A 56,644-nucleotide genomic window follows, 5' to 3' on the forward strand; every position below is an offset into this window, starting at 1 on the left:
GCCTCTGATGCGGTCATACCGAGCACTTTCTCTACCAGCTTAAGACCGTCACCCGCACCGCACTGGTTACAGAACCATGTGCCGCGCCCCTCTTTATCGTCAAAGCGGAAGCGGTCAGAGCCGCCGCACACCGGACAGGCCTGATGGCGGTTTTTAATGACCTTCACACCCAGCGCCGGGAGAATGCGCGGCCAGTGGCCGCACGCCTGTTTTACCGTCTCTGTTACGTTCATTTTCATCGTTATTTTCTCCCTCAGTGCATAACAGGCGATTGCATGTGACGGGCGCAGAGTTCATCCATCACGGCCAGCCCGAGAAAGGACAGCGACGGCGCGGCTTTGAGTGGTCCGGCTTCCATTAAATCTTCCAGCAGTGCACAGGCAATCTGGCGGCCTTTTTCCTCGCCGTGCTGGCGCAGGTAAAAGCCCTCCAGCTCGACGGCAATGACGCTTTCCAGCGCGTCGAGGGTGAGGTGCGGATAGCGGCGCTGGCGTTCGCATACCGTCAGCCATGCACAGGCCACGGCGCGGCGATACAGCGCGGCGCGTAATACGGGCGGTAATGGCTTTTTCATACGTTGCCCTCCCCGGTCAGCCAGCGCTGATTGCAGCGCTCTACCACGCCGTCAATCTGGGCGGTCATAAGGTAAATCACGGAGGTGAGCTGTGACTGCTGAGCAGGGTCACGACGAATGGTCGCGCAGTCCTGCACCTGCATCAGCTCGTTGATGAGCTGGCCGACGTTGCGCATGTGCTCAAGGCATTCGAGGTCACGGGTGGTAATGGTGGAGTGTCTCATGCGCGCACCTCCGCAACCGGCAGACGGCCAGCGAATGAGAGGACGTAATCGCGAACAAGGGAAAGACGTGCGGCGTGCTCATCACCGGCAACAGTGCGGAGCATACAGATACGGGGTTTACGGTCTGCACGACGAACGGCGGCAAACACAAAGACAAACTGCGGGTGTGACAGGGTGAGGGTCGTAGCCATAAGGGCAACCTCCTTGAAGTAGCGGTTATCGCTACCACCGGAGTTCTCACGCTCGGGTGGTAGCCCAGACGGGGGTGAGAAACCGGCCTTCAAGGGAACCGGCCAGCCCGAAGGCTGCCCCGCCTGAGCCACCATTACGCGGATACAGCAACGACTAAAGAACCGATGCGTAAACAACAGGTGCACATAGGCATAGACACAAAAAAAGACGCATGGCGCGTCTGGTGTCGCCTTGAAGTAACTCGGGTTCTCACGCCCGGCTGCCGATTTTGCGGCAGCGGGAAAACTATACCTGGAAACGGCGAAAAGAAGCAAGCCAGAAAAAGGGGTTGTTTGCTGAACGGTCATCATCATGCGTCATAGTCCCGGTTGCGTTCGGCAATGCGATCTGCCATCCATGCGGTGATTTCAGACTGCGCCCACGCCACATTTTTTCCACCGAGGGAGATTTGTTTCGGGAAGGCTTCCCGGCTGATGAGGTCATAAATGGTCGACCGGGACAGGCCACACAGATGCATCACTTCGGGCAGGCGGATAAAGCGCTCCTGAACGGCATCAGTAACCGGCATCATTGGAGCGGCAGGGGCAGAAGGCGGGGAAGAAAAAGCGGTTTGCATCGGGCTACCTCATATTGTCCATACAGTGCCGGGCGTGTCCGTCCGGCTTCGGGTAGCTCTCTATTTTGTGAATATTTTCCCTAAGGGCAACAAGTCATTTTGTAGTGTTACACCACACAGCAGACTGTTTTTTATACAGTGACAATCTCTGACAATGTTCTGGTATATCGTGGGTATCCTTTGGCACATTCTGGCACACCCATATACAACCAAAAGTGGTTAACAAACCATTATTCATGAATAAAAAATATATAAACCTCCAGGAGAGTTCAGAAGATGGGTGAACAGTGGTGAACAGACGGTGAACAGTCATGCCCTCAACTGTTCACCCCTTATCTTACTGTATTACTTATGTTTTTATTTAAGGTGAACAGTAGTGAACAGTTATATGTAAAAAAACAAACGATGAGTAAGGTTTTGCTGAGACCTTTCTCTGGCCAGCCGGGTTTTGAGTGCTGTTTGTGCCAGAACTGCCACAACTGCGATGAATCGAGATGTTGTGTGATGAAGGGCAGAATCATTTCAGGTTGAATAAACGGAGAGCCTGAACATGAAACTCGAAACAGTCATTACCGCCCTGCAAAATGTTGCCGCCAAGCAGTACGCAGAGAACAACCCGCACATCACCGACAAGCTGAGCGCATTCACTGCGGCCAGAGACACCCACGCGGCCAGCATGCAGGTACTGAAAGAGATTGATACGTCCATTGAACGCTGTAAGCAGGAGCGGCAGACCGCCCTCGATGAGAGTACTGAGGCGGAGCAGGACTGGCGCAGCCGCTTTCGCACCCTGCGCGGCAGTCTCACCCCTGAAATGAAAGCTGAGCACAGCAGGCGTATCGCCAGTCGTGAGCTGGCCGACGAGTTCACCGGCCTGATTGCGGAGCTGGAGGCCGACCGGACACGCGCCATGCTGAATGCCTGCTCCAGCGCTAATAAATACCTGTCAGCGCATGACGATGCCTTTACCGCTTACGCCGGTGCGGAATGGGCTCAGGCTGTCAATGCGGTTCCTGTCGCCCTTACCCGCGCTTTCCTGCTGCGCATTCGTGCCCTCGAAATGAAGGGAGAAAGCGCCCCGCAGTCCGTGGCCACTGGCGAGCTGCGCGATGCGCTGAGTCGTCAGGGCAGCCTGTATCACTTCGATATGACGCAGGAGCCGGTGTTGTCCGTGACGGGCATGCACCGACCGCAGATTACTGACGTTGATACGGAGCTGTTACGCAGCCCTGCGAAGAGAATGATGCTTGCCAGAAAGCTGGCTGAAAATGGCGAGACAGAAGCGGAGGGGTAAGCATGTTTCACTGCCCGTTCTGCAAAACCAGCGCGCATTCCCGCACCAGTCGCTATCTGTCCGATAACGTCAAACAGCGCTATCACCAGTGCATGAACATCGAATGCTCGGCCACGTTCCGTACGCTTGAATCCATCGACGGGGTTATTCGTTCACCGGTGACAGAGCCGGTTATCCCTGTACCCGCACCGGAGCCCACCATTAACCGTGCCGGTGCGTGAGCACGGCCAGACATCAGGAGAAACATACGTGTCCACACTGACGCTACAGAAAGCCTTTGAGGCCTGTCAGGCAAACAAATCCGCATGGCTGCAACGCCGGGATGAACTGAAGCAGGCCGAACAGGCATACCGCGAACAGCTTGCCGGTAACGGCCACAGCGGCCGGAGCCTGCAAACGCTGCGCGAGATTATCGACGTGAAAAAATGGGAAATCAATCAGGCTGCCGGTCGCTATATCCGTTCGCATGAGGAGGTGCAGCGCATCAGTATCCGCGACCGTTTAAATGATTTTATGCAGGTGCACGGCGCGGAGCTGGCCGCCGCTCTTGCCCCTGAACTGATGAATTATTCCGGGCAACACTCCGCCGTTCAGCGCTGCGCCATGCAGCACTCACTCGATTATCTGCGCGAGGCGCTACAGCTCTGGCTGTCAGCCGGTGAAAAAATCAATTATTCGGCGCAGGATAATGACATTTTAACGACCATCGGATTCAGGCCTGACGCGGCTTCGCGCGATGATAATCGTGAAAAATTCACGCCCGCACAGAACCTGAATTACACCGGCCGCCGTGCAGAACTGGCCGTGCAGTAGCCCGCTTAAAAATCCCCGAAAATCCCGCCATTTTTACGTATAAAAGCCATGCATGCATAAGGTGCATGGTTTTGCATGCGCTTTACCGACACTGAATCCCCCGCCAGCGCCAGCACTGGCGCGCCCTGAGGTTGGTCATGCACCTGCATTAAAAGCGCCCCCTTAAGCGGGCAGGCGGGGCGGGGAGAGCATTGCGCGCTAAGGTAGGGTTATTTAATTTCTCTCTGGCTTGAAGAAAGATACTCAAACCAGAGGGGTTAAACGCGTCATTGACGTCGTATGAATTAATTACTGCGGTTGACTATTTTTGAAAGAGATGCTTTGTTCTAATGATTCTTTTATGCGTTTAACGCAGTCGGTTAGTTCAATTATTGCACCACGTCGAAATGAACTCGTGATTTTTTTGTGATGAGCATTTATGGATGAATGTAATTTCTTAAGATGAGGCAGTTCAGCAGAAAGATAGTCTGCAAGGTTAGAAAAGTTATAGAGAGAGGACAAGTGGTTTGAGAACATCTGAATATCGTGAATAGACCAAGTGTTTTTTATGCCATTTATGATGAGCTCTACATCCAGAGTTTCAAGTAGATTGAATTTGAATTTTGATTGGTAAATATCCATGTCAATTGCACACCATCCAGCGCTATTCATTTTTTCTTTCAGTTTATCTATTTTATCTTTCTTGATTATCTCGCTATATTTATTGAGGAAGTAATTGTGTAATTCATTGCCATCTCTTCTCAAGATGTGTAATGGGATATCATCAATATTTGGGGCCGTTTCAAGAAAGTATGTTTTTATTTCATCATCGCTGAAGCTTTTTTTGTTCTCTTCGATAACTTTATTTGTTAATCCTTTTATGCGGGGTATGTAGTTTGATTTTGAAAGTCTAAGATAATTGTTAGTTGCTATTAACCACGCATGCAGTGTGGGAGATGTGGTCTTAAATATTACTTTCTTAATTTCATCTACATAGTCACTTTCAGATATATTATACCATTCAGGTTGAGCTAATGTAGCGTAGTCACTTTTCTTTAACGGTTCTTGGAAGTTGAAAACAAATGGGATGATGTCTTTTTGGGATATCACATTAAAACAATATGGAACCATTAAGTCATTGTATGTTCTATAAGCAGTGATATTCAAAAGATTGCTCTCTTCTTTGCTTATTTTATCCGGATCCTCCTCAGAGGAGGTCGTTAGTGTCTTAAGAGAAGATGTAATATAGTTATCATGGAAATCATTTTCTTGATATGAAAACTTCTCTTTTAGTATTATGTGAGCACAGAGCGAGCTGACTAGGTTTTTTATGTCTATATCAGGTATTTTTTTTCCAGAATCTTGTTCTTCAAACAGGGGTAACAATTTTGAGATTACTCTATTTATTATTCTTAGGTTTTTTTCTTCAAATCCAATAATAACCTGAGAGATTAATTCTCTATGTTTCTCTTCTAATGGCTCTAACTTTTTCTCTAATATTTCAGCAATGTTGTTAATGGAAAAATATATTTCATCGCTAACAACTTTCTCTTTATGACCTAACAACTCATCACTTTGCTTTGAAAAATTCCCCACAAGAATAAAGTCTAATTGGTTGTCATTTTGATAACTTTGCAAGCAAAAAGTTGCTATCTCATCTCTCAGTGGTTGGGGGATTCTTTCTAAATCATCAATAATAAAAACACCTGAAAGATCCTTGAGGACATAATCTCTCATCGCACCTGAAAAGGTTGATATAATTTGCTCTGTTAATTTCCCTGTTCTTTCCTCTTGTGTAAGTACGGATGCAGCACTTGAGGTTAATTCTCCAAGCTGTCTTATCTCTGAAGGATTATTTAGATACGTTATGCTTAGCATCCTATCTTTGAAATCTTGTAAGCTATTTAGTCCAAGTGTGGATAAATAAAAATGATTCTTGTTTGAATAGTATTTTTTAAATTCAGTTTGAAGAAAATATGTCTTTCCTACACCCCACTCTCCATTTATTAAAATAAGACCATCACGTTTTTCTTCTAAAATACGAATTAAAACAGAAACTATTTTATCTTTATTCATGAAGGGATCCTTTTATCATTCCAATCAAAAGTTAATTTCGGATAAAGTTGGTCACTATACCACTGCAACATATTTAATCTTTTTTCTAAATATTGAGCATGATTGTAGGTGCCTCGTATAGTGTTTCTATCTACATGAGCTAACTGCATTTCAATCCATGTACTATCAAATCCCTGTTCATGCAGGATAGTGGACATTGTATGTCTGAATCCGTGACCTGTGGCACGGCCTTTGTAGCCAAGTAACTCAATCACTTGCGAAACGCTTTCTTTTGATATTGGTTTGCTGCGATTATTCCTACCAATAAAAATGTATGGATAATGGCCAGTGATAGGCTTGAGTTGCTTAAAGAGGTCAATCACTTGAGTAGATAAAGGGACAATATGAGGCCTACGCATTTTCATCCGTTCTGCGGGTATTTCCCATGTGCCCTTTTCAAGATCCACTTCTTCCCATGTAGCAAAACGCATTTCCTGCGTTCTTACACCAGTTAACATGACAATCTTAGTCGCATTTTTAGTGATGATGCTGCCGGTATACCCCTCAAGATCCCGAATAAAATAAGGTAGCTCTTCAGCGGATAAAAAAGGATGGTGCTTTTGCTTAGGTACGGTCAGAGCGATAGCTAAATCAGGTGCTGGATTGTATTCAGCGCGGCCAGTTATGATCGCATAGCGATAGACCTCGCCGCATCGTTGGCGCACTTTTCTGGTCTTCTCTAGTGCTCCACGCTTCTCTATTCGTCGCAATACTTCAAGTAGTTCTAACGGTTTGATTTCACTGATAGGACGTTTACCAATGAACGGGAACACATCTTGCTCGAATGTCTTAATGATTTCTTCGCGATAGGCCACTGTCCAACGGTCAGCTTTGTTGGCGTGCCATTCTCGACATATGGCTTCGAATGAGTTCTCTGTTGAAAGTTGCTGTGCCAGCTTTTTGGCTTTACGTTCTTCAACTGGATCAATGCCATTTGCGACCTGCTTACGGGCCATATCGCGTTTCTCACGTGCTTCTGCGAGGCTCACAAGGTCGTAGCTGCCAAATGACATTAGCCGCGCTTTACCGGCAAAACGAAAGCGGAAGCGCCAGCCTTTCGAGCCGTCGGGATTGATAAGCAATGACAAGCCTTGCCCATCGTTCAATGTGTATGGCTTGTCTTGGGGCTTTGCTCGTTTAATTTGTATGTCTGTTAGTGCCATGTGTATAAGTCAAAAATATGTATAAAAAATCTATACACATCACTATACATTTTTTTCATGGATTCAGGGAGAACTTGTCGGACGGTTCCGGATGAGTGATTTAATATGTGTGTTGAAAATAAAGGCTTTTTAGACGTTTTCGGATGGTGGCGGAGAAACTTTGGCGGAAGATCACAGGAGTCGAACCTGCCCGGGAACGCTGGCGCCCCCAACTGGATTTGAAGTCCAGCCACCTCACCGGAGATGACGATCTTCCGCGCCTGCATTGCTACATGGAGGCGGGGCGCATTATAGCTACTTTCAGGCATTTACCACATACCCCACACCACTTTTTTCACCTCTCTTTTGACCTTAACCCCCCTGTTTCAGCTAATTCTTAAGAAAATCCTCAGGTTAGCATTTCGTGCTCATCAACTTTTATCCCGATCACAAAAAACAAGAAACGTAATCTCTTAACCAGAAAACGCAATACCCGCCCCTGAAACAATGGTTTAAAAAACGGTAACCGGTCTCAGCGCCCCCTACAGCGTGAAGGATAAAAATATGAGCGAAGTACTGTCAGTAAAAGAGAAGATTGGCTACGGCATGGGAGACGCCGCCAGCCATATCATTTTTGATAACGTCATGCTTTATATGATGTTTTTCTACACCGATATTTTTGGTATTCCCGCCGGGTTTGTCGGCACCATGTTCCTGCTGGCCCGCGCGCTGGATGCGATCTCCGACCCGTGCATGGGGCTGATTGCCGACCGCACCCGCAGCCGCTGGGGCAAGTTCCGTCCGTGGATTTTATTCGGCGCGATACCGTTCGGCATCGTCTGCGTGCTGGCGTATACCACGCCGGACCTGAGCCTCAACGGTAAAATGGTTTACGCCGCCGTTACCTACACCCTGCTGACCTTGCTCTATACCGTGGTCAACATCCCGTACTGCGCGCTGGGCGGCGTGATCACCAACGACCCGACGCAGCGTATCTCCCTTCAGTCCTGGCGCTTCGTGCTGGCGACGGCGGGCGGCATGCTCTCCACGGTGCTGATGATGCCGCTGGTGAACCTGATTGGTGGCGACGATAAGGCGTTCGGCTTCCAGGGCGGCATCGCCGTGCTGTCGGTGGTCGCGTTCCTGATGCTGGCGTTCTGCTTCTTTACCACCAAAGAGCGCATCCAGGTGCCGCCGAGCACCACGTCCATGCGGGAAGACCTGCGCGACATCTGGCACAACGACCAGTGGCGCATCGTCGGCGTGCTGACCATCCTCAACATTCTCGCCGTCTGCGTGCGCGGCGGCGCGATGATGTACTACTGCACCTGGATCATGGGCTCGCCGGAGGTGTTCGTCGCTTTCCTCACCACCTACTGCGTCGGCAACCTGATCGGCTCCGCGCTGGCGAAACCGCTCACCGACTGGAAGTGCAAGGTCAGCATCTTCTGGTGGACCAACGCCGCGCTGGCGGTGGTCAGCGTGGCGATGTTCTTCGTGCCGATGCATGCCACCGTGCTGATGTTCGGCTTCATCTTCGTTATCGGCGTGCTGCACCAGCTGGTGACGCCGATTCAGTGGGTAATGATGTCCGATACCGTCGACTACGGCGAATGGACCAACGGCAAACGTCTGACCGGCATCAGCTTTGCGGGCACGCTGTTCGTGCTGAAGCTCGGCCTGGCGCTGGGCGGGGCGATGATCGGCTGGATGCTGGCAGGCGGCGGCTACGACGCGGCAGCCAAAACCCAGAACAGCGCGACCATCAGCATCATTATCGGCCTGTTTACCCTGGCACCGGCGATCTGCTACGTGCTGAGCGCCATTATCGCCAAACGCTACTACACGCTGAAAACCCCCTTCCTGACCAAAATCCTGCGCGAGCTGGCGCAGGGCGCGCGCCGCAATCAGCAGGAGTTTGAAAACCTGCCGGTCAGCAAAGAATTGCAGAACTAAGAGGACGAAAGCATGAAAATCAGTGATGGAAACTGGCTTATTCAACCGGGCCTGAATGTGACCTATCCGGTGCAGGTGTTCGACGTGGAGCAGCAGGGCAATGACCTGGTGGTGTATGTGGCGCCGCGCGACGTGCGCGAACGCACCTGGCAGCTCGACACGTTGATGTTCACGGTGCGCCTGTTTGCCCCGCAGGAAGGAATTGTCGGGGTGCGCATCGAACACTTCCAGGGTGCGCTGAATAACGGCCCGCACTATCCGCTGAACGTTCTGAAGGATGTAAAAGTTGAGATTGAAAACAACGCCGAGTTTGCCGAGCTGAAAAGCGGCAGCGTCAGCGTGCGCGTCGCCAAAGGCGAGTTCTGGGCGCTGGATTTCCTGCGCAACGGCCAGCGCATTACCGGCAGCCAGCTGAAAAACAACGGCTACGTGCAGGACAGCAATACCGATCGCAACTATGTGTTTGAACGTCTGGATCTGGGCGTGGGGGAAACGGTCTACGGCCTGGGCGAGCGCTTCACCGCCTTGGTGCGCAACGGTCAGACGGTCGAAACCTGGAACCGCGACGGGGGCACCAGCACCGAGCAGTCCTACAAAAACATCCCGTTCTACCTGACCAACCGCGGCTACGGCGTGCTGGTGAATCATCCGGAAAATGTCTCGTTTGAAGTCGGCTCCGAGAAGGTCTCCAAAGTGCAGTTCAGCGTGGAAGGGGAGTATCTCGAGTACTTTGTGATCGACGGCCCGACGCCGAAAGAGGTGCTGAACCGCTATACGCAGTTCACCGGGCGTCCGGCGCTGCCGCCTGCGTGGTCGTTCGGCCTGTGGCTGACCACCTCCTTCACCACTAACTATGACGAAGCGACGGTGAACAGCTTTATCGACGGCATGGCCGAGCGCGACCTGCCGCTGCACGTGTTCCACTTCGACTGCTTCTGGATGAAGGCCTTCCAGTGGTGCGACTTCGAGTGGGACCCGGTGACCTTCCCCGATCCGGAAGGCATGATCCGCCGCCTGAAAGAGAAAGGGCTGAAGGTCTGCGTGTGGATCAACCCGTACATCGGCCAGAAATCGCCGATCTTCCGGGAGTTGAAAGAGAAGGGCTACCTGCTCAAGCGCCCGGACGGCTCCCTGTGGCAGTGGGACAAATGGCAGCCGGGGCTGGCGATCTACGACTTCACCAACCCGGACGCGTGCCGGTGGTATGCCGACAAGCTGAAAGGCCTGGTGGAGATCGGCGTCGACTGCTTCAAGACCGACTTCGGCGAGCGTATCCCGACGGACGTCCAGTGGTTTGACGGTTCCGATCCGCAGAAGATGCACAACCACTACGCCTACATTTATAACGAGCTGGTGTGGAACGTGCTGAAAGAGACGGTGGGAGAAGAAGAGGCGGTGCTGTTTGCCCGCTCCGCGTCCGTGGGTGCGCAACAGTTCCCGGTACACTGGGGAGGCGACTGCTACGCCAACTACGAATCGATGGCCGAAAGCCTGCGCGGCGGGCTGTCGATTGGGCTGTCCGGCTTCGGGTTCTGGAGCCACGATATCGGCGGGTTCGAAAACACCGCTCCGGCGCACGTCTACAAACGCTGGTGCGCGTTCGGGCTGTTCTCCAGCCACAGCCGCCTGCACGGCAGCAAATCCTATCGCGTGCCGTGGGCGTACGATGACGAGTCCTGCGACGTAGTGCGCCACTTCACCCAGCTGAAATGCCAGCTGATGCCGTACCTGTATCGTCAGGCGGCGCTGGCGCACGAGTTCGGCACGCCGATGCTGCGGGCGATGATGCTGGAGTTCCCGGACGATCCGGCGTGCGATTACCTCGACCGCCAGTACATGCTCGGGGATTCAATGATGGTGGCGCCGGTGTTCTCCGAGGCGGGTGACGTGCAGTTCTACCTGCCGGAAGGGCGCTGGACGCACCTGTGGCACAACGATGAAATCGAGGGTAGCCGCTGGCATAAGCAGCAGCACGATTTCCAGAGCCTGCCGGTCTATGTGCGCGACAACACACTGCTGGCGCTCGGCAATAATAACCAGAAGCCGGACTATGCGTGGCACGAGGGGACGGCCTTCCAGCTCTTTAACCTGAGCGATGGCGCAACGGCGGTGAGTGAAGTGCCTGCGGCGGACGGTTCTGTAGTGTTTGCGCTGAAGGCGTCACGTCAGGGCGACGTCGTGACCTTTACCGGCGCGGGAGATGCGCAAAACTGGTCGGTGTGCTTGCGCAACGTGCAGAAGGTCGGCGGCGTAAAAGGCGGTTCACATGCGGGCAGCGAATGGGGTGTGGTGGTGAAAGCCGAGGGGGATGAGGTGGTGGTTCACCTCTGAGCTGGAAAAATGCCCGGTGGCGCTTCGCTTACCGGGCCTACGGTAATTATGCGGTCTGATGCCCTCACCCACGGTAGAAGGAACCAAAACCTCGTAGGCCGGGTAAGGCGAAGCCGCCACCCGGCTTTTTACTGTGCCGGAGCCACCGTAGACACCATCCCGCCGGTCATCGTCTGTTGCACCTGCCGTTTATCCATATTCACTGCGCTCAGCTTCCCATTCACCGTCGGCTTCAGCGGCGCATTGGCCTGCACGCTTCCGCTGGCGGTGAGCTGAATATTGCCGTCGCCCGCAATCGGCAGCGCTGGCCAGCCCCACTGCTGCAAAACGTTGAGTGGTACACCGCGCCCGTTCAGGCTCACGGTGGTTTGTCGCTGTGGCAGCTGTGACACGGTGGCGGTCGCTTCCAGGATCCCTTTCTCGGTAAAGGCGCTCAGATCGGTAATATTTACCGTTGCGGCGTTGGCATTCAGCGCCAGCGACGGGCGACGCACGTCGACGCGGTTAAAGGTTGCTGCCGCCCCGTTGAGGGTTGCGTTACCGCCCCACACGCCCCACTTGTGATCCTGCGCCAGCCGCAGATTAGCGCCATAACCGTCGAGGGAGGTGATCTGCCACGGGAACGCCGGATCGATGTCGATCACCAGGTTGCGGCTCAGGCCGAATTTTTTCAGCGTTACGCTGTTCAGCCATGCCGGGAGCGGGTCCATCCACAGCGTTTTCCAGTTTTCCGGAAGCGTATATTCCAGCCCGGCAATGGCAACGTCGTCCAGCACCAGCGCCTGACCCTCGCGCAGCCAGTTGCCGGAGGTACGCACCATGCCCCCTTCCCAGCGGGAGGTGAACTGACGCAGCGCAATGCCCTGCGGGGAGAATTCCGCATTCAGGATAGGGTCAAACAGATGCAGCGAGCCGTAAATAAATTCGCTGGCGTTCATGGATAACCGTCCCTCCTGGCTTTGCCAGTCCCCTTTACTCAGGGTGAGGTTACGCAGGCTGAGATCGAGGTCGGTTACCGCCCAGTCTGGCCCCTGTAGACGGGCATCGGTCACTTCCAGCCGCCCAATCTGTAACGAAGGCAGGGTGGAGAGAGGGGCGAAGAAATCCAGCAGCGATTTGTCGCTTTGCAGGCGGATCTCATTCAGACGCAGGGTGTTGATAACCCAGCCACCGTCGGCATTACGCAGAGCCGAGCCCGTCAGCGAGCCGCGCGCCATATCGGCACCGATGGTATTCAGCACCACCTCTTTGCCGTTGAGTTGTCCCTGAATCAGCACGTTGTTGGCCGGTATGCCGTTGAGCGTGAGCGACCCGGCGCTCATCTGGATTTGCGCATTTTTTCCCAGTACGTTCCCCGCCTCGGGCTGCCACGGGCTGACGCCGCCGGTCACCTTTTGCGCACTGAGATCCCACTCCGTATTCGGGCTGTTAAAGGCCATGTTATTCAGTTGCAGACGGTCGGCCTGGAACGGCAGCGGCGCCGTCTGCGGCGATAAATTCAGCGTGCCATCGAACAGGGTGATGGCATCCATATGCAGCGGGTCGGTGATCTGGCGGCTGCTTAAGCCAATATCCACTTTTTTAGCGACCAGCGTGGCCGGTTTGCCATCTCGTCCGAAGGTAACGTTTTCCAGAAGGATGTGAGAAGGAGATGAAAAGCGGTGATCCATCAGGTCAAAGTTGAGCTCGTAATCGGTATTCACCGTGATCCAGCTGCTGACCTGCGATGCGCCCCAGCGGGTCTGGAGCAGAAAATAAAAGGCGAGCACTACAATGAGCAGGGCTACCAGAAGATAGATAAGCAGCTTTCCAATAAATTTCATGGTCTTCCTTCCCGCGAAACGCACATAAGGGTGTTATGCACGATTTATGCGCAATGCTCAAGGCGGGAATGGTGTAAAGAGATGTCACGGCAGGCATTGACAGCCTGCCGTGTGGGGATCAGTTCTTTTCAGGCGGGAAAATGAGATTCAGCACAATAGCGGTAATACCGCCCGCGGCGATGCCGGAAGAGAGCAGGTTTTTCACCCAGTCAGGGGCAAACTGCAAAATCATCGGCTGCTGGGAGACGCCAAGCCCTACGGCGAGAGACAGCGCAATAATCATGATTGCGCGGCGGTTCAGCGGCTCGCGGGAGACGATACGCACGCCAGAGGCCGCGATGGTACCGAACATCACCAGCGTCGCGCCGCCCAGCACCGGCTCAGGGATGTGCTGCACAAACCCGCTCACCGCCGGGAACAGGCCGAGGACCACCAGCATCAGCGCTACCACGAAGCCCACGTAGCGGCTGGCCACGCCGGTCAGCTGGATCACGCCGTTGTTCTGGCCAAAGCAGGAGTTCGGGAAGGTGTTGAACACCGCCGAGACAAACGAGTTCAGTCCGTTCGCCAGCACGCCGCCTTTCAGACGTTTCATGTACAGTGGGCCGGAGACCGGCTGCTCGGACACGTCGGAGGTGGCGGTGATATCGCCAATGGTTTCCAGCGAAGTGATCATAAAGACCAGCATCAGCGGCAGGAGCAGACTCCAGTCAATGCCCAGGCCGTAGTAGAGCGGCGTTGGCACGGTAATCAACGCGCTGTTGGTTGGGGTGGTGTTTTCCGGCAGCATGCCCAGCGCCCACGCCAGCAGGTAACCGGCCGCCATGGCGATCACCAGCGATGCCACGCGCAGGTACGGGTTACGCTGGCGGTTAAGCAGAATAATGATCGCCAGCACGACGCCTGCCAGCAGCAGGTTTTTCGGCGCGCCGAAGGTATGGTCGCTCATTGCCGCGTAGCCGCCCCCGATGGAGGTCAGACCCACCTGGATCAGTGACAGGCCGATAATCATCACCACCACGCCGGAGACCAGCGGGGTGATCACCCGGCGCGCCAGGTGCAGAACGCGGGAAATGATCATCTCTGTGCAGCTTGCCAGCATCAGGGTGCCGAAAAGCGCCGCCATCATCGTCGGGACATCTGCGCCGCCGGTTTTCAGTGCCGTACCGCCCATGATCAGCGGCGCCACAAAGTTAAAGCTGGTGCCCTGAATCGACAGCAAACCCGAGCCCACCGGACCCCAGGCTTTAATTTGAATGATGGAGGCCACGCCGGAAGCGAACAGAGACATACTGATGATGTGTTGCGTATCCTGCGCCGGTAACCCCAGCGCCTGGCAAATCAGCAAAGCCGGCGTGATGACCGCAACGAACATCGCCAGCAGGTGCTGGCAGGCGGCAAACAGGGTTTGAGGCAGCGGGGGACGATCTTCAAGGCGGTAAATCAGTTCGCTGTTTTGCTGATGCGCAATCGGTTGCGCATCAGCAGACTCCAGAGTGTTAACAGACATCGGCGGCAATCCCACGGTGGAAAAGCGGGCATTTTAGCTGACCACCTGGTAAAAGCAAACGATTGCCAGCAAAAAAAAGAGAGAAAATCTGCCGGTGTGAGCAGGTTTTCTACAACGAACAGGAAAAAAAAATTACACTTTTCGCGCCGGCGGCTCATGACGAGCATCACCCGGCCCAGGATAACGCCGCGTGTGTATGGAACACGCGCATAACAGGAGCCTTTTATGATTCATCTCGATACGTTGTCGACCCTTGTTGCCGCAACGCTGGTTCTTCTGCTTGGTCGCAAGCTGGTACACAGTGTTTCCTTTCTGAAAAAGTACACCATTCCTGAACCTGTCGCCGGTGGATTGCTGGTGGCGCTGGCCCTGCTGGTGCTGAAAAAAAGCATGGGCTGGGAAATCGATTTTGATATGTCCCTGAAAGATCCGTTGATGCTGGCCTTCTTTGCCACTATCGGCCTGAACGCTAACCTCGCAAGCCTGCGTTCGGGCGGCAAGGTGCTGGGCGTGTTTCTGATTGTTGTGGTGGGTCTGCTGCTGATGCAAAACGCCATCGGCATCGGTATGGCGTCGCTGCTGGGGCTGGATCCGCTGATGGGTCTGCTGGCGGGGTCGATTACCCTGTCAGGTGGCCACGGAACGGGCGCGGCGTGGAGCAAGCTGTTCATCGAACGCTATGGCTTTGAAAACGCAACGGAAGTGGCAATGGCCTGCGCGACCTTTGGCCTGGTACTTGGCGGGCTGATTGGCGGCCCGGTGGCGCGCTATCTGGTGAAACACTCCACCACGCCGGAAGGCAGGCCAGACGATGAAATGGTGCCGACCGCATTTGAAAAACCGGACGTTGGCCGCAGCATCACCTCGCTGGTAATGATTGAAACCATCGCCATGATTGCCATCTGCCTTACCGTGGGCAAAATCGTTGCGCAATGGCTGGCGGGAACGGCTTTCGAACTGCCAACCTTTGTCTGCGTGCTGTTTATCGGGGTGATCCTGAGCAACGGTCTGGCGCAGATGGGCTTCTACCGCGTCTTTGAGCGCGCAGTGTCCGTGCTGGGGAACGTCAGCCTGTCGCTGTTCCTGGCGATGGCGCTGATGAGCCTCAAGCTGTGGGAACTGGCCTCGCTGGCGCTGCCGATGGTGGCGATCCTGGCGGTGCAGGCCGTGTTCATGGCGCTGTATGCCATCTTTGTTACCTGGCGCATGATGGGCAAAAACTATGATGCGGCGGTACTGGCTGCGGGCCACTGTGGGTTTGGTCTGGGAGCGACGCCAACGGCCATCGCGAATATGCAGGCGATCACCGAACGGTTCGGCCCGTCGCACATGGCGTTTCTGGTGGTGCCGATGGTGGGCGCATTCTTCATTGATATCGTCAACGCGCTGGTCATTAAGCTCTACCTGATGCTGCCGATGTTTGGCTGACCGTCAGGCGTTGGAATACCGCTCGGTTTCCGGCATCCAGCGTTCAATTAACGCTGCCGCCTGTTCGGGGTAGCGTTCATGAATATGACGCGCAAGGCGTTGTACTTCGGGGATCATGGCCTGATCGCGCAATAAATCCGCCACTTTAAACTCGGCGTTACCCGTCTGACGCGTGCCCAGCAGTTCGCCCGGGCCGCGGATCTCCAGATCTTTTTGCGCAATGACGAAGCCGTCATTGCTGTCGCGTAATACCTGCAAACGCATCTGCGCGGTTTTCGACAGAGGGGCTTTGTAGAGCAGCACGCAGTGAGAGGCGATCGCGCCACGGCCCACGCGGCCTCGTAGCTGGTGGAGCTGCGCCAGGCCCAGGCGCTCCGGGTTCTCAATAATCATCAGGCTGGAGTTCGGCACGTCCACGCCCACTTCGATGACCGTGGTCGCGACCAGCAAATGCAGCTCGCCCTGTTTGAACGACTGCATCACCGCCTGCTTCTCGGCAGGCTTCATGCGCCCGTGAACCAGACCGACGTTCAGCTCCGGCAGGGCGAGCTTTAACTCTTCCCACGTGGCTTCGGCAGCCTGCGCTTCCAGCAGCTCAGACTCTTCAATCAGGGTACAGACCCAGTAAGCCTGACGTCCTTCGTGGGTGCAGGCGTTGCGCACGCGGTCAATGATGTCGCTGCGGCGCGTGTCCGGAATGGCGACCGTTGTCACCGGCGTACGGCCCGGGGGGAGTTCGTCGATGGTGGAGGTATCCAGATCGGCATAGGCCGTCATCGCCAGGGTGCGCGGAATCGGCGTGGCGGTCATGATCAGCTGATGTGGGTGGAAGCCCTGTTGCAGACCTTTCTCCCACAGCGCCAGACGCTGATGAACACCAAAGCGGTGCTGTTCGTCGATAATCACCAGCGCCAGGCCGTTAAACTGCACCTGTTCCTGGAAAATGGCGTGCGTGCCGACAATCATCTGCACCTGCCCGCTGGCAATGGCTTCCTGCTGCGCAAGGCGCGCTTTGCCCTTCTGCTTCCCGGCCAGCCAGCCCACTTCAATTCCCAGCGGGGCAAACCAGTTCCGGAAATTGTTGGCGTGCTGCTCGGCCAGCAGTTCCGTCGGCGCCATCAGCGCCACCTGCTTACCGTGGGCGATGGCGCGCAAAGCGGCCAGCGCGGCGACCAGCGTTTTACCGGAACCCACGTCGCCCTGCACCAGGCGCATCATTGGCACATCCAGCGCCATATCGCGTTCGATCTCGGCAGTCACCCGCGCCTGGGCGCCGGTGGGTTTAAACGGCAGTGAGGCCAGCAGCTTATCTTTGAGCTCATCACGCTGGCTTAATGGCTGCGCGTGGAAACGCTGCGCACCTGCGCGCAGGGCCAGCATGCTCAGGTTGTGAGCCAGTAATTCCTCAAGGATAAGACGCCGTTGGGCGGGGTGTTTCCCGCTCTCTAAATCAACAAGCTGAAGCGTTGGCGGTGGACGGTGCAGGGTGCGCAACGCCTCCGGCAGGCTCATCATGCCCTGCGCCAGCTCCGGCGGCAGCAGCTCGTTAATGGCGCAGGTATCAAGCAGCTCCAGCGCCTGGTCGGTGAGCTTGCGCAGCGTAGCCTGCTTAATGCCTTCAGTGGTTGGATAGACCGGCGTGAGCGTCTCCTGTAGCTCAGGTGAGCTGAGATCGCCCTGCACGCGGTATTCCGGGTGGATCATCTCCGCGCCGTATTTGCCCCGTTTGGCTTCACCGTACGCAAGTACGCGTCGTCCAGTGGCAAGGCTATTTTTCATCGCCGCATTGAAGTTGAAAAAGCGCATGGTGAGAATGCCGGTGCCGTCGCTGATCTGGCAGGTCATCATCCTGCGTCCGCCAAAGGTGATGTTGCAGTTCAGCACTTCCCCTTCAACGGTGGCGTAAATAGCGGGCAGCAGATCGCCAATCTTATAAAGCTGAGTACGGTCTTCGTAGCGCAGGGGGAGGTGGAGCAGGAGATCCTGCACGGTGTGCAGGCCTATCTTCGCCAGTTTACTGCTTTGTGCCGCGCCCACGCCCGTCAGGCTGTTGAGCGGTATGGCGTCCAGCAGGCGGCCTTTCATGATTTACCCCGCGTACTGCATGGTGGACCACCACTCGGCATCGGCTTCAATTTCGCCCTGCGCGTTGACGTGGGGGTAAGGCAATTTCTTCTGCTTCGCAACGCGAGCCAGCACCGGATAGCCACCTTCAAACAGCAGGCGCTGCTGCTCCTCTTCCGGCAGCATGCTGTTGCTGCGCTCGTACATTCCGGCATTCTGACGCTGGCGCTGCGCTTCATACAGGATCAGCGCTGAGGCGACCGACACGTTGAGTGACTGGACCATGCCGATCATTGGAATGATGATGTCCCGATCGGCCAAATCCAGTGCTTCCTGCGTGATCCCCGTTTTCTCCTGGCCCATTAAAATACAGGTCGGACGGGTGTAGTCGATCTCACGGAAATCCACGGCTTTAGCAGAGAGGTTGGTTGCCAGAACCTGCATGCCACGCCCTTTCAGGTGCGAGACCGCTTCACCAATAGTCTGGTGAGTTTTCACGGATACCCAGCTGTTGCTGCCTGCGGCGGTGGAGGCCATGGTACGCATACGTGCGCCAGGCCAGACGGCGTGGACTTCATGCACGCCGACGGCATCTGCGGTGCGGACGATAGCAGAGACGTTATGAGGTTTATGGACCTGCTCCATGCAGACCGTCAGATCAGGCTGACGCCTGGCGAGCATTTCGCAGATTCGCTCGTAACGTTTTGAATTCATAATGCTAGTTTCGGTTACGGGTGACTTTAATGACGTCCGGCATCACGCGGATCTTGCGCATAATATTGGCCAGATGCACACGGTCACGGGCGGTCAGGCGAATAAAGGCGCTATAAACGCGGCCATCTTTTTCTTCCGTATTCAGGCTTTGAATGTTGGATGAGGCGGTGTTGATCGCTGCCGTCAGGTTCGCCAGGGCACCCTGGTGGTTGAACATATCCACCTTGATTTCAGTGATAAATTCCTGCGCCGTCTCTTTATCCCACTCGACCGCCATGAACTTCTCAGGCTCTTTCTGATAGCCACGGATGTTACGGCAGGATTCATGGTGGATCACCAGCCCTTTACCCGGGCTGACGTGCGCAATAATCGGGTCGCCCGGGATAGGACGGCAGCATTTGGCGAAGGTGATGAGCACCCCGTCAGCGCCTTTGATCGGCAGGTGACCATGATTTTGCGTGGTGGCAGGAACGGCTGTCGTTTCGCCTTGTTGCAGGTTCTTCGCCACGACCACGCTCATGGCGTTGCCGAGACCAATCTCTGCCAGCAGGTCATCCAGCGAGGCGAGCTTCATACGCTCCAGCTCATGCTGAATGTTTTCTGGCGGGATCTCTGCCAGTTTGCGGCTGCCACCCAGCGCGTGATTGAGCAGACGACGCCCCAGGCTAACGGAGTCGTCGCGCTTGAGGTTTTTCAGCAGCTGGCGGATTTTTGCGCGCGCTTTTGAGCTCACGACAAAGTTCAGCCAGGCGGCGTTAGGACGTGCCCCCGGCGCGGTAATGATCTCCACCGTCTGTCCGCTGAAAAGCGGCTGCGACAGCGGATAAGGCTGCCTGTCGACGCGGGCACCTACGCAGGCATGGCCGATATCGGTATGCACGGCGTAAGCGAAGTCGACCGGTGTCGCGCCCGCAGGCAGTTCGACAATGCGCCCTTCCGGCGTGAAAACGTAAATCTCATCCGGGAAGAGATCGGATTTAACGCTCTCGATAAATTCAAACGAGCTACCTGCGCTCTGTTGCAGCTCCAGCAGGCTCTGCATCCAGCGCTGGGCGCGGATTTGCGCGGTGGTGCTGCTTTCGCCGCCGTGCTCTTTATAAGCCCAGTGCGCCGCGACACCCATCTCCGCCATCTGATCCATATCTTCGGTACGAATCTGCACCTCAACAGGGACACCGTGCGGGCCAATCATGGAGGTGTGCAAAGACTGGTATCCGTTCGCTTTTGGAATGGCGATGTAATCTTTGACGCGCCCCGGACGCGGCTTGTACAGGCTGTGCATCTGCCCCAGCACGCGATAACAGGTGTCTGAATCGTGGACGATGACGCGGAACGCGTAGATATCCATGATCGAGTGAAAACGCTGCTCTTTAAGCACCATTTTGCAGTAGATAGAGTACAAATGCTTTTCGCGACCGCTCACGCGGCACGGAATGCCCGCTTCCTGCAAACGCCCTTCGATTTCAGAGAGGATCTTTTGAATCATCTCTTTACGGTTACCGCGAGCGGCTTTCACCACCTCTTTAATCACGCGATAGCGGTTCGGGTACAACGCCTCAAAACCCAGCTCTTCCAGCTCGGTTTTAATGTGATGAATACCTAAACGGTGCGCCAGCGGACTGTAAATTTCGAGGGTTTCACGGGCGATGCGGCGACGTTTATCCGGGCGAAGTGAGCCCAGCGTGCGCATATTGTGGGTGCGGTCAGCCAGTTTGATGAGAATGACGCGGATATCCTGCACCATCGCCATGATCATCTTGCGGAAGTTTTCGGCCTGCGCCTCTTTCTTGTCGCGGAATTTCAGCTTATCAAGCTTAGAGACCCCTTCCACCAGCTCGGCAACGCTTTTGCCAAACAGCTGTTCCATGTCCTGGTAGGTGGCAGGGGTATCTTCGATCACGTCGTGCAGCAGGGCGGCCATCAGCGTTTCGTAGTCGAGTTTCATCTCGGCCAGAATACAGGCCACCGCTACCGGGTGCGTGATATAGGGTTCACCGCTTGAACGTGTCTGGCCCTCGTGAGCGTCACGTGCAACGAGATACGCCTGCTGAAGACGCTTAATCTGGTCTTCAGGCAGGTAGGTTTGAATCAGTTGATTCAGGCTTTCAAACAGATACAAGGGCGACCCGCAGGTTTAATTAACGACGACCTTCAGCAATAGCGGTAACAGCTTGTAATTCAGCGGCTTCCTGCTCTTGCTGCTCCTGGCGCTCACGCACGTCGAGGATCTGGTTGTTAATCAGACCTTCTTCGATTTCGCGAAGTGCAATAACGGTGGTTTTATCGTTTTCTTCCGGTACCAGCGGATCTTTACCGCCTACCTGCATCTGACGAGCGCGACGCGCGGCGACCAGCACCAGGTCAAAACGGTTACCAATTTTCTCTACAGCGTCCTGAACAGTTACGCGTGCCATACTTAAAATGCTCCACAGGTGAAGAAATGACTGGGCATGATACTGAAAGTGGGTTCAGTCTGCCAACAGTTTGGTGATTAATGCGTCATGTCGCTGCTTCTGGCGGCTCATACGCAGACGTTCTGCGCGAAGGATAGTTTTGAGATCGCTCAGCGCGGCATCAAAATCATCATTCACAATAAGGTAATCATATTCCGCGTAATGGCTCATTTCTGCAACTGCCTGCGCCATACGCTTCGCGATAACTTCTTCGCTGTCCTGGCCGCGACCACGCAGGCGGCGATCCAGTTCATCTTTCGATGGCGGTAAAATAAAGATACTGCGCGAATCAGGCATTTTCTTACGAATTTGCTGCGCGCCCTGCCAGTCGATATCCAGGAACACGTTCACGCCGGTCGCCAGAACCTGCTCAATGGTTTCACGCGAAGTACCGTAGTAGTTACCGAAAACTTCTGCGTGTTCAAGAAACGCGTCTCTGCCAATCATCGCTCTGAATTCGTCGTGATTCACAAAGAAATAGTGTTCACCGTGCACTTCACCCGGACGCGGTGCTCGCGTGGTGTGAGAAACAGAAACCTGCGTATCGTACAACGGTTGGGTTTTTAACAGTGCCTGAATAAGGCTGGATTTACCCGCGCCACTAGGGGCAGAAACAATATAAAGCGTGCCTTGAGCCATGAGAGTCTTTTGTATGTGTTAACGAAGAAGTCCTACATACGGGCTTATTATACACGTCGCCGCTGTGTGACGTAGCCTTTGTCACACTTTTTCCCCTGGATGATTAAATTTTGCGTGCCGTTTTCAGCTTTTACCTTCTTTTTGCTGCAATAAAAACAATGCGCTGAAGCGCGCTCGTAAAATGCAATTTTGTAGCTGGTCTGCGGCTCACGGGCAGGGTATACCCTTCGCAAAACAGGGAGGGGTAATAATGGTGAAATGGATAAGCATACTGATGATCTTCTTAAGCAGCGGGGCGATGGCTATTTGCCCGGTCTGGTCACCGGCTAAAGCCGGGCAGGAGATCGCGGCCCTGAAGGCGCAGCTGACCCGCTGGAATGAAGATTACTGGAAGCAGGGCCGCAGCGAGGTGAGCGACGACGTTTACGACAGGCTTAACGCCCGCTTAAAACAGTGGCAGCGCTGTTTTCACGATGAACCGCTGCACGACGATCTTCCAGCCGCCAGTGGGACGGTGAAACATCCCTTCGCCCATACCGGCGTGCATAAGGTAGAAAGCAAGCAGGCGCTTAGCCGCTGGATGGCGACGCAGCAGGATCTCTGGGTACAGCCAAAGGTGGATGGTGTTGCGGTCACCCTGGTCTACAAAAACGGCAAGCTGGTGCAGGCGATTAGCCGGGGCGACGGCTTACAGGGGGAAGAGTGGACGGCACAGGCGCGAATGATCCCCGCTATTCCGCAAACGCTGGCCGGGCCGCTTGCCAACAGCGTGTTGCAGGGTGAACTTTTTCTGCTGCGCGACGGGCATATCCAGCAGCGGATGGGGGGGATGAACGCGCGTGCGAAGGTAGCGGGGGCAATGATGCGCGCGACCGATCGCGCAGCGCTGAAGCAGACAGGCATTTTTATCTGGGCCTGGCCGGACGGCCCAAAAGCGATGAAAGCACGCCTTTCCGCGCTGGCGGAGGCAGGTTTTACCCTGACGGCCCGCTATACCCTGCCGGTTAAAAACGCGGCTGATGTGGAAGCGCAACGGACGGCCTGGTTTAAGGCTTCGTTGCCCTTCGCCACGGATGGCATTGTGGTTCGCGCCTCGGCAGAGCCGCCGGGCGAGGAGTGGCTGCCGGGGGAAGGGAGTTGGGTCGTCGCATGGAAATACCTTCCTGTGGCCCAGGTGACGGAAGTCAAAGCGATTCACTTTACCGTTGGCCGTACCGGGCGGATCACCGCGATTGCGCAGCTTGAGCCGCTGATGCTCGACGATAAACGCGTACAGCGCGTCAGCTTAGGGTCGGTTAACCGCTGGCAGAGGCTGGATATTGCCCCCGGCGATCAGGTGCTGGTAAGCCTGGCGGGACAAGGTATTCCCCGGCTGGATAACGTGGTGTGGCGCAATGTGGATCGCCGTAAACCGCAGCCGCCCTCATCGCGCTATAACGGCTTAACCTGTTTCTATGCCTCCCCGGAGTGCATGGAGCAATTTTTTGCCCGGCTGACGTGGCTAAGTTCCAGGCAGGCGTTAGATATCGAAGGAATGGGCGAATCAGGATGGCGGACCCTCTATCAGGCGCATCGGTTTGAGCACCTCTTCTCCTGGCTACAGCTCACGCAGGCGCAGCTCACCGCGACGGCGGGGATATCGGCATCGCATGGCGCTGCGCTGTGGCATCAGTTTAACCTGGCGCGGGAGCGACCTTTTATCCGCTGGATCACCGCGATGGGAATACCGCTGGCCCGGTCGACGCTCAAGGCGGCAGGGGATCGCACCTGGCAGGAGCTGATTCAGCGAAGCGAAGCGGAGTGGCGGATGCTGCCGGGTGTCGGGCAGGAGAAGGCCCGCCAGATCGTAAACTGGCTGCATCAGCCTCAGATTGATGCCCTGGCAAAATGGCTGGCCGCAGAGCACATCGGTGGATTTTAATCTGCGTGCGCTCCTGAACAGACTGGCGAGGGGGCACACTTCCGCTGCCGTGAATAGCGTATTTATGAGACGCGGTTTATATACGCAATAATTATGAATATAAATGAATTATTCATGGTAAATATATTTTGAGGAAATATTATCCCTGAACCCAATTTCAGAATTTGCTCTGCTTGCGTTTTTATTTTCTTTGAGAGAACGGCTTAATTGATCTCAATCACTATTAATCGAGAGCAATAGCCGGGAATGAAGGAGTTATAGGCAATGCAGCCTGAGTATTGTTCGTATTTTTGCTTTTAATTTCAGTTGTTTAACTATTTTATTAATAATATGTTGAGTGTTTTCTGGTTAACAATTAGTCATATTTATTCTGCCGGAAATCATTGCGTCAAATTATTATAAGAATTATCTTATCCAAAATTTTTAAGGTAGTTACCGCTGGGGTGCATTTCGCATCACTCTGCGTTTTCCTTTCTTTTTGCGCCCCGTGAGGGGGTTAACTATCTGAACTCCAATTGAAGCAATTAAGGGTACCGAAATATATCCTGGCGGTTTATATGCGCTGGTGTTCAGAGCCCAGGGCTTTTACATGGATGATTTTCCGTCCCTGTCGGGCCGGAATTCAGCCCCGGGCTTTATGCCCGTTAACCGGGACCTGGTTTCCAGGTGCTCATATTTTCCTTCATTTGAATGAGGACCAAAAATGAAAAGGACGCTTTGTACAGTGCTGACGGCACTCACGCTGGCGACTGCCCTGCCTGCTATAGGCGCTACCACCGAAGCAGGTAGTACCAGCGCAGCAACAACCGGTACAACAACCGGAGCAACGGTGGGAACTACCGCTGGCACTACGGGGGGACTGGCGGCAGGCGCGATTGGGACAACCGCTGTTGTCACCACCGCTGCGATTGCCGGCGTAGCGACGTTAGCCGTTGTCGCGGCAAGCGACAGTGGCGATGACTCAGGCAATGGTACTTCCACGACGACAGTTACCCGCTAAGGCTGGTGCGCAAGGCGATATAGCCTTGCGCTGAACAGCGCAACGACTTGGCCCGGTGGCGATATCAAAGCCGGGTATTTAATTGATTTCAATGTTATTTAATCAAGGATTTCTGGTGAGACTGTTTATTCTGCTCATCATGACTCTGCTGATCCAGGGATGTACGCCGAGCCAGCAGAGCATTATTGAGACCTTTAACGCCAGCCTGGACGGGCGCCAGGATGTGACGGTAACGGACGGGCAGATTCAGGTGCTCCCATACTCAACCATGTACCTGCGTCTGGATAATGGCCCGAGGATCCTGGTGGTTCTCGGATACATCGAACAGGGAAACAGTAAGTGGTTATCGCAGGATAATGCGATGATCGTCACGCATAACGGTCGCCTTATCCACACGCTCAAGCTCCCTTATAACCTGCTTGAGGTAACCAACCTTGAGCACGATCCGCTGCGCCACACGCCGCAGCTCCGCGACGGCAGCCAGTGGTCGCGCGATGTGCGCTGGCAGGAAGAGGGGCGGTATCGCTCCGCACACCTGACCTCGCGCTTCTCCCTGAGCGGGACGGAAAACCTGACCCTTGCCGGAAACACGCTACGTTGTCAGGTCTGGCAGGAGACGGTGCAGGCCGACGGCCTCGATCGTCGCTGGCATAACACCTTCTGGATTGATTCCGCCACCGGCCAGGTACGCCAGAGCGAACAGATGCTCGGCGCGGGCGTATTCCCTGTCACCATGACGATGTTGAAGCCCGCCCCATGAACAGACTCAGAAAATGGTTACCTGGCGTAGGGCTATCTCTCTTCAGCCTGCCCGCCTTATGCGCAAGCGTCGTTACCGTGCATCAGCCGGGCAAAACGTGGTCTGCTGGACAGGCCGATACGCTCTCCCGGCTGGTCACCCAGCCGCAGCTGAACAACGTCTGGTGGCAGGGCGCTGTCATCGCAACCCCTTCCGCCACGCGGCGAACGCAACAGACGCAACAGCAGGTGCTGGCGTCGCTTTCAGCCTGGCAGAATCGCGCCGATGACGAGCGGATCGCGACCATTCGCACTGTCGCTACACAGATCCGCTCACTGCGGATCGTCGGGCGGCAGTTTGTCAGCCTCGATCCAGACGCCGTGCGTACCGACGCCCGCGGCGATCGTTCCCTTGAGGGCCGTTACGATCTGTGGCTCTCGCCTGCGCCCCGCACCGTCACGCTGATGGGGGCGGTCGCCACACCGGGGAAACTGGCCTGGCGACCGGGCGCAAGCATCAGGGATTACTTACAGGGGCAGCTGCGGCTGGCTGGCGCCGACAGGAATAACGTGACCGTTATCGATCCTGACGGCAGTAGGGTTGTTGCGCCGGTGGCGTACTGGAACGCACGCCATATTGAAGCAGAGCCGGGCGCTGTTCTGTGGGTGGGGTTTGATCCCCGGGCGGTGCCGGACGATTTTACCGGTCTGAATGAGCAAATCGTTGCGCTCCTGACGCGGCGGATACCTGACTGATGAACAAACTTTTTTTACTGAGCGGCCTTGCTCTGGCGATCTCTTCTGCCTGCCACGCGGAGCTGCGTACCTGGCCCGATCCGACCGGACCTTCACAGTCCGACTTTGGCGGCACCGGCCTGATGCAAATGCCCGACGCGCGCTTTGGCCGGGAAGGGGAATTCAGCGTCAACTACCGCGATAACAACCAGTATCGTTTTTACTCCTCTTCGGTCGTGCTCTTTCCGTGGCTGGAAGGGACGATTCGTTATACCGACGTCCGCACCCGCAAATACAGCAGCGACGAGGATTTCAGCGGCGATCAAAGCTACAAGGATAAGTCATTCGATTTTAAGGTTCGTCTGTGGGAAGAGGACTATAGCCTGCCGCAGGTGGCGCTCGGCAAGCGCGATATTGCGGGCACCGGCCTGTTCGACGGTGAATATCTGGTTGCCAGTAAAATGGCCGGACCGGTCGATTTTACCTTTGGAATAGCCTGGGGATATCCCGGTAATAGCGACAACGTGGGTAACCCGCTGTGCCACGACAACAATAAGTATTGCACCCGCGGCGAATCACATGATGCCGGGGATATCAGCTTTAGCGATATGTTTCGCGGTCCGGCGTCGCTGTTTGGCGGTCTCCAGTATCAGACGCCCTGGCAGCCCCTGCGCCTGAAGCTCGAGTATGACGGCAACAATTATGCCGATGATTTTGCCGGCTCCATTAAGCAGTCGAGCCATATCAACGTGGGGGCGGTCTATCGCGTTGCCGACTGGGCCGATCTCAACCTCAGCTACGAGCGCGGCAATACGCTGATGTTTGGCTTCACCCTGCGGACCAACTTTAACGATCTGCGCCCCGCGCTGCGTGATAACCCGAAACCGGCCTGGCAACCGGCACCGGCAGGCGAGACGCTGGACTATACCTCGGCGGCAAACCAGCTCACCGCGCTTAAGTACAACGCAGGCTTCGATGCGCCGGAGATCCTTCAGCACGGCAATACCTTATACATGACCGGCGAACAGTATCGCTATCGCGATCCGCGCGAAGCGGTGGATCGCGCCAACCGTATTCTGATCAATAACCTGCCCGACGGGGTCGACACGATCGCTATCACCCAGCAGCGTGACCATCTGCCGCTGGTCACGACGCAAACCGATGTCGCCAGCCTGCGCAAACAGCTGGCGGGACAGCCGCTCGGCCAGGAGGAGGCGCTCAGGCAGCAGCGCGTCGAGCCTGTGGATACCACAGCATTCGGGCGCGGCTACCGTATTCGCGCCGATCGCTTCAGCTACAGCGTCAAACCGACGCTGGCGCAGTCGCTGGGCGGTCCGGAAGATTTCTATATGTTCCAGGTGGGGGTGATGGCCAGCGCCAGCTACTGGCTGACCGATCGTCTGCTGCTCGACGGCGGCGTGTTCGCCAACCTCTATAACAACTACGACAAGTTCAAATCCTCGCTGCTTCCCGCTGACTCCAGCCTGCCGCGCGTCAGAACCCATATTCGCGATTATGTCAGCAATGACTTCTACCTCAACAACTTACAGGCCAACTATGTCGATGCGCTGGGGCACGGCTTCTATGCCCAGATTTATGGCGGCTACCTCGAAACCATGTACGGCGGCGTGGGAGCAGAGGCGCTCTGGCGCCCGCTGGATAGCGACTGGGCGCTGGGCGTGGATGCGAACTACGTCAAACAGCGCGACTGGGACGACATGATGCGCTTTACCGACTACAGCGCGCCAACCGGATTTATCACCGCCTACTGGAACCCGGCGAAGCTCAACAGTGTGTTGATGAAGCTTAGCGTCGGGCAGTACCTGGCGAAGGATAAAGGCGCCACCCTCGACGTCGCGAAGCGATTCGACAGCGGCGTGACGGTAGGCGTCTGGGCGGCGCTGACCAACGTCTCGAAAGAGGATTATGGCGAAGGTGGCTTTAGCAAAGGCTTCTACATCTCGATCCCGCTTGATCTGATGACGATCGGCCCAAATCGCAACCGGGCGGTGGTCTCGTGGACGCCTCTCACGCGTGATGGCGGCCAGACGTTAGGCCGTAAATATCAGCTCTATGACATGACGTCAGAACGCGAAACCCCGGTAGGGCAGTAGTACCGGATGAAACAGGCATTACTTAACCAGATGATTTTCCTGAATGAAAAACGTTAAATTTTCCGTGCTTGCGTTGGCTATGATGGCGTTAAGCGGTTGTACTATCGTACCGGGCCAGGGACTTCGCACCCAGGGCAAAGATATTATCGATCTGCCTGACAGCAATTACGATCTGAATAAGATGGTCAACGTCTATCCGCTCACGCCGGGGCTGGTGGAGCAGTTGCTGCCTGGCAAAGTCGACTCCCGCGCGAATCCTGAACTGGATCGCCAGCTCCAGAACTACCAATATCGCATCGGCGTCGGCGACGTGCTGATGGTGACCGTCTGGGACCACCCGGAGCTGACCACCCCCGCAGGTCAGTACCGTAGCGCCAGCGATACGGGCAACTGGGTGAATGCCGATGGCACGATCTTCTATCCCTATATCGGCAAAATTCGCGTCGTCGGCAAAACGCTGGCCCAGGTGCGCGATGAGATCGCCGCCCGGCTGGACTCGGTGATTGAGAGCCCGCAGGTGGATGTCAGCGTCGCGGCGTTCCGCTCGCAAAAAGCCTACGTGACGGGCGAAGTGGCTAAGTCGGGCCAGCAGCCCATCACCAACATTCCGCTGACGATAATGGATGCGATCAATGCGGCAGGCGGCCTGACGTCAGAGGCGGACTGGCGCCACGTGGTGCTGACCCATAACGGCCAGGATACGCACATTTCGCTCTACGCGCTGATGCAGCGCGGCGATCTCACCCAGAACAAACTCCTCTATCCGGGCGATATTCTCTTCATTCCCCGCAATGACGACCTGAAAGTGTTTGTCATGGGCGAGGTGGGTAAACAGAGCACCCTGAAGATGGACCGTAGCGGCATGACGCTGGCGGAAGCGCTGGGTAATGCGCAGGGCGTGAATCAGGATATGGCCGACGCCACCGGAATCTTTGTGATTCGTCCGTTGCAGGGCAAGCAGAACGGCAAAATCGCCAACGTCTACCAGCTTAACGCCAGGGATGCCACCGCGATGGTGTTGAGCACCGAATTTCAGCTTGAGCCTTACGACATCGTCTATGTCACCACCGCGCCGCTGGTGCGCTGGAACCGCGTGATCTCTCAGCTTGTGCCGACCATTACCGGCGTACATGACCTGACTGAAACAGGGAGATATATCAGAACATGGCCAAACTAACGTTTAACGCCATCCTGGTGATCTGTACCGGCAATATCTGCCGCTCCCCCATTGGAGAACGGCTGCTGCGCCGGCTGCTTCCCACCGCCCGGGTCGATTCAGCGGGAATTTGTGGCCTGGAAGGGCGCACCGCCGATTCACAGGCGACAGAGATCGCCGCCGAACGCGGCACCCAGCTTGAGGGCCACGTGGCGCGCAGGCTCACCCCCGCCATGGTGCGCGACTACGATCTGATTCTGGCGATGGAGCTGGAACATATCGAGCAGGTCACGGCTATCGCACCGGAGGCGCGCGGCAAAATGATGCTCTTTGGTCACTGGACGGGCAGAAAAGAGATCCCGGACCCCTACCGTAAAAACCGGGACGCATTTGAATATGTTTATGGGCTGCTGGAGCAGGCCAGTCTGGAATGGGCGAAACGGCTCAGTTAATCACACGGGATAGTTACGTTTTATGTCAACAAATAACCTTCATGCCCATGATGCGTCTGCCGCGAATAACGAGATCGATCTGGTGCGCCTGTTGGGTGAGCTGCTCGACTACCGAAAATTTATTCTCATCCTTACCACGCTGTTCACGCTGGCGGCACTGCTTTATGCGCTCTTTGCCACACCGGTTTATCAGGCCGATGCGCTGATACAGGTGGAACAGAAGCAGGGCAACGCGCTACTCAGTAACCTTAGCGAGTTCATCCCTGACTCCTCGCCGGAGTCGGCGCCGGAGCTTCAGCTTCTCCAGTCGCGCATGATCCTCGGTAAAACGATTGATGACCTGAACCTGCGCACGCAGGTCAGTGAAAACTATTTTCCCCTTGTCGGACGCGGCTGGGCGCGGCTCACCGGGCAACAGCCTGGCATCCTCGATGTCAGTATGCTCAATCTTCCCCCTGTCGCGGGCCGGGCGCAAAAGCTGACGCTGACCGTCGGCGAGAAGGGCCACTATCAGCTGGAAGGCGATAACGTGACGTTACAGGGCGTTGTGGGACAGCCGCTGAGCGCGGCGAATATCGCCATTACCATTGCCGATATCCAGGCGAAGCCGGGTACGCAATTTACAATTACACAGCTGAGCGAGCTGGAGGCCATTGACGCGCTACAGCTGCATTTTTCCGTGAGCGAGCGCAGCAAGGACAGCGGGATGCTTGGCCTGACCATCACGGGGGAAGATCCCGATGAGATGGCGCGCGTGCTTAACTGCATCGCCGATAACTATTTACAACAGAACGTGGCTCGCCAGGCGGCGCAGGATGCGAAAAGCCTGCAATTTTTGAAGCAGCAGCTTCCGCAGGTGCGCAGCGAGCTGGACCAGGCCGAGGAGAAGCTCAACCGCTATCGCCAGCAAAATGACTCCGTTGACCTGAACCTGGAGGCAAAAGCGGTGCTGGAGCAGATTGTAAATGCGGACAATCAGCTCAATGAACTGACCTTCCGGGAAGCGGAAATTTCGCAGCTCTACAAAAAAGATCACCCCACCTACCGGGCGCTGATTGAGAAACGCCAGACGCTGGAGCAGGAAAAAAACCGCCTGAATAAACGGGTATCGTCCATGCCGTCAACCCAGCAGGAGGTGTTGCGCCTGAGCCGTGATGTGGAGTCGGGACGCGTTATCTACCAGCAGTTGCTTAACCGCGAACAGGAGCTGAGCATCGCCCGGTCGAGCGCAATTGGTAACGTCCGCATTATCGATCCGGCCGTGACCCGGCCGCAGCCAGTCAAGCCGAAAAAAGCGCTGGTCGTCGTTCTGGGGGTTCTCCTGGGTCTGTTCGTCTCTGCGGGCTGGATCCTGGCGCGCAGTATGCTGCGTATGGGCCTTGAAACGCCGGAGCAGCTGGAGGAGCACGGGATTAACGTCTATGCCACCGTACCGCTGTCGGAATGGCTGGCTAAAAAGATGCGTTTGCGCAAAAAAGATTTTATGTCCTCAGGGCTGCGCCATAAGACCAAACATATCCCCTTCCTGGCGGCGGATAACCCGGTCGATCTCTCCGTGGAGGCGATTCGCGGCCTGCGCACCAGTCTGCATTTTGCGATGATGGAGTCAGCGAACAATATACTGATGATCTCTGGCGCCACGCCTGACAGCGGTAAAACCTTTGTCAGCAGTACCCTGGCGGCCGTCGTGGCGCAGGCGGGCCAGAAAGTGCTCTATATTGATGCGGATATGCGTCGCGGGTATGCCCATGATCTGTTTAAGCTCGACAATACCTGCGGCTTGTCGAAGATGTTGTCCGGTAAGGCGGAGTTTACCCAGGGCGTTCAGACCTTCGATAAAGGCGGATTCGATACCATCGTGCGCGGGCAGATCCCCCCTAATCCGGCGGAGCTTCTGATGCATACGCGTTTCCAGCAGCTGCTGGACTGGGCGAATGAACGCTACGATCTGGTGATTATCGATACGCCACCGATCCTGGCGGTCACCGACGCGGCTGTTGTCGCTCGTCGCGCAGGCACCACGCTGCTGGTCGCCCGCTTCGGGATGAACAGCGTGAAGGAGATGCTGGTCTGTGTACAGCGTCTGGAGCAGAGTGGCGTCAATACCAAAGGGGTGATTCTCAACGGCGTCGTTAAGCGGGCAAGCAACGCTTACGGCTACGGCTATCATCACCACGGTTACAACTATTCGAGTAATTGATTATCCGGCGCCTGCCCGTTCTGACATTAATGCGCATTGTGTTTGTAATGAAAAACGGGAAGGCCCAGCTTAAGGCGCAATGCCAGCATACGCGCGGTGAAGCCAAACAGCAGGGTGGAGATAACCACCACATCGTGGCTGGTGACATAGTGCTGCAAGGCGACATAAAGCACTGCCGCGGCAAAGGAGATGCCGGCATACAGTTCCTTCTGGAAAACCAGCGGGATACGCTTGCAGAACATATCCCGCAGCACCCCGCCAAACACGCCCGTGATCACGGCAGCGATGGTGGCGATAACCGGGCCTTCACCCATATCGAGAGCGATTTGTGCGCCAATGATGGAAAAAACAATCAGCCCAAGCGCATCCAGCACCAGAAACAAGCGGCGCAGATGAGGCATCACCGGGGCCACAATCGTGGTTAGCACGGCTGCCGTTGCCACGATAATGACGTACTCAGGGTTTTTGACCCAGCCGAGCGGATAATGGCCAAGCAGGATATCGCGCACGGACCCGCCGCCGAGCGCGGTGGCCGTGGCAATAATAATCACGCCGAAGGTGTCCATACGGCGACGTCCGGCAGCGAGCGCGCCGGTCATGGCTTCTGCGGTAATGCCAATAAGATAGAGAATGTGAAGCAGCATAAACCCTCCGGAATGAAGAGGAGGAGATTAGCGATTTGTGCGGAAGATCACGATTGAGATTTTCTAAGGCGAGGGGGTTTGCCCTACAGAAATTTATCAACGCATGCCTGGCGGGCTTGTGATAAGGCGGGAGGAAAAGAAAGTAAGGCTAAATAAGGATTAGAAAAAGTAATGGGTGGTGAGCGAGGCAACACCACCCTGAAAGGAATTACTCGATATTCTGGATCTGCTCGCGCATCTGCTCAATCAGGACCTTCAGCTCAATCGCTGAATTGGTTACCTCTGCATTGATAGACTTAGACGCCAGCGTGTTCGACTCGCGGTTGAACTCCTGCATCATAAAGTCGAGACGGCGGCCTACCGCTTCTTTCTTCTTCAGAATGTTGTAGGTCTCTTTAACGTGCGCTTCCAGACGATCCAGCTCTTCAGCCACGTCCACACGCTGCGCCATCAGCACCAGCTCTTGTTCCAGACGGTTGTTTTCCAGCTGAACTTCCGCCTCTTCCAGTTTGGCGACAAGACGCTCACGCTGCCATTGCAGCACTTCTGGCATATGAGCGCGCACTTTAGCGACTTCGGCGCTCACGCCTTCAAGGCGTTGCTCAATCATCGCTTTCAGCGCCTGGCCTTCGGTTTCGCGGGCAATGATAAAGTCGTCCAGCGTGCCGTCGAGTGCAGCCAGGATTTCAGCGGTAATCGCGTCCAGATCCTGCTCTCCGGCGGCCATCACGCCAGGCCAGCGCAGAATATCAACCGGGTTGATCTCGCCTTCATCGCTCTGCATTTTGACCCAGTTCGCCGCATTAACCAGCTGTTTTGCCAGCTTTTCGTTCAGGATCAGTTCGCCCTGTGCACTGGCATCGGGCTCAAAACGCAAATTACATTCCACTTTCCCGCGGGTCAGACGCGTACGGATACGCTCACGCACCACAGGCTCCAGGCTGCGGAACTGTTCCGGCATACGGAAATACGTTTCCAGATAGCGCTGGTTTACCGAGCGCATTTCCCAGGTAGCGCTACCCCAGCTACCCTTGATTTCACGCCGGGCGTAGGCGGTCATACTGCGGATCATAGACATTCCCGTTTTTGAAGGAGAGATGGGGGGATTATAGCTTTCAGGGGCTTCTCAGGATAGGAATAAGCGTCCTTTATCCGTATAATGCGCAGCCACATTCGTTTCAAGCCGGAGAATCCATCATGCGTCCAGCAGGTCGTAGCGCCAACCAGGTGCGTCCCGTCACCCTGACCCGTAACTATACAAAACACGCTGAAGGCTCCGTGCTGGTTGAGTTTGGTGACACCAAGGTGCTTTGCACCGCGTCCATTGAAGAGGGCGTGCCTCGCTTCCTGAAAGGTCAGGGCCAGGGGTGGATCACCGCCGAATACGGTATGTTGCCGCGCGCAACCCATACCCGTAATGCCCGTGAAGCGGCAAAAGGTAAGCAGGGCGGCCGTACTATGGAGATCCAGCGCCTGATCGCGCGTGCGCTCCGCGCCGCGGTTGACCTGAAAACGCTGGGTGAGTTCACCATCACGCTGGACTGCGACGTGATCCAGGCCGATGGTGGCACGCGTACGGCCTCTATTACCGGTGCCTGTGTGGCGCTGGCAGATGCCCTGAACAAGCTGGTTGCCGCCGGTAAGCTGAAAACCAACCCAATGAAAGGGATGGTTGCTGCTGTCTCCGTTGGTATCGTTAACGGCGAGGCGCTTTGCGATCTGGAATACGTTGAAGATTCTGCCGCAGAAACCGACATGAACGTGGTGATGACCGAAGATGGTCGCATCATTGAAGTGCAGGGTACGGCAGAAGGCGAGCCATTCACCCATGAAGAGCTGCTCACCTTGCTGGCGTTGGCCCGAGGGGGAATCGAATCTATTGTAGCGACGCAGAAAGCGGCGTTAGAAAATTGATTTTAAGGCGACCAATGAGTCGCCTTTTTTTTGCCTGTAAGACTGAAAAGACAAAGGAGCAAATCCATGAAATCGTATCAGCGCCAGTTTATTGAGTTTGCGCTTAACAAGCAGGTACTTAAGTTTGGCGAGTTCACGCTGAAATCCGGGCGTAAAAGCCCGTATTTCTTCAACGCCGGGCTGTTTAATACCGGGCGCGACCTGGCACTGTTAGGCCGCTTCTATGCCGAAGCGCTGGTGGATTCCGGGATTGATTTCGACCTGCTGTTTGGCCCCGCGTACAAAGGCATTCCAATCGCAACCACCACGGCGGTGGCGCTGGCGGAACACCATGACCGCGACGTACCGTACTGCTTTAACCGTAAAGAGGCCAAAACCCACGGTGAAGGCGGCAATCTGGTAGGCAGTGCGTTGCAGGGGCGCGTGATGCTGGTGGATGACGTGATCACCGCAGGTACCGCGATCCGTGAATCGATGGAGATTATCCAGGCTAACGGCGCAACGCTTGCGGGTGTGCTGATTTCGCTCGATCGTCAGGAGCGCGGGCGCGGCGACATCTCTGCTATTCAGGAAGTGGAGCGCGATTATGGCTGCAAGGTCACGTCGATTATCACGCTGAAAGACCTGATTGCGTATCTGGAAGAGAAGCCTGAGATGGCTGATCATCTGGCGGCGGTGCGTCAATACCGCGAAGAGTTTGGCGTATAATTCAATTGCCCGGCGGCGCTACGCTTACCGGGCCTACCCGTTCGTAGGCCGGATAAGGCGAAGCCGCCATCCGGCGATGGCATTACTGTAACTGAGCAGCCACTAACGGCCAGCGGGCGTCAAAATCGTCCGTTGGTCGATATTTAAACTCGCTGCGCACAAACCGGGAGAGCATCCCTTCGCAAAAAGCCAGGATCTGGCTTGCCAGCAGGGTCTCATCCGTATTATATCCCTCGCCTTCCCGCATTTTCTTCTCGCGCAGAACCTGACGCAGCTGGGCTTCGATACGCTCAAAAAGCTGGTTTATACGGCCTTGCAGACGATCCTGTTCAAACATCAGCGCGTGGCCGGTCAGAATACGGGTCAGACCCGGGTTACGTTCACCAAAGCCCAGAATCAGCAGCACAATCAGACGCAGACGCGTGCTGGTGTCTTTTTCATCCTTCAGAATCAGGTTGATGCGCGTGATCAGGCTGTCTTCGATAAACTCGATCAGGCTGTCAAACATCCGGGTTTTGCTCGGGAAATGACGATACAGCGCCGCCTCTGACACGCCCACAGAGGCCGCCAGTTTTGCGGTGGTGATGCGTTGACTGCCGTCGCTGGATTCAAGCATCAGAGCCAGAGATTGAAGTATTTCTTCGCGACGATTCCTTTTCGCGGTTTGTTTTTCTGCCATGTTACAAAATACCCCTGAAAATAAGCACTTGTCAGGCTGGCAACCACACAGCGACCCGCAAACTGACGTTTGCGGTTTGTTATTGCATTATGGCGCTGTGAGATGCGTGTTTGTCGGGCGGTTATTTGCGCCCGGAATGGCCGAAGCCGCCTTCGCCACGGTCGGTAGCGTCGAAGTCTGCCACCAGGTTAAATTCTGCCTGCACCACCGGTACAAACACCATCTGCGCGATACGCTCGCCCGGCTCAATGGTGAAGCTGTCCTGGCCACGGTTCCAGACGGATACCATCAGCTGACCCTGATAGTCAGAATCGATCAGGCCGACCAGATTACCCAGCACGACGCCATGCTTGTGGCCCAGGCCAGAGCGCGGCAGGATCACCGCTGCCAGTGACGGGTCAGCAATGTGAATCGCCAGCCCGGTCGGGATCAGGGTCGTTGCACCCGGCGCCAGTTCTACGGCGTCATCAAGACAGGCGCGCAGGTCAAGACCGGCAGAGCCGGAGGTGGCATACGTTGGCAGCGGAAATTGCTCGCCAACGCGCGGGTCCAGAATCTTAACGTCGATTTTTTTCATCATAACGGGTAACGATCTCGTCCAGTAAGTGTTGGCCCAGGAGTTCTTTGCGCTCAAGCGGTAAGACTTTATCTCCATCCTGCCAGAAAAGGTGCAATGCGTTGCTGTCGCTGTTAAATCCTTGCGTGGACAGCGATACGTCGTTCGCGCAAATCAAATCGAGGTTTTTGCGGGTACGTTTTTGCCGGGCATATTCTTCCACATTATTCGTTTCTGCGGCAAACCCAACAACGTAAGGTCGATGAGTTTTCAATGCGGCGACACCGGCAACGATATCCGGGTTCTTCACCATTTTTATTGTTAATTCATCACCTTGCTTTTTAATTTTGGCGTCGGCAATGGTTTCGGCGCGGTAATCAGCGACGGCCGCACAGCCGATAAAAATATGCTGCTGTTGAGCATGTGCCTGTACGGCGGCTTCCATTTCCAGCGCGGTCGTTACATCAATACGCTGCACAAACGCAGGGGTGGTAAGCGACACCGGGCCGCTCACCAGCGTGACGTTCGCGCCGCGTTTGGCTGCCGCGGCAGCAATCGCAAAGCCCATTTTGCCTGAGCTGTGGTTGGTGATGTAACGCACCGGATCCAGCGGCTCGCGCGTGGGGCCCGCGGTAATCATGATGTTGAGATGTTGCAGATCGTTGACAGGCGAGAAATGGGCGGCGGCCATATCAACAATCGTCAATGGGTCGAGCATACGCCCTGGCCCAACGTCGCCGCAGGCCTGGCTGCCACTGTCCGGTCCCCAAATCAGCAGGCCGCGCGAGGCCAGCGTGTCCAGATTATGCTGGGTAGCGGCGTTGCGGTACATCTGCTGGTTCATTGCGGGCACAACCGCGACGGGCGCAGGCGTGGCGAGGCAAATGGTCGTTACCAGATCGTTCGCCATACCGGCTGCCACGCGGGCAATTAAATCTGCCGTGGCGGGGGCAAGGATAACCAGATCGGCCCATTTCCCCAGCTCAATGTGGCCCATTGCGGCTTCGGCTGCCGGGTCGAGCAGGCTGTCGGATACCGGGTATCCCGAGACGGCTTGCAGGCTCAGCGGGGTGATAAAGGCTTTGCCGCCTTCGGTGATCGCGACCCGTACGTCGGCCCCGCGCTCGCGCAAACGGCGCACCAGGTCTGGCGTTTTATAGGCAGCAATACCGCCGCTGACGCCAAGAACGATTTTTTTACCGGCCAGGCTCATCATGATTCTTTCCTGTTGGGTTTCACCAGAGAGCGGGCATTTTATCACAATCCCTAAAACGGGGTGATGATGTCCTTAATTCACTTTGCGAGGCGTTACGCAAGAACGAAATGCCAGCGTCGAACCCCGAATTTGCCTGTGGCAGCATAATGGCAAACAGAAGGAGGCCGGGCATGGAAGAGACTGAACTGCTGTTACCGCGTGAAAAAATGCTGCGTCATGGCGTCACGTTGTTAAAGGACGACGAGCTGCTGGCGCTCTTTTTACGCACAGGCACGCCGGGGAAAACGGTATTTACGCTGGCGAAAGAACTGATAGACCATTTCGGTTCACTGTATGGATTGCTGACCGCTGAGCTGGAGGCGTTTACGCACGTTGAGGGCATTGGCGTGGCGAAATATGCCCAGTTACGGGGCATTGCCGAGCTGGCCCGGCGATTTTACAACGTGCGTATGGAGGAAGAAGACCCGATCCTCACCCCCGACATGACCCGCGAATTTCTGCAAAGCCAGCTCTCCGATCTGGAGCGGGAGATCTTTATGGTGATCTTTCTCGATAACAAAAACCGGGTACTGAAACATACCCGCCTTTTTTCGGGAACATTGAGCCACGTTGAGGTGCATCCGCGTGAAATTGTGCGGGAAGCGATAAAAGTGAATGCAGCCGGCGTGATCCTCGCGCATAATCACCCCTCTGGCTGTGCAGAACCAAGCAGAGCTGACAAAGCAATTACCGAACGTATTATCAAATGCTGTCAATTCATGGACATTCGTGTGCTGGACCATCTGATAATTGGCCGCGGAGAGTACATTTCTTTTGCCGAACGTGGCTGGATTTAGGCCTTTTCTCGCGATCCATCGGGATCTTTGTCTGTTCGGGACTTGAGCACACCGCCGAGTCAGCGTATACTACGCCACCTTTGAGAATCTCGGGTTTGGCATTTGGGCCTGGCAATCGAGAGTTCAATAGAACTATGCGATGACCGGGCTGTAAAGCCTGACGAGGCGCCGATACCCCATACGAAGCTCGAGCTAATTTGATTTTTGGAGAATAGACATGTCCCGAGTCTGCCAAGTTACTGGCAAGCGTCCGGTGACCGGTAACAACCGTTCCCACGCACTGAACGCGACTAAACGCCGTTTCCTGCCGAACCTGCACTCTCACCGTTTCTGGGTTGAGAGCGAGAAGCGTTTTGTCACCCTGCGCGTATCTGCTAAAGGTATGCGTGTAATCGATAAGAAAGGCATCGATACAGTTCTGTCCGAACTGCGTGCCCGTGGCGAAAAGTACTAAGTACTTAAAGAGGAAATAAATCATGGCTAAAGGTATTCGCGAGAAAATCAAGCTGGTTTCTTCTGCTGGTACAGGTCACTTCTACACCACCACGAAGAACAAACGTACTAAGCCGGAAAAACTGGAACTGAAAAAATTCGATCCAGTTGTACGCCAGCACGTACTGTACAAAGAAGCTAAAATCAAATAATTTTAGTCTCCTTGTATTGAAAAACCCCGCAACTGCGGGGTTTTTTGCATTCTGCATCTCAACGGAGGAACCATGCCTGAATTACCAGAGGTAGAGACCAGCCGCCGCGGCATTGAGCCCCATCTGGTTGGCGCGACTATTCTTCATGCTGTCGTTCGCAACGGGCGTCTGCGCTGGCCGGTGTCCGATGAGATCCACGCGTTAAGCGACAAACCCGTCCTGAGCGTGCAGCGCCGCGCGAAATACCTGCTGCTGGAGCTGCCTGACGGCTGGATCATTATCCATCTGGGCATGTCGGGAAGCCTGCGCATCCTCACCGAAGAGTTGCCTGCGGAAAAGCACGACCACGTTGATCTGGTGATGAGTAACGGCAAAGTACTGCGTTACACCGACCCGCGTCGCTTTGGCGCATGGCTGTGGACCAAAGAGCTGGAAGGACACAACGTGCTGGCGCATCTCGGACCTGAGCCGCTGTCAGAGGCGTTTAACGCGGATTATCTCAAAGAGAAGTGCGCGAAAAAGAAAACCCCGATTAAACCCTGGCTGATGGATAACAAGCTGGTGGTGGGCGTGGGAAATATCTATGCCAGCGAATCGTTGTTTGCCGCCGGGATCCATCCCGATCGGCTGGCCTCCTCGCTGTCGGCGCAGGAGTGCGAGCTGCTGGTCAGAGTAATTAAAGCGGTACTGCTGCGCTCAATTGAGCAGGGCGGGACGACGCTGAAGGATTTCCTGCAAAGCGACGGGAAGCCGGGCTATTTTGCGCAGGAGTTGCAGGTTTATGGCCGTAAGGGTGAGCCGTGCAGAGCCTGCGGGACGCCGATTATTGCCACGAAGCACGCTCAGCGCGCCACGTTTTACTGCCGTCAGTGCCAGAAGTAGGGTTACTTTAGCTTTTCCATCAACGCCTGGTGGACGTTAACCGGCAGGAAGTGGGTAACGTCCCCGTGATGGCGCGCCACCTCTTTCACCAGTGAGGAAGAGATGAAGGACCACTCTTTGGAGGGCATCAGGAATACGCTCTCCAGCTCCGGCATCAGATGGCGGTTCATGTGTGCCAGCTGCATCTCATATTCGAAGTCTGCTACCGCGCGAAGACCGCGGATCAGGATATTGGCCTGCCGGTCACGGGCAAAGTTTGCCATCAAGTCGCTGAATCCGACGACCTCAACATTCGACAGATGCGAAATCGCATCGGTGGCAAGCTGCACGCGTTCGTTCAGGTCGAACATCGGCTTTTTGCTCGGGCTGGCGGCAATGGCCAGAATCACCTTGTCGAACATACACGCCGCACGGGTGATGATATCAAGATGACCGTTAGTGATCGGATCGAAGGTACCCGGATAAATCGCTTTTGTGCTCATGGCTCACGTTTTCTCTGAGTAGCCGCGGTTCAGCGCCCACAGCTCGGTGTATTTGTTGAAAGTATACTGGGCATTCACTACGGCCAGTAACCAGCCCTGTTTGCCGTCCAGCACGCCGCCACGCAGCAGCAGCGTTTTCAGAAACGCGCCCAGCGTGTGGGTGAAGATGCCGGTCAGCGTGGCCTTCTTGCCGCGCGTATGCCGCTCCTGTGCCCAGGCGGTGGCATAGTTCAGCTGTTTCCGCTGGAAGCTGGCGAAATCGCGGCAGGTCAGATGAAGCAGATCGCCCGTCAGAGGGATGACCTGAGCGCCATCGCAGGCCAGAGATTCATGGACCAGGTTGTCGTTGTACTGATAACGCTCGCGCGCATAGAGGCGCATCACGCGGTCGGGGTACCAGCCGCTGTGGCGCATAAAGCGGCCCAGGAAATAGTTACGACGCGCGATACTGTAGACCGCGCCGGGCTGTGGCGCGGCAAGCACCGTTTGAATGGCCTGTCGGAGTTCCGGGGTGACGCGCTCATCGGTATCGATCATCAACACGTAATCGCCCGTGGCGTAACCCTGCGCACGCTGGCGCTGAATACCGTAGCCCTGCCAGTCGGTGTCGGTAAAGACTTTTGCCCCGGCTGCACGGGCAACGTCCGCCGTGTTGTCCGTACTTCCGGAGTCGAGAATGACGATTTCGTCAGCCCAGGCAACAGAGGCCAGGCAATCCGGAAGCAGGTCGGCGGCGTTTTTGGCGATCATCACGACCGACAGACGCGTTGACATTAGTGGCTCCGCTGCGGCAGGTAAGGTTGCAGAAGTTGCAGCAGACGGGTCAGTGCGCCCTGGTTCTGATGCAGGACTTCAACGGCGTGACGACCGTACCACAGGCGGTAATCTTCGTCAGTCAGAAGGGTAGAGACCTCTTTGACCACCGAATCCGCGTCGGTCACGGTGATTAAGCCATCGGCTTGCTGCAATTTCGCGCAGATATCTTTGAAGTTAAACGTGTGTGGCCCCATCAGTACGGGGATGGCGTGGGCTGCTGGCTCCAGCGGGTTATGACCACCGCGCTCCACCAGGCTTCCGCCAACGAATGCAAGATCGGCGATCCCGTACAGCAGCATCAGTTCGCCCATCGTATCGCCAATCACCACCTGCGTGTTGCCAGAGGGGATTTCGCCGCTGCTGCGCAGGGTGAAGCTGAAACCGCCTTTTTGCACCATCTCGCGGGCATCTTTAAAACGCTCAGGATGGCGAGGAACCAGAATCAGCAGTAAATCAGGGAATTTTTCCAGCAGCTGGCGGTGAGCCTGAAGAATAATGGCTTCTTCGCCATCATGGGTGCTGGTGGCAATCCAGACCTGGCGACGCGGCGCCCACTGACGACGCAGTGTTACCGCACGGGCGGCGAGTTCAGGGGTGACGGAAATATCGAACTTCAGGCTACCCGTGACCGCAAGCTGGTTGCGCTTCAGGCCGAGGGCGATAAAGCGCGCGGCATCTTCTTCGTTCTGCGCGGCGATCAGCGTGATTTTGCTGAGCAGGCGACGCATAAATTTACCCAGCTTGCCGTACCCTTTCGCCGAGCGTTCTGACAGACGCGCGTTGGCGATAACCAAAGGAATTTTACGGGCATGCAGGGCGGAAATCATATTCGGCCACAGTTCGGTTTCCATGACGATCACCAGTTTAGGGCGCACGGTATTCAGGAAACGGTTCATGGCGCAGGGGAGATCGTACGGCAGGTAGACGTGATGCACGTCTTTACCGAAGGCAGACATCACGCGCTCTGAGCCGGTTGGTGTCATCGTGGTGACGGTGATGGGCAGTGACGGATAACGGTGGCGCAGGGCACGCACCAGTGGAATGGCGGCCAGCGTTTCCCCGACTGACACGGAATGCAGCAGAATACCGTCCGGCGCCACTTTATTGCGGCAGTAGCCATAACGTTCGGCCCAGCGTTTACGGTACGCAGGCGCTTTACGGCTACGAAGCAACAGTCGCAGCCACACCAGTGGCTGAATGATGTAGAGCAGGGCGGTATACAACAATTCCAAGCGATTATCCGTTTTTTTAGTTTCGGCCGGGAAATTCTAAGCATTTAAGCGTGCTAAAGCTATCTCTTATGCCAGATACCGTTTTAAACGGAAGTAGCGCCGGCCCAGGCGCCAGCGCAAACGCGGGCTTTTGGCACTTTTCCAGATGAGCTTCCAGATCCCGGTGTCGAAGAACTCTTTGATTATCATTGATTTCTTCGCCTCATCCTTCATGTTGTCGAAGGTATGAATAATTCCCAGACCCTCTTTAGCGATTTGCCAGTAACAGGCCGGGATATTTTTCACTTTATCCGGGTAGCGCTGGTTAATGGCATCAAGCATCTTCAGGATCTTCATATAATGGCGCGCAGAGCGAATCAGCGTGTCGTCATTATCCGGGGTGTGCGATACCGAGGCGGAGTGAATGTAGTAGTCGTAAAAGCGTTCGCTGGTGTACTGAACGCGTTCCGCGGCAAGCAGCACCTCAGTCGTCCACGGGATATCCTGATGGCGCAGGCCTGGCTCGAAACGGAAGCCGTGCTGACGAATAAAATCGTGACGATAGATATTCAGCCAGGTCACATGCAGGAACTTACGAGAATCCAGCGCCTTTTTTAACCATGCCGCGCCATTCATGACGCCCGTTGAGGCGAGCTTATCTTCAGGGAAGATAGGGCGAGACGGTTTTTTGTTATTTTCCCAGACGTAGTTGCCATTGCAGGTGGCGACATCCAGGTTCTGCGTGACGGCCATATCCAGCAGACGCTGGTACATGCCGGGTTTGAAGACATCATCAATATCCGGGAAAGAGAGATACTGCCCGGTCGCAACGGCCAGGCCAGTATTACGCGCGATGGACACGCCCTGATTAGGTTGTTCAATAACCTGCATCTGTGGCAGCTTTTCGCGCCATTTTTCGACAATCTGCATCGAGCGGTCAGTGGAACCGTCATTCACGATGATGACTTCCATACTGTCGATGTGTTGATTTACAAGGCAGGTAAAGAACTGATCGAGAAAAGCTTCACCGTTATAAACGGCCACCACCACGCTTAATAAAGGCGCTGAATTTTGCATATGAAACCTGATTATTTTTGGTTGTCGACCAAAGCAATGTATTGCTGGCAAATGGCGTTGATACCGAACGATGCGATCGTTTCGCGATCAACAACCGGCGGAGAGGCATACAGTTCTGCCAGTGTTTTCGCCAGTGATTCGTCGGTTAACGCTGTCAGACCACGCGCCAGGGGGCCAGTAAGGATCTCAGCAGGGCCGCCAGGGCAGTTTGTACTCACCGGTGGGGTCTGACAGATAATGGACTCTACCAGTACATTACCAAAACCTTCGCAGTCGGAACTTAACACTAAAAGGCGTGCCCCTTTGATCCACGGGTAGGGGTTGGTTTCGAACGGGCGGAAGACGATCTTGTTTTCAATTCCCAGCTTAGCGGCAAGCTGTTTGAGCTGATTTATTTTCGCGTTAGAACCTTTGCCCATCAACACCAGCGATGCGTCGATCTTGCTCAGCGCAAACGCCCGCAGCAGCCTGTCGTGACGTTTGTGTTCATGAAAACGGCCAACGTGGATAATGTAATCCTGCCCCTGCATCTCAAAGGCCGCTTCCGCCAGACGCTGAATTTCAGGGATATCAAAGGGGTTATGGATAACCGCTTTGCGCCGCAGGGGGATCGCGAGTACTTCAGACAGATCGTGCAGCACGGCGCCGGATACCGCCACCACGTTGCGGTTTTCATAGGTATGACGGATTTTATAATGCTTAAACCAGCGAGAAATCCCGCTGCGATGGCGCAAATAGGAGAAGGAGAACATCCCGTGTACGCAGAACCAGACCTTATCCCGATCCAGCACGCGGCTGTGCGCCACGATACGGTCGGTTTTATGCAGATGTGAGAACACGACGTCAAATTTACCGCTGCGTTCTGCCTGCTCGATGGCGCGATCCAGCAAACGGGCGCGACGCGGGATCTCGGTCAGCTTCCGCCAGGGTTTTTTACAGGTATCCTGCACAACCTGAAAATCGATGCCTTCCGGAATGGCGTAGTCGCACACCTTCCGTAAGGAGAAAAGGGTGACCTGATGCCCCAGTTCTGTCAGTCCGCTGGAGAGGGTGAGAACCGTTTTTTCGGCTCCTCCACCGGGTAAACCATCAATAATCATTAGGATGCGCATTATTAATCCAGTAATTTTTGATAAAGCGAAATAAGCTGACTTGATAGTTTTTCAGGGGTTGCTTCTCTGACGCGTTCACGCGCCGCAAGCCCCATATTGTTATTTTTTTCCAGTGAAGGGATGGACATGACGGCCTCCTTCAATGTGTGGATATCAAGTGCATCACAGTAAAACCCGTTCTGGCCTTGCTCAATAAATTCTGAACCACCGCAACTCTCTGACGTAATGACGGGCAATCCACAGGCCATTGCTTCAAGTATGACGTTAGGGAAAGGATCATACAGCGTCGGCAGCAGTAAACCATCAGAAAGCTGATAAAATGGCAGCGTCTCTTTTTGCATCCCCAGGAAACGGATTTGCCCCTCACAGCCTAATGAACGGGCGAGGTCGCGATAACGGCTTTCCGCTTTATCCTGACCGACCACAACCAGCCACGCCGAGGTTCCTCCTATAGCCCGAATAGCGCTTGCCAGCCCCTTGCGTTCAAACCCTGAACCCACGAAGCAGAAAATGACGGCATCAGCGGGTAAGCCAAATTGCTGACGCAGTACAGCGCGTTGCCTCTCTTCTGCCGGAACGAAGCGGCTGGAATCTATTGAATTATAAATCACATGTATCTTTTTTGCGTCAATATCAAAGTCTTCGACGATTTCGCGCTTGATCATCTCCGCATTACAGATAACGGCTTTCAACTCGGGAGCCTGGTACATTTCACGTTCTGCGTGCATCACGTAGCGGTGATAGCGATCGTGCATAAGCAGCTTCGCGCGCCAGGCGGGGAGAATACGCGTACGCTGTAGCAGCCAGCGTCGATGTACACCATCCCCGGCGCGGTAAATATCGCAGCCCGGAATACGTTCGTGGCTCTGGACAATATCAAACTGCTGTTGCTGCCACAGCGCGCGCGCGGCGTGTGCAAAGCCGCGCTCACGGCTGATGCGGCCCCACTTCCGGGGATCGCAAATATGAATATGCCAGTCGTCCTGCTTTTCGCCCTGCCACTCGCGGGTGATGACGTTGAGCTCAAGATTTTGATTGCTCAGCGCGGTAAGTGCCCTGGAGACAAAACGTTCTGCTCCTCCATCCGGACGATATTTTTGGCGCACAATGGCCAGACGATGAAGCTTCATTGCAGGTATCTCCTTGCGGCGGAGACGACAGCATCAACGGGGATGGCGTCGAGATAACGTTCCGTCGTTTTTGTATCAATGGCGTCAGGGTTGGGAAGCGGGCCGTAGTTACCTGCCCAGATGACCTCTCCGTTAACCTGCCATGGCGACCAGAACGTCAATTTTGACGGGCCAAACAGCGCCACGCAGGGCGTCTGAAGGGCGGCGGCCATGTGCATGGGTACGGAGTCAACGCCAATGAACAGGATCGCGTGATCGATTAGCGAGGCCAGCTGGCGCAGGGTTAACTGCCCTGCCAGCGATACAACACCCGTCTGCGGGGAGGCGGCAAGAATGCGGTCAATCATCGCCAGCTCTTTCTTGTCCGGTCCCGCCGTAAGGACGATAGTGTGGCCGTCCTGCTGCAACGCGGCGATAGTTTGCGCCATTTTGCCTTCGTCCCAGCACTTAAAGAACCAGCGTGAAGTGGGTTGAATAACGATGTAGCGGTCTCCCACGCCCTTTTGCGACAGCTTTTGGTGAGCATGGCGCCAGTCATCCGCGCTGTAAGCCATGGTCACGGTAGGGTTGGCCATTACCGGCAGCGCTGACAGTATGGAGAGATTTTGTTCAACGGTGTGCAACGACTGATGGCTGGCGACCGAGACCAGTTCACTGTGACAAAAACGCCAGAAGGCATTATTGCGCTTGTTAAAGGCGAACCCGAGCCGAACCGGTGCGCCGGTGAAGCGGGTAACAATCGTGCTGCGCCACTGATCGGCAAGATTGATCACCAGATGATAATGCTGAGCACGTAAAGCACGAAGCAACTGCCATTCTTTTTGCAGGTGCTTCAGCGTCCCCAGCTGCTTCCATTTACGATCGATACCATAGATCGTCCTGATTGCCGGATGCGCGGCGAGCATGTCTCGCGTCTCTTCATAGAGAAGCACGTCGATTTGGGCGTCAGGCCATTTCTGGCGTAATGAATTGATGACGGGGGTGGTGAGTAACATGTCACCATGATGGCGAAGTTTGATCAGTAAAATGCGCAAATCAGGCGTGTCAGGTAAGTTATTCATCATCATCTTATCGGCGTTGTACTATTGGCAATTCTAATAGACCTGGTAACGACTTGCACTCTTTCTCCATAATGTCAGGAATTTCCCTGGAAGGGTTTACTCCTGCTTTCGGGCGTGCGTAACATAGCGCTAACTATTTTGTCTTGCGGGCTCATTATGAAAAAACCAGCGTTTATCATCACGATCGATACCGAAGGGGATAATCTCTGGCAGAACCACCGGGTGATCAAAACGGAAAACGCGCGTTACCTGGCGCGGTTTCAGGCGCTTTGTGAACGCTTCGGCTTTAAGCCCGTCTGGCTGACCAACTACGAGATGGCAGTCGAACCGGTATTCATTGAGTTCGCGAAAGAGGTCATAGCCCGCGGCCAGGGTGAGGTGGGAATGCATCTCCATGCCTGGAATAGCCCTCCGGAGCACGATCTGACCGGTGATGACTGGCGCTGGCAGCCTTATCTGATTGAGTTTTCAGACGAGGTCATGCGTGAGAAAGTGCTCTTCATGACCCGCTTACTGGAAGAGACTTTCCAGACAAAAATGCTCAGCCATCGCGCCGGGCGCTGGGCATTCGACAGCCGTTACGCCCAGTTGCTGATTGAGCTGGGGTATCAGGTAGATTGTTCCGTTACGCCGCGCGTGAACTGGCGCAACGCGAAAGGCGCTCCGCAGGGTAATGGCGGAACGAATTACCAGCATTTTCCCGATCGTGCCTACTTTTTGGACGTAGACGACATTTCCCGGCCGGGAAACAGCCCTCTCCTCGAAGTACCGATGAGCATCCAGTATAAACACCCGGCATGGCTGAATTCCCTGAAGCAGGGTTATGATCGTCTGCGCGGTAAATACCGTTCTCCGTCAGTTAACTGGTTACGCCCGTCCGGAGGAAATGCGGCGGAGATGATTAAGGTGGCGCAGCAGTGCCTGGCTCAGGGAAATGACTACGTGGAGTTCATGCTGCATTCGTCGGAATTTATGCCTGGCGGGAGCCCTACTTTTAAAGACGAGGCCGCGATTGAGGGGCTGTATCAGGATCTGGAGCAGCTCTTTACCTGGTTATCAGATAAGACCGTGGGGATGACGCTGGCGGAGTTTTACAAGTACAAAAAATAGTTATGCCCGCCAGGCGGGCATATTTGTTATTGCTGCTTTGTTTGTGAGAAAGGTGTACTTAGCGCAAACAAAATCATAAAGAAGATTAAGGCCTCTGAACTGAGCAGTATGACATCCGTCAGTCCATACAAAAGCAAAAGAAGCATCGACGTCAGCAGCAAACCGTTTTTACTTCTAATAGAGTAAGCTATTATCGAAATAAAAAAGAAGCATAAAATTAGCAGTCCAGGAATGCCTTGCAGTGAATATTTTTCAATAAATTCATTGTGCAAATGAATTCGAATGTAACCGAGCGCTGCTGCAACATGTTGATGTCCATTTGCGACATAATTTCGAACCCATGATTCCCTGCTTTCAATAGACTGTCCCAGTGGATGCGCAATGCCAGTCATAAGACCCACGTTCCACATCGAAAAACGAGCCCCCAGAGAAGTTGCATCATGCCCTTTCTGATATTTAGTTATCTCAGTCACTGTTTGTTGAATTTTAGGAGAAATCAATGGTTTATAGCTTACGGCTATGATCCCTGTAACGATGCATAAAAAAATCATTAATGATTTAAGGTGAATTTTTCGGAAATGATAAAGTGTAAGAATAATAGCCATTAACAGGTAAAGGCCCATGGCGGCACGCGTGGCAGTCAAAAGAATCACGAAGAAAGATATCAGGACTACGACGCCTGCCAGAAGGTATAATTTCACATTCTTCTTTAGGTATAAGCTGTAAACAAAGGCTAATGATAGAACAGAATATACATACGCTGCGATAGTTGGACGGTTTATAGCCATCTCTACGCGATTAATACCTTGTACAGCCTGATAAAAGCCATAAGCTGTGGCAAGGGTATAACCTACAGCTGTACTAATTAAGAAGTATTTCACAAAATTATCTTTTGTTACATGATTTTTGAAACGGTCAAGGTAAAAAATCAAAAGGCTTGCCAGAATTAATTTTTTACTCGATCCAAGATAATCACTGTATGCGTTTAATCCCTCATTATGCAATTCATAAGTGACATACCAAATAAGGTTAAGTAATCCTACCAGCATAATAGGATAGGCGATACTAAAAGGATGCCAGGAGATTTTTTTATACTCAAACACCAAACCCAAGATACTTGCATATATTGCAATATAGAAAAACTCTCGTTGTTTCCCTGAATTAACAAGGACAAGAGCTAAAGAGATAAGGCTCAATGCGAGTGTTAACTGGTAAGTTTTTAACTTTATTTTTTCCATAATGCCTCAATAACCCTTTTTTTATAGCTGAAGCGAACATCGCTGGATAAGAAAAATGATAAAGAATAAAGTGCTGTTACTCGTGACTTAACGGTTTTGAGCTGCTGACCTGTAAGATATTTCCGATGGTTGCTGTAAATATCAAACCAGTGGCAATTGACGAGATGTTTGTAGCGTGACGGAAATGTTCTTTCCATCTGTAACGTGCATTCGACAAGCGTTGAAATTTTGCTGGCGTCCAGACTGCTCGACAAACTGTCGCGACGCTTGATGTAATAATAATGCCCCTGGCGTTGATAGGCTATTTTGCTCGATTGCATCAACATTCCCGGGAAGACAGCGAAATCCTCATAACATAACATCGGAGGTATGGGATTTTTCTCGTAAAGGCTACGATGAATAAACTGGCCAATGAGATGTGCCTGAAAGTCTTTATGACGTAAGAAACGAGTAATTGCTTCATGTTGTGACAATGGCACAGGATTAAATCCCTGCCAGTCTGACGTTATTTTCCGGGGATCGCGAATCTCAAGCAAACGAGTCAGTAACATGTCCGGACGTTGCGCTTTCAGGAAGGCTATTGCGTCCCTGAGGCTGCCCGGCTTTAAGCAATCATCACTGTCGAGCATCGTAATATACTCACCCGATGCCAGCGCGACAGCGCTGTTTCTTACCCGGCCAACGTTACGAAAGTTCACGGTGCGCGTTATGATCTGAGGAAATTTCGGCGACCACTCTTCAATTATTGCCTGCGTGGCATCCTCAGAACTGTCATTGAAAATAATGACTTCAGTATCCTGATCGGTTGCTGCCAGCAGGCTTGAAAGCGTGGCGTGCAGCGTAGCTTCAGCGTTATGCGCAGCAATAATGACGCTTAAAAAAGCCATAAAAATTAGTTTCCTTGAGCGTCGGTAGCGCTAGCCAGTGAGCGGGCTTTTGGTAATGTACGGATAAACTGCTGAAGATCGTGTAACGCGGAGTCAGTGACAGAGAATAGCGCTTCCCGTTCTTGCGGGAAGTAATAGCGCGTTTCAAACACATAAGAACAAATGTTATCGTCATTCCCGATCAGCATCACATTGCCAAGCGGACGCTGTTCATAGTGACAACACGGTCCAAACAGCAGGACCACCGGCACGCCGACGGCGTCTGCGATGTAGACATTCCCCGAGTCAGACGCGATATAGCAGTCCATCTTAGAAATGGCCCAGGGAAGCTCTTCCAGCGAAATTTTGCCAATAAGATTGATAAAATTGGGGATGTCACCGTAAAGACGGGTGATATCGTCCATCCACGACTGTTCGTTTGGCGCGCCGAAGACATAAAACTCGCAGGGTAAATCAGCAAGTTGATCAACAATCCGCTTCCAGATAACCGGAGGGACGGTTTTGGCTTTATTGCCCGCCGCAATACTGATGCCGATGCGGATAACGCCAGGTTTATCAAGTATGGCCGGCCAGGTCGTCGGCTTGAAGAGTGGCTTTGTGGCGTGCTTGGGAGAGTCTTGCCACGTGAGCGAGCGGTCGGCCAGTTTCAGGTAGTTCGTCACCGAAAGCGTTTTTTTGCCATGCTCAACGGTACCGTCGGCCGCGAGATAGAAAATCCCGTGATACCACCTGCGCGTGTAAATGCTTAAAAATTGTTTGTTTTTGGCATTGCAGACGGCGGCAAAAAAGAGGTTCACGCTGTTGGGCTGTAGCAGGTAGACGTTGTCGTAGCGGTTCATGATCCTGCACGCGAAGCACAGTTTACGCCACAGGTTGCGCTTATGCTGCTCAATAAAATAGATCTGCTCAATAGTCTCATCATGCTTCGCCAGCGCGCCAACGCTGCGACTGATCAACACATCGCTTTTTTGCAGATATGCCAGAAGAGGCGTCGCATTAATAAAGTCACCGATTTTGGCTGTCTGAATGACAAGGTTCTTGCCCGTGTCCTTTCGAAACAGCTTCCGGATGAGTTTCACCGGAAAGAGTAAAATCAGCAGAAATACATAACTCATGGGTTAAATATCCCTGTTGGAAAGCCGATGGCTGCCCTGTAAAAATGAAAAAATAGCATCTGCGCTAATATCCTTCGTTTGTTGCGTAGGGCTAACCATCTGATGCTGGTTTTTACCGTAACCCCCGATCAACCCCGGATCGGTCGGGCCGAAAATCGTGATATTAGGACGATCCAGTGCGGCGGTTAAATGGCTTAACCCTGTATCCACAGAAACGACGGCGTTAGCGCCCGCCAGCTGTGCGGCAACCTGCGCCAGCGTGAGTTTGGGTAACACCTCGACGTGGGAAAAACCTGCTGCCAGACGTTCCGCTCGCTGCCGCTCATGTTCAGCGCCCCACGGGAGTTTAATATGGATACCGCAAGGTTGCATTAGTTCAATCAGCCTTCTCCAGTGCGTTTCCGGCCAGTGCTTATCATCGCGCGTTGTGGCATGCAGGAAGACCAGATACGGCGCGATATCACTGTCCGTTTCGCGCAGAAAATGCTGTGCGATGGCGTAGTCGCCCTGGAGGTCGGGTTTTGCATAGCCGAGACTCTTAGCGAACAGCTCGCGGGTACGTTCCACGGCGTGCTGCTGCTTCGCAATATGGTGGCGACGGTTATAGAACAGGCTCGCCAGCGGTTCGCGGGCGGTTTGCCAGTCCATGCCGTGCTTTACGCCGTGCGCCAGACGCGTGACCAGCGCGGCGCTTTTCACCAGCCCCTGGGCGTCGACGATCGCGTCGTAACGCCGGGCCTGCACCGCTTCGCGGAAGGCTTTGCGTTCGGCTTTAATCGGTGCGGAGAACCACGCTTTGCGCCAGCGGCGAATGGCCACCGGGATAACGCGATCAACCGCTTCATGCCAGGTGGGGATCTGCGCGAAGCCTTCTTCCACCACCCAGTCAAAACGGATGCCGGGAATGGCCCGCATGGCGTCCGTCAGCGACGGCAGCGTATGCAGAACATCACCCATTGAGGAGGTTTTAACGATCAATACCCGCATCCGTTATCCTTCTTCGCTCAACAGCAGTGCGTTGAGTTCTTCGAGAACACGCTGCGGGGTAATGTCGATCAGGCTCTGATGGTAACCTTCTGCGGCATCGCCTTTGCGCACCTTGTGGTAGCCGGTGATCAAACGGATCACGCGCGCCTTGTGCGACAGCGGCGGCGTAAAGTCCGGGCTGCTTGGGCCATACAGCGCGACCAAGGGACGATCCAGCGCGGCGGCGACGTGCATCAGGCCAGAGTCGTTACTGACCACGGCCTTACAGGCGGCAATCAGGATAACCGCCTGCTCGAGTTGCGTTTCCCCGGCCAGGTTGCGGCACCATGCCTGTTGCTCGGTGCTCAGCGTGGCGAGAATTTCATTGCCCGCCTCATGATCTTTCGCCGAGCCAAACAGCACAATCTGATAGCCTTCGTCGATAAGCTGTTTCGCCAGCTCTGCATAGTGATAGTGCGGCCAGCGTTTTGCCGGACCGAATTCTGCGCCAGGGCAAAACCCAATCATCGGGCGTTCGGACGAAATGCCAAATGCGTTGCAGGTGTGGGATTTCTCCCCATCGCTTACCTGGAGCTGCGGCCACAGCAGCGGCTGCGGCAGATCTTTCGCGCTGCGCATCACGCCTTTGTCGTAGGCCAGCGCCACGTAGCGCTCCACCATCAGCGGCCAGGCCTCTTTATCCAGCACCCGGGCGTCGTTCAGCAGGCCGTAGCGCATTTCACCGCGCCAGCCGGTACGGTGCGGGATGCCCGCAAAGAAGGGCACAAGGGCGGATTTGAAGGAGTTAGGCAGCACGTACGCGCGGTCATAGCGTTTCTCGCGCAGGCTGTGGCCGAGTTTGCGGCGTTCACCGATTTCCAGCGCCCCGTGTCCGAGCGGCATCGGGATCGCCTCGTTCACTTCCGGCATACGCGATAACAGCGGACGGCACCATGCGGGTGCCATCACGTCGATTATCGCCTGGGGATAACGCGCCTTGAGCGTGCGATAGAGACTTTGCGACATCATCATGTCGCCCACCCATGACGGGCCGATCACCAGAATTTTCATGCTTATGCGTCGCGGTTCAGCCAGGCCATATATTCCGTTACGCCTTCGGCAACGGTCTTGAACGGCTTGTCGTAGCCTGCGGCGCGCAGGTTAGTCAGGTCCGCCTGGGTGAATGCCTGGTAGCGGCCTTTCAGCTTATCCGGGAACGGAATGTACTCGATGCTGCCTTTCTTATGGTACGCCAGTGTCGCGTCTGCCACCGCCTGGAAGGATTCCGCGCGGCCGGTGCCCAGGTTGAAAATGCCGGACACGCCATTTTCCAGGAACCACAGGTTTACTGCCGCCACATCGCCCACGTAGACGAAGTCACGCTTGAAGCCGTCGCTGCCTTCGAACAGTTTCGGGCTTTCGCCGTTATTTAACTGGGTGTTCAGGTGGAACGCCACGCTCGCCATGCTGCCTTTGTGGCCTTCGCGCGGCCCGTAGACGTTGAAGTAGCGGAAGCCGACAATCTGCGAGTTCGCTTCTGGCAGGATCTGACGTACGTACTCATCAAACAGGAACTTGGAGTAACCGTAAACGTTCAGCGGCTGCTCATATTCGCGGGATTCGATGAAATCTGAAGTGCGCCCACCGTAAGTTGCCGCGGAAGAGGCGTACAGGAACGGAATTTCACGCTCCAGGCAGTAGTGCAGGAGCTCTTTGGAGTACTGATAGTTGTTATCCATCATGTACTTGCCGTCCCACTCGGTGGTGGAGGAGCAAGCACCTTCGTGGAAGATGGCTTCGATCTCGCCGAACTCTTCACCCGCCATAATCTGGATAAGGAAGTCTTCTTTATCCATGTAGTCAGCGATGTTCAGATCCACCAGGTTCACGAACTTGGTGCCGTCTTTCAGGTTGTCCACCACCAGAATGTCGGTGATGCCTTTGTCATTGAGGGCCTTAACAATATTGCTGCCGATAAAGCCCGCGCCGCCAGTAACGATGATCATAACTGTAACCTTTGAAGTATGAGTCGGGGAATATCCCGAACGCTAATCTCTTTATCATATCATCACAATGCTCAGGCTTCAGCCATTCACCGATATGCAGCAGGGGTACGCGTGATTTATGCTGCAAAAACGAGAAGAGATACTGCGTCATCTCGTCATGAACTATTGGTTTGGGTAATATGTGCCAAAATTTGCCGAGTCTGGAGAATTGCAATGCGTGGTGATTTTTACAAACAGTTAAACAGCGACCTCGACACCGCACGTGCGGAAGGGTTGTTCAAAGAAGAGCGTATTATCACGTCTGCCCAGCAGGCGGACATCACCGTTGCCGACGGCAGCCATGTGATCAACTTTTGCGCGAACAACTACTTAGGTCTTGCGAATCACCCTGAGCTAATTGCCGCGGCGAAAAACGGCATGGACACCCACGGTTTCGGTATGGCCTCCGTTCGCTTTATCTGCGGTACGCAGGACAGCCACAAGCAGCTTGAGCAAAAGCTGGCGAACTTCCTCGGAATGGAAGACGCGATTCTGTACTCCTCCTGCTTCGACGCCAACGGCGGTCTGTTTGAGACCCTGCTCGGCGCAGAAGACGCGATTATCTCCGACGCCCTGAACCACGCCTCCATCATCGACGGCGTACGCCTGTGCAAAGCGAAGCGTTTCCGCTACGCCAACAACGACATGGTGGAGCTGGAAGCGCGCCTGAAAGAGGCCCGTGAAGCAGGGGCTCGCCACGTCCTGATCGCCACCGACGGCGTGTTCTCCATGGACGGTGTGATCGCCAACCTGAAGGGCGTGTGCGATCTGGCGGATAAATACGACGCGCTGGTGATGGTGGATGACTCTCACGCGGTCGGTTTTGTCGGCGAAAACGGTCGTGGCTCCCACGAATACTGCGACGTAATGGGCCGCGTGGATATCATCACCGGTACGCTGGGCAAAGCGCTCGGCGGCGCGTCTGGCGGCTACACTGCCGCGCGTAAAGAGGTGGTCGAGTGGCTGCGCCAGCGCTCCCGCCCGTATTTGTTCTCCAACTCCCTGGCGCCGGCGATTGTGGCTGCCTCCATTAAAGTGCTGGAGATGGTGGAATCCGGGGCTGAGCTGCGCGACCGCCTGTGGGCTAACGCCCGCCTGTTCCGTGAAAAAATGAGTGCCGCAGGATTCACCCTGGCCGGTGCCGATCACGCGATCATTCCGGTGATGCTGGGCGACGCGGTTGTCGCGCAGAAATTTGCTCGTGAGCTTCAGAAAGAAGGGATTTACGTGACCGGGTTCTTCTTCCCGGTGGTACCAAAAGGTCAGGCGCGTATCCGCACCCAGATGTCTGCGGCGCACTCGCCTGAACAAATTGAACGTGCGGTGGAAGCCTTTACCCGCATCGGCAAACAGCTGGGCGTCATTGCCTGAGGACGTATGATGAAAGCGTTATCCAAACTGAAAGCGGAAGAAGGGATTTGGATGACCGACGTGCCGGAGCCGGAAGTCGGTCATAACGATCTGCTGATCAAAATTCGTAAAACCGCCATCTGCGGTACTGACGTTCACATCTACAACTGGGACCAGTGGTCGCAGAAAACCATTCCGGTACCGATGGTTGTCGGTCACGAATATGTCGGCGAAGTGGTGGGTATCGGCCAGGAAGTAAAAGGCTTCAACATTGGCGATCGCGTCTCCGGTGAAGGCCACATTACCTGCGGTCACTGCCGTAACTGTCGCGGTGGGCGTACCCACCTGTGCCGCAATACCGTCGGCGTGGGTGTGAACCGTCCGGGCTGCTTCGCGGAATACCTGGTGATCCCGGCGTTTAACGCGTTCAAAATCCCGGACAATATCTCTGACGATCTGGCCTCCATCTTCGACCCGTTCGGCAACGCGGTACACACGGCGCTCTCCTTCGACCTGGTGGGTGAAGACGTGCTGGTTTCCGGCGCGGGCCCCATCGGCATTATGGCGGCAGCCGTGGCGAAGCATGTGGGTGCGCGCAACGTGGTGATCACCGACGTGAACGAATACCGCCTGTCGCTGGCGCGCAAAATGGGCGTCACCCGCGCGGTGGATGTCTCGAAAGAGAGCCTGACCGACGTGATGGAAGAGCTGGGCATGACCGAAGGCTTTGACGTGGGTCTGGAGATGTCCGGCGCGCCACCGGCGTTCCGCACCATGCTCGA

Annotated in this window: 55 protein-coding genes and 1 tRNA gene (2 of these 56 running past the window's edge); 23 read left to right on the forward strand and 33 right to left on the reverse strand. The window is 54.9% G+C overall.

All coding sequences use genetic code 11. The features are described from left to right. The 5 genes in view from ACQG0T_RS00555 to ACQG0T_RS00575 are tightly spaced (at most 14 nt apart) and all read right to left on the reverse strand, a layout consistent with a single transcriptional unit that may run on beyond the window. On the reverse strand, positions 1-239 hold the start of the coding sequence (locus tag ACQG0T_RS00555; RefSeq protein ID WP_086626612.1) for a primase-helicase zinc-binding domain-containing protein. Its footprint begins 2,095 nt before the window's first position; the window shows 239 of its 2,334 coding nt (coding positions 1-239); its start codon is at positions 237-239; its stop codon lies beyond the left edge, outside the window. A gap of 14 nt (positions 240-253) precedes the next feature. Further along, complete coding sequence (locus tag ACQG0T_RS00560; RefSeq protein WP_063978763.1) at positions 254-574, reverse strand: DUF5375 domain-containing protein; 321 nt, start codon at positions 572-574, stop codon at positions 254-256. Beyond that, complete coding sequence (locus ACQG0T_RS00565; RefSeq protein ID WP_075606810.1) at positions 571-798, reverse strand: hypothetical protein; 228 nt, start codon at positions 796-798, stop codon at positions 571-573. The genes ACQG0T_RS00560 and ACQG0T_RS00565 overlap by 4 nt, the downstream gene beginning before the upstream one ends. After that, on the reverse strand, positions 795-1,343 hold the full coding sequence (locus tag ACQG0T_RS00570; protein WP_086626611.1) for a host cell division inhibitor Icd-like protein: 549 nt from the start codon (positions 1,341-1,343) through the stop codon (positions 795-797). Before ACQG0T_RS00570 ends, ACQG0T_RS00565 begins: the two co-directional genes overlap by 4 nt. Then, positions 1,340-1,606 (reverse strand): helix-turn-helix transcriptional regulator, encoded by a 267-nt coding sequence (locus ACQG0T_RS00575; protein ID WP_063978766.1) that lies wholly within the window; start codon positions 1,604-1,606, stop codon positions 1,340-1,342. Before ACQG0T_RS00575 ends, ACQG0T_RS00570 begins: the two co-directional genes overlap by 4 nt. Positions 1,607-2,156: 550 nt before the next feature. Between ACQG0T_RS00575 and ACQG0T_RS00580 the strand changes: the two genes are divergently transcribed. From ACQG0T_RS00580 to ACQG0T_RS00590, 3 genes are read left to right on the forward strand one after another with little or no spacing between them, the layout of a single operon-like run. Then, entirely contained in the window at positions 2,157-2,900 is a 744-nt protein-coding gene (locus ACQG0T_RS00580; RefSeq protein ID WP_086626610.1) for a capsid protein, read from the forward strand. A 2-nt stretch (positions 2,901-2,902) separates the two neighbouring features. Next, positions 2,903-3,121 (forward strand): ogr/Delta-like zinc finger family protein, encoded by a 219-nt coding sequence (locus ACQG0T_RS00585; RefSeq protein ID WP_049126852.1) that lies wholly within the window; start codon positions 2,903-2,905, stop codon positions 3,119-3,121. A gap of 28 nt (positions 3,122-3,149) precedes the next feature. Further along, on the forward strand, positions 3,150-3,713 hold the full coding sequence (locus ACQG0T_RS00590; protein ID WP_086626609.1) for a phage polarity suppression protein: 564 nt from the start codon (positions 3,150-3,152) through the stop codon (positions 3,711-3,713). Positions 3,714-4,001: 288 nt separating this feature from the next. Here ACQG0T_RS00590 and ACQG0T_RS00595 read toward each other — a convergent pair whose 3' ends face one another. From ACQG0T_RS00595 to ACQG0T_RS00605, 3 genes are all read right to left on the reverse strand, one after another. Continuing rightward, positions 4,002-5,768 carry an AAA family ATPase gene (locus ACQG0T_RS00595; protein WP_187189593.1) on the reverse strand — a complete coding sequence of 589 codons (1,767 nt, stop codon included), beginning with the start codon at positions 5,766-5,768 and terminating at the stop codon, positions 4,002-4,004. Continuing rightward, positions 5,765-6,970 (reverse strand): tyrosine-type recombinase/integrase, encoded by a 1,206-nt coding sequence (locus ACQG0T_RS00600; protein ID WP_058681603.1) that lies wholly within the window; start codon positions 6,968-6,970, stop codon positions 5,765-5,767. The genes ACQG0T_RS00595 and ACQG0T_RS00600 overlap by 4 nt, the downstream gene beginning before the upstream one ends. A gap of 161 nt (positions 6,971-7,131) precedes the next feature. Then, positions 7,132-7,226, reverse strand: a tRNA-Sec gene (locus ACQG0T_RS00605). 287 nt (positions 7,227-7,513) lie between these two features. Here ACQG0T_RS00605 and ACQG0T_RS00610 point away from each other — a divergent pair. Next, a complete protein-coding gene (locus tag ACQG0T_RS00610; protein WP_252051679.1) occupies positions 7,514-8,905 on the forward strand; it encodes a glycoside-pentoside-hexuronide family transporter in 1,392 nt (463 codons plus the stop codon). 12 nt (positions 8,906-8,917) lie between these two features. Continuing rightward, complete coding sequence (yicI, locus tag ACQG0T_RS00615) at positions 8,918-11,236, forward strand: alpha-xylosidase (protein WP_064489746.1); 2,319 nt, start codon at positions 8,918-8,920, stop codon at positions 11,234-11,236. A 128-nt stretch (positions 11,237-11,364) separates the two neighbouring features. On the opposite strand, the gene ACQG0T_RS00620 is transcribed toward yicI, so the two are convergent. Continuing rightward, positions 11,365-13,059: an AsmA family protein gene (locus ACQG0T_RS00620; protein ID WP_047056962.1), complete on the reverse strand. Its 1,695-nt coding sequence runs from the start codon at positions 13,057-13,059 to the stop codon at positions 11,365-11,367. 118 nt (positions 13,060-13,177) lie between these two features. Next, positions 13,178-14,569: a xanthine/proton symporter XanP gene (gene xanP, locus ACQG0T_RS00625; protein WP_063932399.1), complete on the reverse strand. Its 1,392-nt coding sequence runs from the start codon at positions 14,567-14,569 to the stop codon at positions 13,178-13,180. A gap of 225 nt (positions 14,570-14,794) precedes the next feature. Between xanP and gltS the strand changes: the two genes are divergently transcribed. After that, positions 14,795-15,997 (forward strand): sodium/glutamate symporter, encoded by a 1,203-nt coding sequence (gltS, locus tag ACQG0T_RS00630; protein ID WP_006812438.1) that lies wholly within the window; start codon positions 14,795-14,797, stop codon positions 15,995-15,997. A gap of 3 nt (positions 15,998-16,000) precedes the next feature. Here the strand turns inward: gltS and recG are convergent, their stop codons facing one another. Genes recG through gmk form a run of 5 tightly spaced genes read right to left on the reverse strand, consistent with a single transcriptional unit; the run spans position 16,001 to position 21,867 of the window. Then, positions 16,001-18,082: an ATP-dependent DNA helicase RecG gene (gene recG, locus ACQG0T_RS00635; RefSeq protein WP_015570052.1), complete on the reverse strand. Its 2,082-nt coding sequence runs from the start codon at positions 18,080-18,082 to the stop codon at positions 16,001-16,003. Between the two features lie 3 nt (positions 18,083-18,085). Beyond that, positions 18,086-18,775 (reverse strand): tRNA (guanosine(18)-2'-O)-methyltransferase TrmH, encoded by a 690-nt coding sequence (gene trmH / locus ACQG0T_RS00640; RefSeq protein ID WP_003860922.1) that lies wholly within the window; start codon positions 18,773-18,775, stop codon positions 18,086-18,088. Between the two features lie 4 nt (positions 18,776-18,779). Beyond that, a complete protein-coding gene (spoT, locus tag ACQG0T_RS00645) occupies positions 18,780-20,894 on the reverse strand; it encodes a bifunctional GTP diphosphokinase/guanosine-3',5'-bis pyrophosphate 3'-pyrophosphohydrolase (protein ID WP_003860921.1) in 2,115 nt (704 codons plus the stop codon). Between the two features lie 19 nt (positions 20,895-20,913). Then, positions 20,914-21,189 carry a DNA-directed RNA polymerase subunit omega gene (rpoZ, locus tag ACQG0T_RS00650; protein ID WP_000135058.1) on the reverse strand — a complete coding sequence of 92 codons (276 nt, stop codon included), beginning with the start codon at positions 21,187-21,189 and terminating at the stop codon, positions 20,914-20,916. 54 nt (positions 21,190-21,243) lie between these two features. Next, on the reverse strand, positions 21,244-21,867 hold the full coding sequence (gene gmk / locus ACQG0T_RS00655) for a guanylate kinase (RefSeq protein WP_006177710.1): 624 nt from the start codon (positions 21,865-21,867) through the stop codon (positions 21,244-21,246). A gap of 250 nt (positions 21,868-22,117) precedes the next feature. Here gmk and ligB point away from each other — a divergent pair, with 250 nt between their 5' ends. From ligB to etk, 8 genes are all read left to right on the forward strand, one after another. Beyond that, on the forward strand, positions 22,118-23,788 hold the full coding sequence (ligB, locus tag ACQG0T_RS00660; protein WP_017383629.1) for an NAD-dependent DNA ligase LigB: 1,671 nt from the start codon (positions 22,118-22,120) through the stop codon (positions 23,786-23,788). A gap of 703 nt (positions 23,789-24,491) precedes the next feature. Further along, positions 24,492-24,788 (forward strand): hypothetical protein, encoded by a 297-nt coding sequence (locus ACQG0T_RS00665; protein ID WP_017383628.1) that lies wholly within the window; start codon positions 24,492-24,494, stop codon positions 24,786-24,788. Between the two features lie 115 nt (positions 24,789-24,903). Beyond that, a complete protein-coding gene (locus ACQG0T_RS00670; RefSeq protein ID WP_023295702.1) occupies positions 24,904-25,548 on the forward strand; it encodes a YjbF family lipoprotein in 645 nt (214 codons plus the stop codon). Further along, complete coding sequence (locus ACQG0T_RS00675) at positions 25,545-26,282, forward strand: capsule biosynthesis GfcC family protein (protein ID WP_252051680.1); 738 nt, start codon at positions 25,545-25,547, stop codon at positions 26,280-26,282. The genes ACQG0T_RS00670 and ACQG0T_RS00675 overlap by 4 nt, the downstream gene beginning before the upstream one ends. Then, entirely contained in the window at positions 26,282-28,375 is a 2,094-nt protein-coding gene (locus tag ACQG0T_RS00680) for a YjbH domain-containing protein (protein ID WP_252051681.1), read from the forward strand. Before ACQG0T_RS00675 ends, ACQG0T_RS00680 begins: the two co-directional genes overlap by 1 nt. 43 nt (positions 28,376-28,418) lie before the next feature. Continuing rightward, positions 28,419-29,552 carry a polysaccharide export protein gene (locus ACQG0T_RS00685; RefSeq protein ID WP_023295705.1) on the forward strand — a complete coding sequence of 378 codons (1,134 nt, stop codon included), beginning with the start codon at positions 28,419-28,421 and terminating at the stop codon, positions 29,550-29,552. After that, positions 29,540-29,983: a protein tyrosine phosphatase gene (locus tag ACQG0T_RS00690; protein ID WP_252051682.1), complete on the forward strand. Its 444-nt coding sequence runs from the start codon at positions 29,540-29,542 to the stop codon at positions 29,981-29,983. Before ACQG0T_RS00685 ends, ACQG0T_RS00690 begins: the two co-directional genes overlap by 13 nt. Positions 29,984-30,005: 22 nt before the next feature. Continuing rightward, complete coding sequence (gene etk, locus ACQG0T_RS00695) at positions 30,006-32,183, forward strand: tyrosine-protein kinase (protein WP_426723737.1); 2,178 nt, start codon at positions 30,006-30,008, stop codon at positions 32,181-32,183. Between the two features lie 26 nt (positions 32,184-32,209). Here etk and ACQG0T_RS00700 read toward each other — a convergent pair whose 3' ends face one another. Further along, positions 32,210-32,827, reverse strand: a complete 618-nt coding sequence (locus ACQG0T_RS00700) for a trimeric intracellular cation channel family protein (protein ID WP_006812426.1) — start codon at positions 32,825-32,827, stop codon at positions 32,210-32,212. 208 nt (positions 32,828-33,035) lie between these two features. Next, entirely contained in the window at positions 33,036-33,899 is an 864-nt protein-coding gene (locus tag ACQG0T_RS00705; RefSeq protein ID WP_252051684.1) for a YicC/YloC family endoribonuclease, read from the reverse strand. Between the two features lie 125 nt (positions 33,900-34,024). Between ACQG0T_RS00705 and rph the strand changes: the two genes are divergently transcribed. Continuing rightward, positions 34,025-34,741 (forward strand): ribonuclease PH, encoded by a 717-nt coding sequence (gene rph / locus ACQG0T_RS00710; RefSeq protein WP_015570044.1) that lies wholly within the window; start codon positions 34,025-34,027, stop codon positions 34,739-34,741. A 66-nt stretch (positions 34,742-34,807) separates the two neighbouring features. Beyond that, the gene (gene pyrE, locus ACQG0T_RS00715; protein WP_015570043.1) at positions 34,808-35,449 is read left to right on the forward strand and encodes an orotate phosphoribosyltransferase; all 642 of its coding nucleotides are present in this window, start codon (positions 34,808-34,810) and stop codon (positions 35,447-35,449) included. 82 nt (positions 35,450-35,531) lie between these two features. Here the strand turns inward: pyrE and slmA are convergent, their stop codons facing one another. The 3 genes from slmA to coaBC form a co-directional block, all read right to left on the reverse strand. After that, the gene (slmA, locus tag ACQG0T_RS00720; RefSeq protein WP_003860901.1) at positions 35,532-36,128 is read right to left on the reverse strand and encodes a nucleoid occlusion factor SlmA; all 597 of its coding nucleotides are present in this window, start codon (positions 36,126-36,128) and stop codon (positions 35,532-35,534) included. Between the two features lie 121 nt (positions 36,129-36,249). Continuing rightward, a complete protein-coding gene (gene dut, locus ACQG0T_RS00725) occupies positions 36,250-36,708 on the reverse strand; it encodes a dUTP diphosphatase (RefSeq protein WP_015570042.1) in 459 nt (152 codons plus the stop codon). Then, positions 36,686-37,897, reverse strand: a complete 1,212-nt coding sequence (gene coaBC / locus ACQG0T_RS00730; protein ID WP_168728665.1) for a bifunctional phosphopantothenoylcysteine decarboxylase/phosphopantothenate--cysteine ligase CoaBC — start codon at positions 37,895-37,897, stop codon at positions 36,686-36,688. Before coaBC ends, dut begins: the two co-directional genes overlap by 23 nt. 173 nt (positions 37,898-38,070) lie before the next feature. On the opposite strand from coaBC, the gene radC reads away from it, so the two are divergent. From radC to mutM, 4 genes are all read left to right on the forward strand, one after another. Next, positions 38,071-38,736 carry a RadC family protein gene (radC, locus tag ACQG0T_RS00735; protein WP_006812419.1) on the forward strand — a complete coding sequence of 222 codons (666 nt, stop codon included), beginning with the start codon at positions 38,071-38,073 and terminating at the stop codon, positions 38,734-38,736. 217 nt (positions 38,737-38,953) lie between these two features. Further along, on the forward strand, positions 38,954-39,190 hold the full coding sequence (gene rpmB, locus ACQG0T_RS00740; RefSeq protein WP_002436699.1) for a 50S ribosomal protein L28: 237 nt from the start codon (positions 38,954-38,956) through the stop codon (positions 39,188-39,190). Positions 39,191-39,212: 22 nt separating this feature from the next. Continuing rightward, positions 39,213-39,380 carry a 50S ribosomal protein L33 gene (rpmG, locus tag ACQG0T_RS00745; protein ID WP_003024094.1) on the forward strand — a complete coding sequence of 56 codons (168 nt, stop codon included), beginning with the start codon at positions 39,213-39,215 and terminating at the stop codon, positions 39,378-39,380. A 72-nt stretch (positions 39,381-39,452) separates the two neighbouring features. Beyond that, complete coding sequence (gene mutM, locus ACQG0T_RS00750; RefSeq protein ID WP_003860879.1) at positions 39,453-40,262, forward strand: bifunctional DNA-formamidopyrimidine glycosylase/DNA-(apurinic or apyrimidinic site) lyase; 810 nt, start codon at positions 39,453-39,455, stop codon at positions 40,260-40,262. 2 nt (positions 40,263-40,264) lie between these two features. Here mutM and coaD read toward each other — a convergent pair whose 3' ends face one another. The 7 genes from coaD to rfaQ all read right to left on the reverse strand — a co-directional run bounded on the left by coaD (position 40,265) and on the right by rfaQ (position 47,157). After that, positions 40,265-40,744, reverse strand: a complete 480-nt coding sequence (gene coaD / locus ACQG0T_RS00755) for a pantetheine-phosphate adenylyltransferase (RefSeq protein WP_015570040.1) — start codon at positions 40,742-40,744, stop codon at positions 40,265-40,267. A gap of 3 nt (positions 40,745-40,747) precedes the next feature. Next, the gene (locus ACQG0T_RS00760) at positions 40,748-41,518 is read right to left on the reverse strand and encodes a glycosyltransferase family 2 protein (protein ID WP_017693965.1); all 771 of its coding nucleotides are present in this window, start codon (positions 41,516-41,518) and stop codon (positions 40,748-40,750) included. Then, positions 41,518-42,792, reverse strand: coding sequence for a lipid IV(A) 3-deoxy-D-manno-octulosonic acid transferase (gene waaA, locus ACQG0T_RS00765; protein WP_271040510.1), 1,275 nt, complete (start codon positions 42,790-42,792; stop codon positions 41,518-41,520). Before waaA ends, ACQG0T_RS00760 begins: the two co-directional genes overlap by 1 nt. A gap of 66 nt (positions 42,793-42,858) precedes the next feature. Further along, positions 42,859-43,848 (reverse strand): glycosyltransferase, encoded by a 990-nt coding sequence (locus tag ACQG0T_RS00770; RefSeq protein WP_015570038.1) that lies wholly within the window; start codon positions 43,846-43,848, stop codon positions 42,859-42,861. Between the two features lie 11 nt (positions 43,849-43,859). Further along, a complete protein-coding gene (locus tag ACQG0T_RS00775) occupies positions 43,860-44,960 on the reverse strand; it encodes a glycosyltransferase (RefSeq protein WP_058685828.1) in 1,101 nt (366 codons plus the stop codon). A 2-nt stretch (positions 44,961-44,962) separates the two neighbouring features. Beyond that, a complete protein-coding gene (locus ACQG0T_RS00780; protein WP_058685829.1) occupies positions 44,963-46,090 on the reverse strand; it encodes a glycosyltransferase family 4 protein in 1,128 nt (375 codons plus the stop codon). After that, positions 46,087-47,157: a putative lipopolysaccharide heptosyltransferase III gene (gene rfaQ, locus ACQG0T_RS00785; protein WP_058685830.1), complete on the reverse strand. Its 1,071-nt coding sequence runs from the start codon at positions 47,155-47,157 to the stop codon at positions 46,087-46,089. The genes ACQG0T_RS00780 and rfaQ overlap by 4 nt, the downstream gene beginning before the upstream one ends. Positions 47,158-47,307: 150 nt before the next feature. Here rfaQ and ACQG0T_RS00790 point away from each other — a divergent pair, with 150 nt between their 5' ends. After that, entirely contained in the window at positions 47,308-48,261 is a 954-nt protein-coding gene (locus tag ACQG0T_RS00790; protein WP_023295716.1) for a polysaccharide deacetylase family protein, read from the forward strand. Between the two features lie 26 nt (positions 48,262-48,287). On the opposite strand, the gene ACQG0T_RS00795 is transcribed toward ACQG0T_RS00790, so the two are convergent. The 6 genes from ACQG0T_RS00795 to rfaD are packed head-to-tail and all read right to left on the reverse strand — an operon-like array spanning position 48,288 to position 54,473. Next, the gene (locus tag ACQG0T_RS00795; protein WP_058685831.1) at positions 48,288-49,499 is read right to left on the reverse strand and encodes an O-antigen ligase family protein; all 1,212 of its coding nucleotides are present in this window, start codon (positions 49,497-49,499) and stop codon (positions 48,288-48,290) included. Further along, positions 49,487-50,386 carry a glycosyltransferase family 2 protein gene (locus ACQG0T_RS00800; RefSeq protein ID WP_252051685.1) on the reverse strand — a complete coding sequence of 300 codons (900 nt, stop codon included), beginning with the start codon at positions 50,384-50,386 and terminating at the stop codon, positions 49,487-49,489. Before ACQG0T_RS00800 ends, ACQG0T_RS00795 begins: the two co-directional genes overlap by 13 nt. Before the next feature lie 5 nt (positions 50,387-50,391). Then, positions 50,392-51,501, reverse strand: a complete 1,110-nt coding sequence (locus ACQG0T_RS00805) for a glycosyltransferase family 9 protein (protein WP_017693958.1) — start codon at positions 51,499-51,501, stop codon at positions 50,392-50,394. 3 nt (positions 51,502-51,504) lie between these two features. Continuing rightward, positions 51,505-52,488: a lipopolysaccharide heptosyltransferase RfaC gene (rfaC, locus tag ACQG0T_RS00810; protein ID WP_017383611.1), complete on the reverse strand. Its 984-nt coding sequence runs from the start codon at positions 52,486-52,488 to the stop codon at positions 51,505-51,507. A gap of 3 nt (positions 52,489-52,491) precedes the next feature. Further along, complete coding sequence (gene rfaF, locus ACQG0T_RS00815) at positions 52,492-53,538, reverse strand: ADP-heptose--LPS heptosyltransferase RfaF (protein ID WP_015570031.1); 1,047 nt, start codon at positions 53,536-53,538, stop codon at positions 52,492-52,494. Between the two features lie 2 nt (positions 53,539-53,540). After that, positions 53,541-54,473: an ADP-glyceromanno-heptose 6-epimerase gene (gene rfaD / locus ACQG0T_RS00820; RefSeq protein ID WP_003860858.1), complete on the reverse strand. Its 933-nt coding sequence runs from the start codon at positions 54,471-54,473 to the stop codon at positions 53,541-53,543. Between the two features lie 213 nt (positions 54,474-54,686). On the opposite strand from rfaD, the gene kbl reads away from it, so the two are divergent. Together kbl and tdh are read left to right on the forward strand one after the other, a co-directional pair. Next, entirely contained in the window at positions 54,687-55,883 is a 1,197-nt protein-coding gene (gene kbl / locus ACQG0T_RS00825; protein ID WP_015570030.1) for a glycine C-acetyltransferase, read from the forward strand. Positions 55,884-55,892: 9 nt separating this feature from the next. After that, positions 55,893-56,644 carry the 5' portion of an L-threonine 3-dehydrogenase gene (gene tdh / locus ACQG0T_RS00830; protein ID WP_017383610.1) on the forward strand. Its footprint extends 277 nt past the window's final position, so 752 of the gene's 1,029 nt are visible here — the first part of the coding sequence; it begins with the start codon at positions 55,893-55,895; its stop codon lies off the right edge, out of view.

It is taken from the genome of Enterobacter cloacae complex sp. 302F9 (assembly GCF_050030335.1).
Classification (GTDB): Bacteria; Pseudomonadota; Gammaproteobacteria; order Enterobacterales; family Enterobacteriaceae; genus Enterobacter; species Enterobacter hormaechei_C.

Bases quoted from the DNA above. Each gene is read 5' to 3' on its own strand.
- rpmG (WP_003024094.1), top strand. From the start codon at position 39,213: ATGGCTAAAGGTATTCGCGAGAAAATCAAGCTGGTTTCTTCTGCTGGT.
- ACQG0T_RS00575 (WP_063978766.1), bottom strand. From the start codon at position 1,606: ATGCAAACCGCTTTTTCTTCCCCGCCTTCTGCCCCTGCCGCTCCAATG.
- coaBC (WP_168728665.1), bottom strand. From the start codon at position 37,897: ATGAGCCTGGCCGGTAAAAAAATCGTTCTTGGCGTCAGCGGCGGTATT.
- ACQG0T_RS00620 (WP_047056962.1), bottom strand. From the start codon at position 13,059: ATGAAATTTATTGGAAAGCTGCTTATCTATCTTCTGGTAGCCCTGCTC.
- ACQG0T_RS00805 (WP_017693958.1), bottom strand. From the start codon at position 51,501: ATGAGTTATGTATTTCTGCTGATTTTACTCTTTCCGGTGAAACTCATC.
- trmH (WP_003860922.1), bottom strand. From the start codon at position 18,775: ATGAATTCAAAACGTTACGAGCGAATCTGCGAAATGCTCGCCAGGCGT.
- rfaD (WP_003860858.1), bottom strand. From the start codon at position 54,473: ATGATCATCGTTACTGGCGGCGCGGGCTTTATCGGCAGCAATATTGTT.
- ACQG0T_RS00700 (WP_006812426.1), bottom strand. From the start codon at position 32,827: ATGCTGCTTCACATTCTCTATCTTATTGGCATTACCGCAGAAGCCATG.
- radC (WP_006812419.1), top strand. From the start codon at position 38,071: ATGGAAGAGACTGAACTGCTGTTACCGCGTGAAAAAATGCTGCGTCAT.
- mutM (WP_003860879.1), top strand. From the start codon at position 39,453: ATGCCTGAATTACCAGAGGTAGAGACCAGCCGCCGCGGCATTGAGCCC.
- gltS (WP_006812438.1), top strand. From the start codon at position 14,795: ATGATTCATCTCGATACGTTGTCGACCCTTGTTGCCGCAACGCTGGTT.
- ACQG0T_RS00560 (WP_063978763.1), bottom strand. From the start codon at position 574: ATGAAAAAGCCATTACCGCCCGTATTACGCGCCGCGCTGTATCGCCGC.
- ACQG0T_RS00790 (WP_023295716.1), top strand. From the start codon at position 47,308: ATGAAAAAACCAGCGTTTATCATCACGATCGATACCGAAGGGGATAAT.
- dut (WP_015570042.1), bottom strand. From the start codon at position 36,708: ATGATGAAAAAAATCGACGTTAAGATTCTGGACCCGCGCGTTGGCGAG.
- ACQG0T_RS00665 (WP_017383628.1), top strand. From the start codon at position 24,492: ATGAAAAGGACGCTTTGTACAGTGCTGACGGCACTCACGCTGGCGACT.
- ACQG0T_RS00580 (WP_086626610.1), top strand. From the start codon at position 2,157: ATGAAACTCGAAACAGTCATTACCGCCCTGCAAAATGTTGCCGCCAAG.
- ACQG0T_RS00800 (WP_252051685.1), bottom strand. From the start codon at position 50,386: ATGGCTTTTTTAAGCGTCATTATTGCTGCGCATAACGCTGAAGCTACG.
- ACQG0T_RS00600 (WP_058681603.1), bottom strand. From the start codon at position 6,970: ATGGCACTAACAGACATACAAATTAAACGAGCAAAGCCCCAAGACAAG.
- ACQG0T_RS00570 (WP_086626611.1), bottom strand. From the start codon at position 1,343: ATGATGATGACCGTTCAGCAAACAACCCCTTTTTCTGGCTTGCTTCTT.
- ligB (WP_017383629.1), top strand. From the start codon at position 22,118: ATGGTGAAATGGATAAGCATACTGATGATCTTCTTAAGCAGCGGGGCG.
- rfaQ (WP_058685830.1), bottom strand. From the start codon at position 47,157: ATGATGATGAATAACTTACCTGACACGCCTGATTTGCGCATTTTACTG.
- rfaC (WP_017383611.1), bottom strand. From the start codon at position 52,488: ATGCGGGTATTGATCGTTAAAACCTCCTCAATGGGTGATGTTCTGCAT.
- etk (WP_426723737.1), top strand. From the start codon at position 30,006: ATGTCAACAAATAACCTTCATGCCCATGATGCGTCTGCCGCGAATAAC.
- coaD (WP_015570040.1), bottom strand. From the start codon at position 40,744: ATGAGCACAAAAGCGATTTATCCGGGTACCTTCGATCCGATCACTAAC.
- slmA (WP_003860901.1), bottom strand. From the start codon at position 36,128: ATGGCAGAAAAACAAACCGCGAAAAGGAATCGTCGCGAAGAAATACTT.
- ACQG0T_RS00795 (WP_058685831.1), bottom strand. From the start codon at position 49,499: ATGGAAAAAATAAAGTTAAAAACTTACCAGTTAACACTCGCATTGAGC.
- ACQG0T_RS00565 (WP_075606810.1), bottom strand. From the start codon at position 798: ATGAGACACTCCACCATTACCACCCGTGACCTCGAATGCCTTGAGCAC.
- rfaF (WP_015570031.1), bottom strand. From the start codon at position 53,538: ATGAAAATTCTGGTGATCGGCCCGTCATGGGTGGGCGACATGATGATG.
- ACQG0T_RS00780 (WP_058685829.1), bottom strand. From the start codon at position 46,090: ATGAAGCTTCATCGTCTGGCCATTGTGCGCCAAAAATATCGTCCGGAT.
- ACQG0T_RS00705 (WP_252051684.1), bottom strand. From the start codon at position 33,899: ATGATCCGCAGTATGACCGCCTACGCCCGGCGTGAAATCAAGGGTAGC.
- rph (WP_015570044.1), top strand. From the start codon at position 34,025: ATGCGTCCAGCAGGTCGTAGCGCCAACCAGGTGCGTCCCGTCACCCTG.
- ACQG0T_RS00760 (WP_017693965.1), bottom strand. From the start codon at position 41,518: ATGTCAACGCGTCTGTCGGTCGTGATGATCGCCAAAAACGCCGCCGAC.
- ACQG0T_RS00685 (WP_023295705.1), top strand. From the start codon at position 28,419: ATGAAAAACGTTAAATTTTCCGTGCTTGCGTTGGCTATGATGGCGTTA.
- ACQG0T_RS00680 (WP_252051681.1), top strand. From the start codon at position 26,282: ATGAACAAACTTTTTTTACTGAGCGGCCTTGCTCTGGCGATCTCTTCT.
- ACQG0T_RS00690 (WP_252051682.1), top strand. From the start codon at position 29,540: ATGGCCAAACTAACGTTTAACGCCATCCTGGTGATCTGTACCGGCAAT.
- ACQG0T_RS00585 (WP_049126852.1), top strand. From the start codon at position 2,903: ATGTTTCACTGCCCGTTCTGCAAAACCAGCGCGCATTCCCGCACCAGT.
- ACQG0T_RS00610 (WP_252051679.1), top strand. From the start codon at position 7,514: ATGAGCGAAGTACTGTCAGTAAAAGAGAAGATTGGCTACGGCATGGGA.
- pyrE (WP_015570043.1), top strand. From the start codon at position 34,808: ATGAAATCGTATCAGCGCCAGTTTATTGAGTTTGCGCTTAACAAGCAG.
- ACQG0T_RS00770 (WP_015570038.1), bottom strand. From the start codon at position 43,848: ATGCAAAATTCAGCGCCTTTATTAAGCGTGGTGGTGGCCGTTTATAAC.
- xanP (WP_063932399.1), bottom strand. From the start codon at position 14,569: ATGTCTGTTAACACTCTGGAGTCTGCTGATGCGCAACCGATTGCGCAT.
- gmk (WP_006177710.1), bottom strand. From the start codon at position 21,867: ATGGCTCAAGGCACGCTTTATATTGTTTCTGCCCCTAGTGGCGCGGGT.
- recG (WP_015570052.1), bottom strand. From the start codon at position 18,082: ATGAAAGGCCGCCTGCTGGACGCCATACCGCTCAACAGCCTGACGGGC.
- rpoZ (WP_000135058.1), bottom strand. From the start codon at position 21,189: ATGGCACGCGTAACTGTTCAGGACGCTGTAGAGAAAATTGGTAACCGT.
- yicI (WP_064489746.1), top strand. From the start codon at position 8,918: ATGAAAATCAGTGATGGAAACTGGCTTATTCAACCGGGCCTGAATGTG.
- ACQG0T_RS00775 (WP_058685828.1), bottom strand. From the start codon at position 44,960: ATGCGCATCCTAATGATTATTGATGGTTTACCCGGTGGAGGAGCCGAA.
- ACQG0T_RS00675 (WP_252051680.1), top strand. From the start codon at position 25,545: ATGAACAGACTCAGAAAATGGTTACCTGGCGTAGGGCTATCTCTCTTC.
- kbl (WP_015570030.1), top strand. From the start codon at position 54,687: ATGCGTGGTGATTTTTACAAACAGTTAAACAGCGACCTCGACACCGCA.
- ACQG0T_RS00595 (WP_187189593.1), bottom strand. From the start codon at position 5,768: ATGAATAAAGATAAAATAGTTTCTGTTTTAATTCGTATTTTAGAAGAA.
- rpmB (WP_002436699.1), top strand. From the start codon at position 38,954: ATGTCCCGAGTCTGCCAAGTTACTGGCAAGCGTCCGGTGACCGGTAAC.